Raw genomic sequence first — 57,671 nt, 5'->3', positions numbered from 1 at the left:
AAGCGTACGCAGGCGTCGAAGGTCGCGCCGCCCCAGACTTCCAGGGACCAGTAGCCGACTTTGTCGAGCTTGTCGCAGATCGGCAGCATGTCGTCGGTACGCATGCGTGTCGCCAGCAGCGATTGGTGGGCGTCGCGCAGGATAGTGTCGGTTACGAAGATCTTCTTAGTCATATTCGGGACTCCTCATAGCTGCGAGCTTCAAGCTACAAGCCGCAAGAAAAAGCCAATCTGCCTTTACTTGCAGCTTGCCGCTTACAACTTGCCGCTGTTTATTCATAAACCCGCGTGGGCGGCGATGGCGGCGGCGATGGCCAGGGCCAGCTCTTCGGGTTTGCGCTTGATCGAATAGTTGGTCAGCTCTGGGTGGCTTTCCACGAAACTGGTGTTGAACTGACCGCTGCGGAATTCCGGGTTGCGCAGGATTTCCTGGTAGTAGGCGGCGGTGGTCTTCACGCCTTGCAGGCGCATGTCGTCCAGGGCGCGCAGGCCGCGGTCCATGGCTTCTTCCCAGGTCAACGCCCACACCACCAGTTTCAGGCACATGGAGTCGTAGAACGGCGGGATGGTGTAGCCGGTGTAGATCGCCGTGTCGGTGCGCACGCCGGGGCCGCCAGGGGCGTAGTAACGGGTGATCTTGCCGAAGCTTGGGAGGAAGTTGTTCTTCGGGTCTTCGGCGTTGATGCGGAACTGCAACGCGAAGCCACGGTGCTGGATGTCTTCCTGCTTCACCGACAGCGGCAGGCCCGACGCAATGCGGATCTGCTCACGCACGATGTCGATCCCGGTGATTTCTTCGGTGATGGTGTGTTCCACCTGCACCCGGGTGTTCATCTCCATGAAGTACACCTCGCCCTCGGCGAGCAGGAACTCCACAGTACCGGCGTTCTCATAGCCCACGGCCTTGGCTGCACGTACCGACAGGTCGCCGATATAGGCGCGCTGTTCAGGGGTCAGCTGGGGGCTTGGGGCGATTTCGATGAGTTTCTGGTTACGACGCTGGATCGAGCAATCACGCTCGAACAAATGCACCACGTTACCGAAGCTGTCACCAAGGATCTGCGCCTCGATGTGCTTGGGATTGACGATGCATTTTTCCAGGAACACTTCCGCCGAGCCGAACGCCTTGGTGGCTTCGGAGATAACACGAGGGAAGGCTTGTTCAAGTTCTTCGCGGCTGTTGCAACGACGGATACCACGCCCACCCCCACCGGAAGTGGCCTTGAGCATCACCGGGTAACCAATGCGGTCGCCTTCGGTGAGGGCTTCATGGATGTCGGCGACGTTGCCTTCAGTACCGGGCGTGACCGGCACACCGGCCTTGATCATGCTGCGGCGCGCTTCGGTCTTGTCACCCATGCGGCGGATCACTTCGGCCGACGGGCCAATGAACTTGATCCCGCGTTCGGCGCAGATGTCCGCCAATTCGGCATTTTCCGATAGAAAACCATAGCCGGGATGCAACGCATCACAACCGGTTTCCACCGCCAGGTTCACCAGCTTGCGCGGGTTGAGGTAGCCGGCCAGGGGCTCGGCACCAATGCTGTGGGCTTCGTCGGCACGCTTGACGTGCAACGCATGGCGGTCGGCGTCGGAGTAGACCGCGACCGAGCGAATGCCCATCTCGGCGCAGGCACGCACGATTCGTACGGCAATTTCACCACGGTTGGCGATCAGGATCTTTTTTATCACTTGGAAATTCCCTTGAGCCGATTGCTGCGTTCTTCGACCTGCTGGAGCGGGGTCGGCGCGTGACCAAATGTTTCATGACAGTCGCGAGACACACACTATGCGCACCGAAGGATTAACAAAAATCAATAATTATTGGGTTGTGTATAAGTAAAGACTTATAGTTGGCGCATCGGCCTGGGCGGGAGATTTAAAATAATGCGTAAGTCATTGATGCGTATGACATTACGTCAATTGCAGATTTTCAATGAAGTCTGCGATTTGCGTTCCTACAGCCGCGCTGCCGAGGAAATGTCACTCACGCAACCGGCCGTTAGCCTACAAATTCGCCAGCTGGAGGAACTGATCGGCCAGCCGCTGTTCGATTATGTCGGCAAAAAGCTCTATATGACCGAGGCCGCCGAAGCCCTGCAGCGGGCCAGCCGGGACATTTTCGGGCGCCTGGAAAACCTCGATATGCAGCTGTCGGACATGCAGGGCTCATTGCAAGGCCAGTTGAAACTGGCAGTGGAGTCCAGCGCCAAGTACTTTGTGCCGCACCTGTTTGCCGCCTTCAAGCGCCAGCACCCGGAGGTGCAACTGCACCTGACGGTGGTCAACCGCGCCCAAGTGATTCGCCGGCTTTCGGATAACCGCGACGACCTGGTGATCATGTCCATGGTGCCTCAGGACATGGGCCTGGAATTCCTGCCGTTTCTCAATAACCCGATCGTCGCCGTGGCGCCGCTCGACCACCCCTTGAGCCTGCAAGGACCACTGCGCTTGCAAGACCTCGAACCCTACACGCTGCTGCTGCGCGAGCCGGGTTCCGGCACACGGCTGGCCTGCGAGGAATACTTCAAGGAGAAACGCGTGCACTTCACCCAGACGGTGGAAGTGGCCTCGGCCGAGGCACAGCGCGAGTGTGTGAGCGCAGGGTTGGGCGTGGCCTTGTTGACACGCCACGCGGTCAACCTGGAGCTGGCCACCGGCGGGCTCAAGGAGCTGCCGGTGGAGGAACTGCCGCTGTACCGCAGTTGGTGCCTGGTGCAAGCCAAGGCCAAGCGCCTGTCACCGGTGGCCCATGCGTTCCTGGGCTTTATCCGCAGCGAACGGGTGCAGATCAGCGCGTTGGCTGAGCGTTTCGCTGGGCAGCCACGGGTGCCTGCCAGTGGAGTTCCGGGTAGTCACTGATGCTCTGGAGCAACAGGCGCTCTTCACAACGGTCTTCGATTGCACGACGGAACGCCATGCGGCGCTGGTCTTCCTGCTGACGACGGGTCTTGACGGTGCTGTTGCTGTCTTCGTAGTGCCGGGTCATTTGGAGTCTCCCAATGCGAGTACGGGGAGTACAGGGTGGGCGCGGGGGATGACGCGGCGATGACAGCCTGATGAAGATTTTGGATAGGTTTTGAGAATCTAATGTGGGAGGGGCGATGGCAATGTGTCAGCCCCTAAATACGTTGACTGCCCCGCCGCTCTCGGGAGCAGCCCCCTCCCACATTTTGACCGAGTATGCCCCTAGGTCAGTCGTCGAGGGCTTTGACCGACTTGGGCGAGAGACGCAGGCTGCGCAAGCTGCGCTTCACGCTCTTGAGGTGGTTGACCAGGCTCGGACCACGGGCCATGGCCACGCCCATCGCCAGCACGTCGATCACCACAAGGTGAGCGATGCGCGAGGTCAACGGCGTATAGATTTCGGTGTCTTCATGCACGTCGATCGCCAGGTTCACCGTAGACAGCTCCGCCAACGGCGTCTGACTCGGGCACAGGGTGATCAGCGAAGCGCCGCTTTCACGCACCAGGTTGGCGGTGATCAGCAGGTCTTTGGAGCGACCCGACTGGGAAATACAGATGGCCACGTCGGTCGGCTTCAAGGTGACGGCCGACATGGCCTGCATGTGCGGGTCGCTATAGGCCGCCGCGGTGAGCAGCAGGCGAAAGAATTTGTGCTGGGCATCTGCCGCCACCGCGCCGGACGCACCGAAGCCGTAGAACTCGACGCGCTGGGCCTGGGACATGGCGGTCACGGCCTTTTGCAACTCCACCGGGTCAAGTTTCTCGCGCACTTCCATGAGGGTGTGCAGGGTGGTGTCGAAAATTTTCAGGCTGTAGTCGGCGACGGAGTCGTCTTCATGGATGGCAAATTGACCGAAGCTCGCACCGGCGGCCAGGCTTTGTGCCAGCTTGAGTTTCAAGTCCTGAAACCCGGAGCAACCGATGGCGCGGCAAAAGCGCACGATGGTCGGCTCACTGATGCCCACGCTGTGGGCCAGGTCAGCCATGGAACTGTGCATCACGGCCGCAGGGTCAAGCAGCACATGATCGGCAACCTTGAGTTCCGATTTGCGTAACAGGTGGCGCGACTGGGCGATATGTTGCAACAGGTTCAAAGGGCAGGACTCTTGTTATTGGCAGGCGCCAGGGATGTAGCAAGCTTGTAGTTATACTACAAGAATTGTCGTTTTGCCCGTTCGATGCATCACTAAATCGCCCTGCTCCCCTCTGATTCTAAGGGCACAGGCTTTGTAGCCACGCAGGCGGCCCCGGCGTCGCTAAGGAAAATCTGGTTTTTTCCTTAACAACTCTGCCAACCCTTCGGCCGGTATTGGCCGACTGATCAGATAGCCCTGAACCTCATCGCAACGCTCCCCCCGCAGGAAATCCAGTTGCTGCTGATCTTCCACGCCTTCGGCCACCACCTTGAGTGCAAGCCCATGGGCCATGGCGATGATTGCGCGGGTGATGGCCGCGTCCTCACGCCCCTGGCCCAGGCCACGGATGAAGGTTTGGTCGATCTTCACGTAATCCACCGGGATGCGCTTGAGATAACTGAGCGACGAGTAACCGGTGCCAAAGTCGTCGATGGCCAGCTTCACGCCCAGGTCGCGCAGTTGCTGGAAGGTGGCGATGATGTGTTCGACGCTGTCGAGCAACTGGCTTTCCGTCAGTTCCAACTCAAGGTACTGCGGATCCAGGCCGGTTTCTTCCAACACCTGGCGCACCAAGCTGACCAGCTTGCCTTGGCGCAACTGGTGAACCGACAGGTTCACCGACACCCGAATCGGCGCCAAGCCCTGGCGCTGCCATTCACACGCCTGCCAACACGCCTGGCGCAACACCAACTCGCCCAGCGGCACGATCAGGCCGGTCTCTTCGGCCAGGCCAATAAAGTCGCCCGGCGGCACCATGCCCCACTGCGGATGCTCCCAGCGGATCAGCGCCTCTGCAGCATTGAGCGTGCCGGTGGCCAGGCACAGTTTCGGCTGGTAGAACACCTGGAGCTGACGCTCATCAATGGCTTTACGCAGATGGTTTTCCAACTGCAAACGCTCCAGGGTGCTGGCTTGCAGGCTATCGGTGTAGAACTGGAAATTGTTACCGCCCAGGTGTTTGGCGTGCTGCATGGCCATATTCGATTGGCTGACCAGCGCGGAAATTTCCCGCGCGTTATCCGGCAGCAGGCTGACGCCCATCGAGGCACTGACCACCAGCTCATGCCCTTCGACCGTTACCGGCACGCGCAGCTTGGCCAGCAACCGCGTGGCTACTCGCGCCAGGCTCGACAGGTTGCCATAGGCGTCGAACAGCACGGCGAATTCATCACCGGACAGGCGCGCGATCGTGTCGGCTTCGGGCAGCGCGTTGATCAACCGGCGAGCCATTTTCTGCAACAGTTGGTCGGCCACTTCGTGGCCCAGGCTGTCATTGAGCAACTTGAAACGGTCCAGGTTGATATGCAACAGCGCCAGGCTGCGCCCGCCTTGGCGTACGCGCTGGTGAGCTTCGCGCAGCCGTTCGCGAAACAGCGAGCGGTTGGCCAGGCCGGTCAACTCATCGTAGTGGGTGAGGTAGCGCATACGCTCCTCGGATTCGCGGCGTGCCGATAGATCAGCGAAAAAGCCGACAATATGACTGACTTTTCCGCGAACATCGCGGACGACGCTCAGTTGCAGCCACTGTGGGTACAACTCGCCGTTCTTACGCGTCTCCACCAACTCCCCTTGCCAGGTCCCGTGGGCGAGCAGTGCCTGGCGGATCAGCGGGAAGTGGCGACGGGCATCACGGCTGCTGGGTAACTCCACCACGTTGCGGCCCAGCATGTCGTCAATCTCAAAGCCGGTGACGCGGCTGAAAGCCTGGTTGACGGCAATCAGCACGTAGTCCGGGTCAAGAATCACAATGCCCTCGCTGGCCGCCTCGAACACCGTCGACGCCAGGCGCTGCTGTTCCTCCAAAGCCTTACCGGCACTGATGTCGCGCCGTGTGCCAAGCATTCGCGTGACCCGTCCGCTCGGCGCCCGCTCTACCGCGCGACCACGGTCTTCAATCCACACCCAATGCCCATCGCCATGGCGTACCCGGTACTCCACCTGGTAGTCCTCGCTGCGACCCTTGAGGTGCTCCACCAGCGCCCGCTTGAGCAAGGGCAGGTCCTCAGGGTGCAGGCGTGGCTTGAGGTGGCTGAGCATCGCCGTAACGTATTCGGGCTCAAGGCCGAACAGCTCCTTGAGCTGGGTGTGGTGGACTTCGTCGGTTTGCAGGTTCCAGTCCCACAGGCCCAGTTCACTGGCTTGAAGGGCCATGGCCAGACGCGCTTCGCTTTTATTCAGGGCGAGGCTGGCGGCGTCCAATTCCTGGCTGCGTTGCGCCACCCGGTCTTGCAGGCCGATTTGGGCTTCACGCAGTTCCTGTTCAACTTGGCGGCGCTGCTCGACTTCACGCACCAGCTCCTGATTCAACTGCTCACTGCGCTGCTGCGCCTGCTGCAAATGCTCGATCAGGGCCTGGTTCTGGAAGCGTCGCAACAGCTCGCGCTGGGTCAGGCGGTTGACCTGCCACGCCACCAGACTCAAGGACGCCAGCAGGATCAGGCCAAGCACGCCCCAGCCCTGCTGCTGCGAGGCACCATTGCAAAACAGATAGACAATAACCGGCACCAGGCAGGGCAAGGCAAAGGACAGGAAGGCCGAAAAGCTCACAGCGTAGGCCACGCTGGCCGATAACGTCGCGGCACCGATCAGGCCAAACACCCAAGCCTGCTGCATAAAACTGTCCGTCGGTACCAAAGCGATCGCGGCAGTGGACAAGGTCAGGCCACTGACCGCCGAGCCGAGCATGAACATACGGCGCCAAACGGGTTGGGCCTGACGGCTGGGCATCGCCGAATCAAAGGCCGCCACCTGGATCACGCGCAGGGCCACCAGGGCCAGCAACCAGACCAGCCAGATGCTGTCGAGCAGGTATTGCTTGGGGTTCCACAGCAACCAGGCGCAGACCAGGCCATTGACCAACATCAATAATGTCGGCAGCAGTGAACCTTGATACAACAGGCGAGTGCGTTCGACCGCCAGCTCGGTTGCGTAATGTTTACGGATGACCTGCGCGGGCGCCACCGAGGGGCCAAACAGGTCGGGACTGAAGGTCATAGGCAATGTTCTTATAATGGTGAGCCCGAAACGTGGACGGAGCATACACAAGCAAACGCTTGGGCCAAACTGCCCCAAGTCATAAAAACCGTGCGGTTTTGCAGCACAAACTTCACCGCCAGACAGCTTGAGCTAGACACTGCGCGGCCTGTGGGACATGACCGACCGGTCATCACCCACGGTAGAATGTTTGCCCGGCCAGGATTGCGCAGAATGTTTTGCGGCGACCACCCGGCATTGGGATTTGCCCCACTCACGCCGGGGCCATAGAATGCGCCGATGCGCGATGATCTCTCTCTTTTGCTGAACTCCCTCAACGATGCCCAACGCCAGGCCGTAGCGGCCCCCGTTGGCCGTCAGTTGGTCCTGGCCGGTGCTGGCTCCGGTAAAACCCGAGTGCTGGTGCACCGTATCGCCTGGCTGATCCAGGTCGAAAACGCGTCCCCGCATTCCATCCTGTCGGTGACCTTCACCAACAAGGCCGCTGCCGAAATGCGCCATCGCATTGAGCAACTGATGGGCATCAGCCCGGCCGGCATGTGGGTGGGCACCTTCCACGGCCTGGCGCACCGCTTGTTGCGGGCGCATTGGCAGGAAGCGGGGTTGAGCCAGACCTTCCAGATTCTCGACAGCGACGACCAGCAACGCCTGGTCAAGCGCGTGATCCGCGAGCTGGGCCTCGACGAACAACGTTGGCCGGCGCGCCAGGCCCAATGGTTTATCAACGGCCAGAAAGACGAGGGCCTGCGTCCGCAACATATCCAGGCCAGCGGCGACCTGTTCCTGGCCACCATGCGCAGCATTTATGAAGCCTACGAGGCTGCCTGCGTGCGCGCCGGCGTCATCGACTTCTCCGAGCTGCTGCTGCGCGCCCTCGACCTGTGGCGTGACAACCCAGGTTTGCTGGCGCATTACCAGAAACGCTTCCGACATATCCTGGTGGACGAATTCCAGGACACCAACGCCGTGCAGTACGCCTGGTTGCGCCTGCTGGCCAAGGGCGGCGACAGCCTGATGGTGGTGGGCGATGACGACCAGTCGATCTACGGCTGGCGTGGCGCGAAAATCGAAAACATCTACCAGTACTCCGACGACTTCCCGGACGCGATCACCATCCGCCTGGAGCAGAACTACCGCTCCACCGCCGGCATCCTCAAGGCGGCTAACGCGCTGATCGCCAATAACACTGGGCGCATGGGCAAAGAGCTGTGGACCGACGGCGGCGAAGGCGAGGCGATCAACCTCTACGCGGCGTTCAATGAGCACGATGAAGCGCGCTACGTGGTGGAAACCATCGAAAGTGCGCTGAAAACCGGCCTGGCCCGCAGCGATATCGCGATCCTGTACCGCTCCAACGCCCAATCACGGGTGCTGGAAGAAGCCCTGCTGCGCGAGCGTATTCCGTACCGTATCTATGGCGGCCAGCGCTTCTTCGAACGTGCCGAAATCAAGAACGCCATGGCCTACCTGCGCTTGCTGGAAGGCCGTGGTAACGATGCGGCGCTGGAACGGGTGATCAATATCCCGGCCCGTGGCATCGGCGAAAAAACCGTTGAAGCGATTCGCGATCACGCCCGCCACGCGGATGTGTCGATGTGGGAGGCCATGCGCCTGCTGATCGCCAATAAGGGCCTGACTGGCCGGGCTGCCGGCGCGCTGGGTGCGTTTGTCGAGCTGATCGAAAACCTGGCCGCCAAGTGCGCCGAAATGCCCCTGCACCTGATGACCCAGACCGTGATCGAGCAGTCCGGGCTGATCGCCTACCACGAAGCGGAAAAAGGCGAGAAAGGCCAGGCCCGGGTAGAAAACCTTGAGGAACTGGTCAGTGCCGCCCGCGCCTTCGAAAACACCGAAGAAGACGAAGAGCTGACCCCCCTGGCCGCCTTCCTCGGCCATGCGTCGCTTGAGGCGGGTGATACCCAGGCCGATGAGCACGAAGACAGCATCCAACTGATGACCTTGCACAGCGCCAAGGGCCTGGAGTTTCCTTACGTGTTCCTGGTGGGCATGGAAGAGGGCCTGTTCCCCCACAAGATGAGCCTGGAAGAGCCCGGCCGCCTGGAGGAGGAGCGCCGCCTGGCCTACGTGGGCATTACCCGTGCCATGCAGAACCTGGTCATGACCTACGCCGAGACCCGACGCCTGTACGGCAGCGAGACCTACAACAAGGTGTCGCGCTTCGTACGTGAAGTGCCGAAGGGGTTGATTCAGGAAGTGCGCCTGTCAAACAGTGTCAGCCGCCCGTTCGGCGGTGGTCAGCAGCAGCATTCCAGCAGTATGTTTGCCGGTTCCGAAATTCCGGAAACGCCGTTCAGCCTGGGCCAACAGGTCAAGCATGCGATCTTCGGTGAAGGCGTGATCCTCAACTTCGAAGGCGCCGGCGCCCAGGCACGGGTGCAGGTGAACTTCGCCGAGGGCAGCAAGTGGCTGATGATGGGTTACGCGAAGCTCGAAGCGGTCTGAAACCACTTCTGTGGCGAGGGCGCTTGCTCCCGCTGGAGTGCGAAGCGCTCCCATTTTGGCCGTGCAGATCTATCAGGTAGACCGCGTTTGTCAGTCGAGGGCTGCTCCGCAGCCCAACGGGAACAAGGTCCCTCGTCACATACAGCCAGCATGATGAAACTGCGCGTTACATGAAGCTTGTTGGCCCGCCCTTGTTTTTTACGAGCGCGGGCCAATATCTGTAACACGTCCTACGGGCCATTCTGGATCGGTCTTACGCAAAAGCCCGAAACATTATGTCGCTAGCCACTGTCACGACACCTGTGCAACATGGCGCGCGTGCAATCCACAAATGGGAATTCCCTTTATGAAACGTTTTCTTAGCATCGCCATGGCGTTGTGCATCGGCCTGACGATGAGCCTCGACGCCAACGCCAAGCGCTTCGGTGGCGGCAAAAGCATGGGCTCGGCACCGACTCACCAGACCAGCCAAATGGCTCCAGCTGCCGGTGGCATGGGCGGTGCAGCGGCGACTGCAGGCGCAGCCGGTGCGGCTGGCGCTGCTGCCAAGGCCGGCGGTGCTTCGCGCTGGTTGGGCCCGCTGGCCGGTATCGCTGCCGGTGGCCTGCTCGCGTCCATGTTCATGGGCGGCGGCTTCCAGGGCATGCAGATCTTCGACATCCTGATCATGGCGGTCATCGCCTTTGTGATCTTCCGCTTTATTGCCGCCCGTCGGCGCAAGCAACAGGAGCACATGGCTCCCGCCGGCGCGCCGATGCAGCGTGAAGTGTTCGAGCAAAAACCGGCCATGGGTTCGATCTTCGGTGGTTCGGCTGCGCCTGCTGCCGCCCGTCCGGTCATCAACGCGCCGGCCTGGTTCAATGAAGAGCGCTTCGTCGAAGCGGCCCGCGGCCACTTCCAGGCCCTGCAGCAGCATTGGGACGCCAACGAAATGGACAAGATCGCCGAGTTCGTGACCCCGCAATTGCTCGAGTTCCTCAAGCGCGAACGCGCCGAGATTGGTGATGCATTCCAGTCGACTTACATCGACGACCTGCGTGTACAGCTGGACGGTGTGGATGACCGCGCCGACAAGACCATCGCCACCCTGACCTTCAGCGGCGTGTCGAAGACCTCGCGTTTCGACCAGGGCGAAGTGTTCAGCGAAAGCTGGAACATGGAACGTCCGCAAGGCGAGAACCAGCCTTGGCTGGTTGCCGGTATCCGCCAGAACGGCTGATAACCGCACGCTTGAGCACTTGGTAACAAAAACCCCGGACATGTTCCGGGGTTTTCTATTTCACGGTTGCACTTATAGCGAGCTACTGTATAAAACGCCCTATTAACCGCGCCAACTAGCAAGAGGATCCCGGCCGTGGAAGAAATCATCGAACAATTGCGTGAAGCCAACGAACCGGTCCCGGTTCCTCTGGAGCTGCCTGACGAAGACCAACTGGTGGAAATCGAAGAACAACTGTTCATCGACATCCCCTTTGTCTTCCGCGAATTCCTGCTGACCGTCAGCGACGTGGTGTACGGCAGCCTGGAGCCGGTGACCGTCACCGACCCGCAATCCCACACCTACCTGCCGGACGTTGCCGCCAACGCCTGGGATGCCGGTGTTGACCGCAGCATGATCCCGATCTGCCAGGACGGCGACGACTACTACTGCGTCGAGGAAGACGGCACTGTGGTGCTGTGGTCCGGCGAAGAAGAGCTCGTGACCGAAGAAACCTGGGAATCGGTATGGCACTGGGCGCGGGACGTCTGGCTGGAAAGCTGAACCCCACGCCCCAGCCTTTAGTGCTCCGGCGTATCCTTGTGGTTGTCCAGGGTCTCCAGCAAGGCAACCTGCATCCGCGTATGCACGCGGATGAACCACCGCCAGAGCACGGCCGCCACCGCTGCCGTGACCACAGCGATGAGTACCAGCAACTTGTTGGTCGGCAGAATACTGGCCGACAAGGCTGCCAGGAGCAGGAAGATCATCAGTAGCGAGAGAATGGGGATCAACTCGGCGATCACCCGGCGCACACGCTGGGTATGCCGCCCAGCCATTTCCGGCTTGACGCTCATCTGCGCCAGCAACATCGACAATGCCTTGAGCTTGCGGTAGGCCGCGATCAGGAACGGCAACGACAACAGCAGCGCCCCGCCCCAAATCAGTGCCTTCTGCCAGCTTGGATCACTGATCCAACCCTCCAGATACCCGCCGATACGTACCGCGAAAAAGCTGCCGGCGAAGAAAATCGCGATCACCAACGCCAGGTTCACCCCCACTTGCAGGATGATCTTGCGAATCATCGACGCCAGCATCGCGCCCTCGCCTTGCGGCTGGATACTGCGCAGCCATTCGCCATACATCCCGAATACCCGGCTCAAGCGCTTGGGCATCACCGCCGCAATCTTCAACGACAGCGGGTCAGCCCCACGAATCAGGTATGGCGTGAGCAGGGTCGTAATCGCCGAAACGGCCACCGCTACCGGATACAAGAAGTCACTGGTCACCTGCAACGTCATGCCAAGCGCCGCGATGATGAAGGAAAACTCACCAATCTGTGAAAGCCCCATGCCGACGCGCAGTGAGGTGCGACCATCGTTGCCGGCGATAAAAGCGCCCAGGCCACAGGACAGCATTTTGCCCAGCACCACGGCCACGGTGATCACCGCAATCGGCCAGGCGTATTGCAGCAAGATCTGCGGGTCGATCATCAAGCCAATGGCGACAAAGAAAATCGCACTGAACATGTCGCGAACCGGCTCGATCAACCGCTCGATCTTAATCAACTGCCGGGATTCAGCCATGATCGCGCCGATCAAGAAGGCCCCGAGTACCATGCTGTATTCCAGTTTCACCACCAGCAGGCAGAAGCCGAAACACAGGCCCAACACGGTGATCAGCAGCATCTCGTTACTGTCGAACTTGGCCACATAAGCCAGCAGCCGCGGCACTAGCAAAATGCCAATCACCAGCGCGACGATCATGAACAGCGAGAGCTTGCCGACGGTAGAAAACACCTCGCCGGAGCTGACCGAGCCACTGACGGCGATGCTCGACAGCAAGGCAATGATGCCGATGCCCAGGATGTCCTCGACGATCAGCACACCAAAAATCAGCTGGGCAAAGCGTTGGTTCTTCATCTTCAGGTCGTTGAGGGCCTTGACGATGATGGTGGTGGAGGAGATCGCCAGGATCGCGCCGAGGAACAATGAGTCCATGGTGTTCCAGTCGAACCAGCGGCCAATTTCGTAGCCGATCCAGATCATCAGGATGATTTCCAGGAAGGCTGCGATAAACGCCGTGGCACCCACCTTGAACAACTTGCGCAGGCTGAACTCCAGGCCCAGGCAGAACATCAGGAAGATCACCCCCAGCTCGGCAAGGGTCTTGATGGTGTCTTCATCGTGGATCAGGCCGAAGGGTGGGGTATGAGGGCCGATGATAAAGCCGGCGACGATGTAGCCCAGCACCACCGGCTGCTTGAGGCGGTGAAACAGGATGGTCACAACCCCTGCCACCAGCATGATCACGGCCAAGTCCTGGATAAAGCTGATGGCGTGCATGGCAAGGGGCTCCTTGAGGGTACTGGCGCTTTTCCCACTTCCGCCCGCGCCTTGAATGATCACAAAGAGTGGAAGGAAAAGTCGGTCTTAATCGTAAGAAATGCCCTGAGATGGGCTTTTGAAGGTTAACACCGCGACTTCCAGCGGAAAGCCGGTGCAATATATGGAAACAGATCGGTGTACGCGTGACGGCAAGCTGCCCACCGGCGTCCCGTTAGGGATGGCGCTGCAAAGATTTCAGCACCCGCAGAGGTGCCTCCCCAACTGATGCCTACAACCCGTGAGTGTGCTATGGAACCCGGAAACGCCCAGCTGTCGATGACGGTATTGATGACCCCTGACATGGCCAACTTCTCAGGCAATGTCCACGGTGGCACCCTGCTCAAATACCTCGACGAAGTGGCCTACGCCTGCGCAAGCCGTTATGCCGGCCGCTATGTTGTGACATTGTCGGTAGACCAGGTGATCTTTCGCGAGCCGATCCATGTGGGTGAACTGGTGACGTTCCTGGCGTCGGTCAACTACACCGGTAATACGTCGATGGAAGTGGGCATCAAGGTGGTGACCGAGAACATCCGCGAGCGCTCGGTGCGCCACACCAACAGCTGCTTCTTCACCATGGTGGCCGTGGACGAACAGCGCAAACCCGCCGCCGTACCGCCGCTGCAGCCGCAGAACAGCGAAGACAAGCGCCGGTTTGTGCAAGCCCAGCAGCGTCGGCAGATTCGCCAGGAGCTGGAAAAACGCTACCGGGAAATCAAAGACGAAGCCCCGTAGAGCCCAAACCCAATGTGGGAGGGGGAAAGCCCCCTCCCACATTGGGTTATATGTATTTACAGATCGATGGGTGTTGCTTCGAAGCGCACACGGGGATGGGCAATGCGATCCTGGGCGCGTACCAGTTCCAGCTCATAGCTGGCGCAGGCTTGGGTTTCCAGCAACACCTCATGCACCGCCGCAGCCGTGAACTCAAAGGCCGCCAACAGGCTATCGCCCAGCAGCACCCGCGCCAGAAACAGCCCCGACGTCAGGTCACCCACACCCACCGGCTGACGCGGGAACGCCAGCAGTGGCCGGCGCAGGTGCCAGCTACCGTCAGCGGTCACCAACAGCATCTCGAAACCATCCGGGAGCTTGCCCGGGTAATCCAGGTGCTTGACCAGCACCGCCTTGGGCCCGCGCACCAACAACGCTTTGGCCATCGAAAGGCAATCGAACAGCGATTGCGGCTTGCGCCCGGCGAAGCTGTCGAGCTCCAGTTGGTTGGGGCATAGGAAATCCGCCAGGCCGGCCGCTTCATCCAACAGGAAATCGCTGACCTCCTGCGGCACGATGCAGCCCTTTTCCGGGTGGCCCATCACCGGGTCGCACAAGTACAGAGCCTTGGGGTTGATCGCCTTGATGCGCGCCACACCGGTGAGGATTGCACGGCCTTGGTCCGCACTGCCAAGGTAGCCGGAGAGCACCGCATCGCAATTACCCAACTCGCCAATCGCGGCAATACCTTCTACCAACGCCGGAATTTGCTGCGGCGCCAACACTTCGCCCGCCCACTGTCCATACTGAGTGTGGTTGGAAAATTGCACCGTGTTCAGCGGCCAGACGTTCACCCCGACCCGCTGCATGGGGAACACGGCGGCGCTGTTTCCGGCGTGGCCAAAGACCACATGAGACTGGATCGCAAGCAGATGGGGCGTACGTTTCATGCTGGAAATTTCCATAAAGCCATTGAAATTCTGGCTGCGCAGTATGCGACTAAACACAGCCTGTACGACAGACCGGCGACACAGTTAAGCTGCTCTCACTTTGTTGGAGTTCATCGCATGCTGACCCTGGGAAACATCTTCGTGTTGATGCTGCTGGCGACCGGCGCCGCCTGGGTTTGGCACAACCACGGCTTGCGCGAACGGGCGCTGGAGCGGGTCAAACAGCATTGCGCCAAGCTGGACATCGAGCTGCTCGACGGCGCAGTGGCGTTGAAACGCATCGGTTTCGTCAAGGACGCCAATGGCCGTCGGCGCCTGGCACGTATCTATAACTTTGAGTTCACCGTGACCGGGGAAACCCGCCACCCTGGGACTATCACTCAGTTCGGCGCCCACAGCGCACAGATCGAACTGGCGCCCTACCCGTTCGAGATCAAGACGCCGCTGCCCAGTGCCGAGATCATCGAGCTTAGCCAGTGGCGCCAGGACCACGCTACCAAGAACCGTCACTGACGGCAGGCGGCCAGCGCGCGCTGCAACGCGGCCACGTCCTGTGGCTCGCTGAAAATCAATTCGATACGTGAGTCGCGGCGCCATTCGCTGGGTTGCCAGGCGATGGTGCTGTTATCCACAGCATTGGCGGACAACCAGCCGGCGGTGCTGTGGATAACCAGTTTGGCACGGCGCCATTCAAGACTTTTTAACCAGTGATGCAGGCGCTGCGTATCGAATTGCTGGCTTGGGTGCCAGCGCCAACCCATACTCCAGCCCCCTTCTTGAGCCTGGTTCAGGCAGATTGGCAAGCCGGGGTCGCTCCAGATCGCCGGCATCTGCGCCAAGCTCGTAGGCACGTCAAAGTTATCCACAGCGGCCGCGGCTTTGCTATCGAGCCCCGGCAACTGTGCGAGCGGCAATTGTGCCTCTCGGGTCCAGTACAACGGGCAGTCAGGTAACTGCCGTTCAATGGCCTGGCGTTGCGCGGCATTGAGCAACTCATCTTTGTTCAAGACCACTAGCCCCGCACTGGCCAACGTCTCACGTTGCGCTTCAGGCACGGCTTTGCCCGCCGCCAGCGCCTGGGCGTCCAGTACCAGCACGCACGGCTGAACCGCGAGTACGTTTTGCCAGGGTGCACTTCGCAGTTGCTTGAGCAACTGCGCAGGATGGCCCAAACCCGACGGCTCGATAAATAGCCGGTCTGGTCGGGCTTTACGTAACAAACGACCCAGTCCTACCTGGAACGGTGCACCATTCACACAGCACAGGCAGCCACCTGCGACCTCGCCCAAGGCAATACCGTCGTCTGCTCGGGTGAGTAGCGCGGCGTCCAGGCCGATTTGCCCAAATTCGTTGATCAGCACGGCCCAGCGCTCGTTGGCCGGGCGCTGGGCAAGCAGATGCTTGATCAGGCTGGTCTTGCCGGCACCCAAAGGCCCGGCAATGACGTGGGTAGGAATGTTCTGCAGCATTAGAGGCATCATTCAGGCCGTGTAGAGAGCTTGATCCTACCCGGTTATGCCAGCCAATCCAGTGTCAGGATCAACCGCCGTTCATCGGCCTTGAGTGCTGGCGAGCGGTGAATCAAGCCATGTCCTTCGTTGCCATGCCATTTCGTGCCCTTGAGCAAGGCCACTTCACCACAGTGGATTTGCTCGATACGCTCGGTGGGTTCCGCCGCAGGCTGGCTTAGTTTGCGGCGGTCCATCACGCCTTCGCGTAGCCACTGGCTACCGATACCCGCGTAGGTGGTGATCAGCCGAACCGGCACATGGTCGACGTGAAAACGCGGGCACATGGCCTTGTCCAACAGCCGCAAACGCACGCCAACACGCTTGGCGCCGAGCAGGCAGGCGAAAGCGCTGACCAGCCACGAAACATCGGCGATAAAGCCTTCATAACCTTCAAGATCGCGGCAACTGGCTGCCAAGCCCTGCAAGTTCGGCTCAGCATCTTCGCTGTTCAGTTCGATGACCAATGATTCGGCCAACGGCTCATTGAGTGCCACCAGCAAAGCGCCGAATTCGGCGATGTGCAGGGGCAATTGCCGTTGCCACAGCGCCAGGTTGACACCATCTTCGAGGATGTCGGACAACGCCAGCGGGGTTTCACCACGAGTCTGGCGGATCACGGGGCGCAGCGGGATAACCGGGGCCAGCATCAAGCCGCTGCCTCCTCATGCCAAGGGCCGAAAGGGTCGGCCAGCAAGCGCCAACCTTCGACGCCAAGAGCCATTTCTTCATCGGTCAGCAAGCACGCGTCGAGCTCGGCACGCATCTGCGAGAAGTCGATGTTTTGGCCAATGAACACCAATTCCTGGCGGCAGTCACCGGTGCTCAGTTGCCAGTTGCCCATGATCGCTGCAACGCTCTCTTCGTCCTGAGGCCATTGGCTTTTCGGTACAAAGCGCCACCAACGTCCGGCGAAACCATGGCGCATCAAGCCACCGGCCTGGGACCAACTGCCAGCGTCCTGGGGTTTGCTGGCCAACCAGAAAAAGCCCTTGGAACGCAGCAGCTTGCCGTTCACCCACGGGCGGTCGATAAAATCAAAAAAGCGCTGTGGGTGGAATGGGCGACGCGCACGGTAAGCGGTGGAAGCGATGCCGTACTCTTGCGTTTCCGGCACATGCTTACCGCGCAACTCCTGCAGCCATCCCGGTGCTTGGGCGGCGCGCTCAAAATCGAAGCGGCCGGTGTTGAGGATCTTGTTCAGCGGTACTTCACCCATGACCATCGGGATGATTTGCGCCTGAGCGTTGAGGCGCTCCAGGATCGCCGTCAATTCTTCGCGCTCGCGACTGCTGATCAAGTCGATCTTGCTGATCAGGATGACGTCGGCGAATTCAATCTGCTCAATCAACAGGTCGGTAATCGAGCGCTCATCCTCTTCCCCCAGGGTTTCCCCGCGTGTGGCCAGGCTTTCAGCAGCCTGGTAGTCGAGCAGAAAGTTCATGCCATCGACCACGGTGACCATGGTGTCCAGGCGCGCGATATCAGCCAGGCTCTGCTCGTTTTCATCGCGGAAGGTGAAGGTTTCGGCCACGGGCAAGGGTTCTGAAATACCGGTGGATTCGATCAGCAGGTAATCGAACCGTCCCTCTTTGGCGAGTTTTCCGACTTCCTCAAGCAAGTCTTCACGCAAGGTGCAGCAAATGCAGCCGTTGCTCATTTCCACCAGTTTTTCTTCGGAGCGATTGAGCGTGACGTCACGCTGTACCTCGCTGCCGTCGATATTGATTTCACTCATGTCGTTGACGATCACGGCGACCCGCAGGTTGTCGCGGTTGCGCAGGACGTAGTTGAGCAGCGTACTTTTACCGGCGCCGAGAAAGCCGGACAACACGGTCACGGGGAGACGATTGGGCATCAGGTATTCCTCATCAGGGTTGGCCGGTCAAACTGCCCGTTTATGGCGTTCGCGCAGCTCTTCGCGTTCTTTGGCTTCGATACACAGGGTGGCGGTAGGACGCAGCAGCAGGCGTTGTAGGCCAATAGCCTCACCGGTTTCACGGCACCAGCCGTATTCGCCGTGGGCCAGCAGTTCAAGCGCGTCGTCAATCTTGTCCAACAGCTTCTTTTCCCGCTCCAGCAGGCGCAGTTGCCATTGGCGCTGTTCTTCGGCACTGCCGATGTCTGCCGGGTCGCTGTTGATTTCCTGCTCGCGCAGCACCAGGAACTCGGCTTCGATGCGCGCTTGCAGTTCATAACGCTGACTCAGCAGCAGCGCGCGGAAGAAGCCCTGCTGGGCTTCGTTCATGTAGTCGGCGGGTGGTTGGGCCAGGAGTTCTTGTTCAGTCATGGGAAACGGTTCACGGGTCAGGCTGTGCATCAATGTTATAGTATAACAATACAAATAAGCCAATCCCCCTTGCTCGTCGCGACGAAGGGCGCAATGCTTGCTCGCCTCCCAACCCCGAGAAACCCGATGAAATATCTGTTGTGCGCCCTGTTTTTGGCAGCGGCAGGCCCCGCCTGCGCCCAGACTCCCAGCCTGCTGGCCAACTGCACGCGCAGCGCCAACCTGTTGGCCTGTGTGGATCCGCTGGGGAACGCCTATAGCGTGGCGACCGTCGGCAGCACCACGTATTTGCGAGGTTTCGAGGTGAACGGCAAACGCTATTGGGCACAGACCAACAGCCGCTATGGGCAACTGACGTTCTTTACCGGGTTGGCATCGGATGGTGAGGCGTGGGTCGGCTATACGCGGCGCGTAGGCTGGACCACCCTCAACCGGTTTTCCAGCTCAGGCGGGGCCAGCGCCAAGTTCACGTGCAGCCGTATAACCGGCTGTTAGACCTGGCTGTTCTTCTGTTCCTGGACCCACGCCATGTAACTGTTCATCGGCGGATTCTTCTGGAAGTAATTTTTCAGCCCGTCGAAAAGACCATCCGCCACCGCCTGTTGATGACGCGCAGTCACCAATCGCTGGGCGTCTCGGGTATTGGAGATAAACCCGGTTTCCACCAGGATCGACGGTACGTCCGGAGATTTGAGCACCGCAAAACCGGCCTGCTCCACTCGCTTCTGATGCAGGCTGGTGATGCTTTGCAGGCTGCCTAACACCGAGCTGCCCAGTTGCAAGCTGGAGGCGATGGTCGCGTTCATCGACATGTCGAGAATCACCCCAGCCAACATGGGGTCCTTGTCCTTGAGATTGAGCAGCGTGGTGGCGCCCAGCAGGTCCGCGCCGTTTTCGCGCTGCGCCATGAAGCGCGCAGTGGCGGAAGTTGCGCCGCCTTCAGACAGCGCATACACCGAGGCCCCTGATGCGGTGAGCCGTGGCGCGGCGTCGGCATGCACCGAGATGAACATGTCGGCCTTGTGCTGACGGGCAATGTCCACGCGTTTGCGCAAAGGCACGAAGAAGTCGTCGTTACGCACCAGCTTTACGTCAAAGCCCTTTTCACGCTTCAAGCGTTTGGCCAGCAACTGGGCAATCGACAGCACCACGTCTTTTTCGCGCTGCCCCTTGGAGCCGATGGCGCCTGGATCTTTACCGCCGTGGCCGGGGTCGACGACCACGATGATGTCGCGCTTGGGATGCGCCTTGTCCACCGGAACTGCCAATGGCGCTGCTTGAGCGGCGATTACACGAGGTGCGTGTGTAGCACTGGTCAGGTCCAGCACCAGGCGATGGCCCTGACCAGCCTGGGGTGGCAATAAAAAGCTGTTGAGCTGCATGGGCGCGCTCAGGTCCAGCACGATTCGGGTGTCGCTCTTGCCGAAATGCCCCGAGCGAATCGAGGTAATCCCACTGCCCTTCAGCACAAGCTGGGAAAAGTCGCCACTGAGCCCGGCGCCACTGAGGTCAATGATCACGCGTTCAGGTGAGGTCAGGGAAAAGGTTTTGTATTGCACTGGGCCGCTGAGGTCGAACACCAGTCGCAACTTATCGTCCGAGCGCCACAGGCGGGCATTACGAATCTGCGTGGCGTGGGCCCCCAACGGTAGGGTGAACAAGGGGCTGAACAGCAGAAGGTTGAGAAGCTGACGTCTGTGCATGACATATACCGCAAATAAAGGAGCGTCCCTGCTCGACATGACTGAAGAAAGGCTGGAGCAGAAAAATCATCGTCGACTCAATAGTTATAATATAACATGTCTTTTTATTTCCAACGATGGACCTGCCCATGAATGCGCTGACTCTGCCGGACATCGCCGCGCAGGCTTCACGCCAAGCCTTGCCACTCGACTGGGTAGGCATGTGCGGCATCGCCCTGCCTATCATGATCGACGGTCAGCGCCTGGCCGCCACCGCCGATGCTGGCGTGAGCCTGGACGATGGCACGGCCCGTGGCATTCATATGTCACGCTTGTACCTGGCTCTGGAAATGCTCGACCAGCAGCTTCTTACACCTGCACTTCTGCGTAATTTACTGCAACGCTTTCTCGAGAGTCATGAAGGATTATCTAAGAATGCCTACTTGCGTATTCACACTGATCTGCTGCTCAAACGACCGGCGTTGGTCAGTCCATTAGCCGGCTGGAAAGGCTACCCGGTGAGCATCGAAGCACGCCTGGAAAATCAGATGTTCCACGTGGAACTAAAAATTGACGTTACTTATTCCTCCACCTGCCCGTGCTCTGCCGCCCTCGCCAGGCAGTTGATTCAACAACAATTTCTCGACGACTTCGGCAATACACCCTTGCAGCATGAGGACGTTTTGACCTGGCTCGGCAGCGCCAACGGCATTGTCGCCACTCCACATAGCCAGCGCAGCAGCGCGCAGCTTTCCATCCAACTGACCGAACACTACCCAGCCTTACCGCTGACCGACTTGATCAACAACGTCGAAGCCGCCCTCGGTACCGCCGTGCAAACCGCTGTGAAACGTGCGGACGAACAAGCCTTCGCCCTGGCCAATGGGCAGAACCTGATGTTCTGCGAAGACGCCGCCCGCCGCCTGAACCTCGCCTTGAAACGCTCGGATGCCGTCAAAGCCTTCCACCTGAAAGTGATCCACGCCGAAAGCCTGCACGCGCACGATGCCGTGGCTGAAAGCCGCTGGACGAGACACTCTGAATGATCACCTGTACCGCATTACGCTGGGGCGCCCCCGGGCAACCGCTGACTCCAGCAGTGGATTTGAAGCTGGAAAAAGGCAGCCTCACCGGCATCATCGGCGCCAACGGCACAGGCAAGAGCAGCCTGCTCAAAGTCATCGCCGGCTTGCAAAAGCCACTCGCGGGCAAAGTCAGCGTGGATGTTCCACGCCGTGGCGGCTTGTCGTTCCTTCCTCAGCAGCAGCACCTGGATCGCCAGTTCCCGATCAGCCTGCAAGAGTTGGTTGCCGCCGGCTTCTGGGGCACCCAGCTCACCCCACAACAACGCAACGAGCGCCTGCAAACCGTATTGGACGACTGGTGCCTCAGTGGCTTGGAACACCGACCGTTAATCGCGTTGTCGGGTGGCGAACTGCAACGTGCCCTGCTCGCGCGCATGAGCCTGGCCGAAGCGCCGGTGTTGTTGCTCGATGAGCCTCACGCCGCCCTCGACGAAGACGGCCAGGCGCTGTGCTGGAAACACATCCACGCCTGGCATGACGAAGGTCGCACGCTGATCGTTGTCTGCCATGACTTGGCGTCTGTGCGCCAGCACACCCAGCAAGTGGTGCAAATCAAAAGCACTGGCTGCGCGTTCGGCCCGAGTAAAGAACTGATCCGTCCACAACTCCAGATGCAGGTGGCTTGATGCACTTCGCTACCCACCTGTGGATGCCATTCCTCGACTTTGTCTTTATGCGCCGCGCACTGATCGGCGGGATGGTGCTCGCCTGCAGCACGGCGCCACTGGGAGTGTTTTTGATCCTGCGGCGCATGAGCCTGATCGGTGACGCCGTGGCCCACGGCATCTTGCCTGGCGCTGCACTCGGCTTCTGGTTCGCCGGGCTCAGCCTGCCGGCGTTGACCATCGGCGGCCTCGGTGCCGGCCTGAGCATGGCCGGCTTGTCCGCGTGGATCACCCGCCGCACCGGCCTGCGCGAAGACGCCAGCCTCGCCGCCATCTACCCGATCTCTCTGGCCGCAGGTGTGCTGATCCTGGGCATCGCCGGCAAGCGTCTGGACCTCCTGCACCTGCTGTTCGGCTCGGCCCTGGCCGTGGATGAAACCACGCTGACCGGCATGCTCTGGGTCTGCGGGTTCAGCCTGTTCGCCATGGCACTGATCTACAAACCGCTGCTGCTGGACACCCTCGACCCGCTGTTCCTGCAAACCGTCAGCCGCCTGGGCCCACTGGCCCACGGGCTGTTCCTGACCTTGGTGGTGCTGAACCTAGTGATCGGTTTCCAGGCCATCGGCGCATTGATGGTCGTGGGTTTGATGATGTTGCCGGCTATCGCTTCACGCTTCTGGAGCCGGCGCCTGCCGGTGTTGATCGCGGTATCGGCGGTGCTGGGATGCCTGTCGGTGTGGTTCGGTTTATTGCTGTCGTTCTACTACTCGCTGCCCAGCGGCCCGGCAATCGTGCTGGTGGCTGGCGGTGGGTATCTGCTGTCCGTGGTCTTCGGTCCGGTGCACGGTTTGTTGCGCCGCCGGCCTTTGCTTACATCCCAATGAGGTGTTTCCCGATGCGCGCTCTACTCGTGCTGTTCAGCCTTCTGCTGCCATTGTCGATGGCTCAGGCCGCCGACAAACTCCAAGTCGTGACCAGCTTCAGTATCCTCGATGACATCACCCAACAGATCGGTGGTGACCACATCCAGATCAGCAACATGGTCGGCCCCGACGCCGATGCGCATACCTACGAGCCCTCGCCGGACGACGCCAAGGCGCTGCTCAAGGCCAAGGTCATCATCAAGAATGGGCTCGGTTTCGAGCCGTGGCTGGATCGCCTGGTGACGAGTACCGAGACCAAGGCGACTGTGGTCACCGCCAGTAAAGGCGTGATCTCCCACACCATGCAAGAGGACGGCGAAACCATCCCCGACCCCCACGCCTGGCATAACCTGGCCAACGCCGAAATCTATGTGAACAACATCACCAAGGCACTCGTCGCCGCCGACCCGGCCAACAAGACCGACTACCTGCACAACAGCCAAGCCTACCTGCAAGAAATCTACCGCCTGCTGGCCGAGGCCAAGACCCAGTTCGGTGCATTGCCACCCGGCAACCGTCGCATCGTCACCTCCCATGATGCCTTTGGTTATCTGGGCCAAGCCTACGGCATCCAGTTCCTCGCACCGCAGGGTTTGTCCACCGAACGTGAACCGTCGGCCGCCGAAGTCGCCGCGCTGATCACTCAGATTCGCAAGGACAAAGTCAAAGCCGTGTTCATGGAAAACATCAAGGACTCACGCCTGCTCAAGCAGATTGCTGACGAAAGCGGCGCGCAGATTGGTGGCACGCTGTACTCCGATGCACTCGCCGCCGAAGGCCCAGCCAGCACTTTCATTGGCCTGTTCGAATACAACCTCAACACCTTGTGCGCAGCGCTGAGCAAGCCATGACCTTGAGCATGCTCGATCTGGAAGGGGCTGCCATTGGCAGCCGTTTCCCTGTCGGCCAGGTACTCGACGCCCTGCCCTGGAACAGCGCTGGCCTGATTGCCGCCATCGCCCAACAACACCGCAGTGGCGAAGTGTTGATGCTGGCCTGGATGAATCGCCAGGCGCTCACCGAAACCCTGGCCTCAGGGCAAGTCTGCTACTGGTCGCGCTCGCGCCAGCAGCTATGGCGCAAAGGCGAAAGCTCCGGCCACCGGCAACGGTTGATCGAGGCACGCCTGGACTGCGACGGCGACGCAGTGCTGCTGATCGTCGAGCAGCAAGGCCCGGCTTGCCACACCGGCCGTCCCACCTGCTTCTACAACGCCATCGACGGCGATGACGTTCACATCATGACGGAGCCCATTGCATGATCCGCAAGAACCCCTCCGGCGACCTGCCGGTGATTGCCGAATCAGCCTACGTCGACAAGACTGCCATCATCTGCGGCAAGGTCATCATCGGCGAAAACGTGTTCGTCGGCCCCTACGCCGTGATACGCGCTGACGAAGTCGATGCCACCGGAGACATGGACCCGATCACCATCGGCGCCAACTCCAATATCCAGGATGGCGTGGTCATCCACTCCAAATCCGGCGCAGCGGTGACCATTGGTCAATTCACCTCCATCGCCCACCGCTCCATCGTCCACGGCCCCTGCACCGTCGGCGACCGAGTGTTCATCGGTTTCAACAGCGTGCTGTTCAACTGCGCCGTCGGCGATGGCTGCGTGGTGCGCCACAACTCGGTAGTCGACGGCCGTGACCTGCCTGCCGCGTTCTACGTGCCCTCCACTACCCGCATCGGGCCCAACACCGACTTGTCGCAATTCCCACCGGTGAGCGTCAGCGCCTCGGAGTTTTCCGAAGACGTGGCACGCACCAACGTCGACCTGGTGCGCGGTTACAAAGCCCTGCAAAACGAGTTCTGAACCATGAGCCGCCTGTTGATTCGCAATGCCCGCCTGGTGAATGAAGGCCAGATATTCGACGCCGATGTGCTGGTCGCCAATGGCCGTATCGAGAACATTGCCAGCAGCATTGAAAGCGATAACGAACCCGTGGAAATCGACGCCGAAGGCCAATGGTTAATGCCGGGAATGATCGATGACCAAGTGCATTTTCGTGAGCCCGGCGCGCCGGACAAAGGCAGTTTCTACAGTGAGTCCCGAGCGGCGGTGGCTGGTGGGATCACCAGCTTCATGGACATGCCCAACACCCAACCAGCAACCCTGGACCTGGAAGCCCTGGCCGATAAAAAACGCCGCGCCGCGTTGCATTCGGTGGCCAACTACGGCTTTCACTTTGGCGTGAGCAACGACAACCTCGACATCGTCGCCGCCCTCGACCCGTGCGAGGTGGCCGGGGTCAAAGTGTTCATGGGTGCCTCCACCGGCAACATGCTGGTGGACGACCCGCGCATCCTTGAACGCCTGTTTGCCGAAGTGCCGACCCTCCTGCTCGCTCACTGCGAACACACGCCCAGCATCCTGGCCAACGAACAACGCCTGCGCGAGCGCTTCGGCGAGCGCATCCCCGCCGTGGCTCACCCGCTGATCCGCGACGCCGAAGCCTGTTATCGCTCGTCATCTTTTGCCGTGGAGCTGGCCAAGCGTCACGGCACGCGCTTGCACGTATTGCACCTGACCAGCGCCCGCGAACTGGCACTGTTTGAAGACAAGCCCCTGGCCGAAAAACGCATCACCGCCGAAGTCTGCCTGCACCATCTGCTGTTCGACGACCGCGACTATCATCGCCTGGGCCACCAGATCAAATGCAACCCGGCGATCAAGACTCGCGCCGACCGCGACGCCCTGCGCCTGGCCTTGCTGAGTGATCGCCTGGATGTGATTGGTACTGACCATGCACCGCATACCTGGGCGCAGAAACAGTTGAACTACCGCGAAGCGCCGTCCGGGTTGCCGCTGGTGCAGCACGCACTGCCGGCGTTGCTGGAGTTGGTGATCGACGGGCATCTGCCACTGACCACGCTGGTCGCCAAAACCAGTCACCGGGTGGCCGATTTATTTGCCATCCCGGACCGGGGCTATCTACGTGAAGGCTATTGGGCCGACCTGGTGCTGATCAAACCCGAACCCGAAGGTAAGCCGGTCAGCAGCCAACCGATTCTCGCTCGCTGCGGCTGGACGCCCTTCGCTGATCGCAGCTTTCGCCACAGCGTCAGCACGACGCTGGTCTCCGGCCACCTGGCCTGGCACAACGGCCAGGTGGTCGACAGTTGCCAGGGTTTGCCCCTGCATTTTCAGCGTTAAGCGCGGGGTTTGACGGTACCGCAGTCGTTGCCCAGCCACTGCGCGTGGGTGTCCAGGCTGCCCTTCTGCTGAATGCCGGTGGCGTTGAACGTGCCATTAACGGTCGTGGTGAATTCCTGCTGGCTCTGGAACGTCGCGACACCGGTACCTTGGGCTTTAGGGCAGCTGAAACGGAATGTCCATTGGTTGCCGGTCTTGTCGGTCACTTGCTGTTTGCACCCCGATTGCGGGTCGGTCAGGGGGATCGAGTCAGAGGCAACCTGGGCAGGGGTCAGGCATACCTGTACGCCTTTACCGGCCATGGTGATGCCCTGCTTTTCCAGCATGGCGCGCTGTTCAGGGGTCATCTGTTGCTTGAGCTGACCCAGAATCAGCGAAAGGTCCGGCAGGTCCTGGTTATCCACTTTCATATTGCTGGTGGTCAATTCCCACAAGCCCGGCGCCAACATCTGCGCCTGCGCCGCCACAGGCAACGACAAACCAACAACCATGGCCAAACCAAGCAGACGAGCATTCATCGGGTAACTCCTGGGTAAATGTGGGCGTTAGACGCCGCAAAGCTGCCAGTGTTGCACGGCAAATAAAATAGCGACATTCGCAGCCGTTCATGGTCTGTTACGCATTGGACTGCCTGGAGTTACGTCGTTCATGGATTTCTTTGGCCCGCACTTGCTCGCCTATTTCATCGCCTCGCTGCACTTTCTCGGGACCCTCGCCGCGATCCATGCGGTGCTGACCGTCAGGACCGCACAGGGCTCGATCGCCTGGGCCTTGTCACTGATGTTCATGCCCTACCTGACGCTGATCCCCTACCTGATCTTCGGCCGTAGCACCTTTGATGCGTACATCCAGGCCCGTCGCCAGGCCAACCAGGAAATGCACACCGCCATCACCGAGCTGAACTGGCGCCCGTGGGTCGAGGAAGCCCTGGCCGCGCGCGACTCCCGCGCCTACGCTTCCCTGCGGGCCATGCCCAAGTTGGGTCGCATGCCATGCCTGGCCAATAACGAGGTACGCTTGCTGATTAATGGCGATGCCACCTTCGGCGCGATCTTCGAAGCCATTCGCAACGCAAAAACCGCTGTGCTGTTTCAGTTCTTCATCATTCATGACGATGAACTGGGTCGCCAATTGCATGCTCTGTTGAAGGAAAAGGCCGCCCAAGGCGTGGCCATTTATGTCCTGTACGACCGCATCGGCAGCCATGCCCTGCCCCATCACTATGTGCAAACGCTGCGCGACGCGGGGGTGCAGGTCAAGGCGTTCGCCACGCGCAGTGGCTGGCTCAATCGTTTCCAAGTCAATTTCCGCAACCATCGCAAGATCGTGGTGGTGGATGGCATTACCGGTTTTGTTGGCGGGCATAACGTCGGCGATGAGTACTTGGGGAAAAAACCGCCGTTGGCGCCGTGGCGCGATACCCACGTACAGGTCAGCGGCCCGGTGGTGGCATGCCTGCAGGAGTCATTCGCCGAAGACTGGTTCTGGGCCGCGCGCGAGTTGCCGCCGTTGATTCTGCCGGACGCCTACCCCGACCACGGCGTGCTCTGCCAACTGCTCGCCAGCGGCCCGGCCGATCCTTATGAAACCTGCTCGCTGTTTTTCGTCGAGGCCATCCACGCGGCGACCGAACGCGTGTGGATCACCAGCCCGTATTTCATCCCCGACGAAGCCGTGTTTTCCGCCCTGCGCCTGGCGGTACTGCGCGGGGTGGACGTACGCCTGCTGCTACCATCGCGGCCCGACCACCGCATTGTCTATGCCGCGTCCAGCCTTTACGCGATCGAAGCGGTGCGCGCCGGGGTGCGGGTGTTCCGCTATAAGCCGGGCTTCCTGCATCAGAAAGTGGTGTTGGTGGACAGCGAAATCAGCGCCATCGGCAGTGCGAATATGGACAACCGTTCGTTCAGGCTCAATTTCGAAGTGATGTTGCTGACCGTCGATAAGGCTTTTGCCAGCGAGGTGGAACACATGCTGCTGGACGACTTCGCCCTGGCCCATGAAGTCAGCCAGGAAGAAAGCCGCGAGACTCGCCGCCTTCAACAACTGGGCATGCGGGTCGCGCGGCTTATTTCACCGATTCTCTAACAGACAACACGGTAAACACTGTGGGAGGCAAGCCCCCTCCCACATTTAGCCCTTCAGCGGTAGATATCTTCCCGTGTCCACGGCAATTCATGGCTGCCATCGGCGTGAGGTTTTACCGCCAGGATCTGGTGCAGGTTGATCCACCCGCGGGCAAACGCATAGGCGCAACCGGCCAAGTATAGCCGCCAGATCCGCAATGCCTGCTCCGGCACCATCTTCGCCGCCGCGTCCAGGTTGTCTTCCAGCCGCTCGCTCCAATGGTCCAGGGTGCGCGCGTAGTGCAGGCGCAGGCTTTCCACGTCCACCACTTCCAACCCGACTTCACTGATCTCGGCAGTCATCATCGCCAGGTGCGGCAGCTCGCCATTGGGGAAAACGTAGCGCTCGATAAAATCCCCTGCGCCACGGCCGACCGGCCGACCATCGGTGTGCTTGGCGGTAATGCCATGGTTCATCACCAGGCCGCCTTCACGCACCGCGCCAACCAAGACCCTGCAGTACTCCGCCAGGTTGGCGTGGCCGACGTGTTCGAACATGCCCACGCTCACCACTTTGTCGAAACGGCCGTCCTGGGGCAGGTCACGGTAGTCGAGCAACTGCAGGTCGATCTGGTCTTCCAGACCTTCCGCTTTCACCCGCTCCTTGGCGAGCGCCAGCTGTTCCTTGCTCAGGGTGATGCCCAACACCTTGACCCCGAACTCCCGCGCCGCAAAGCGCGCCAGGCCACCCCAACCGCAACCTACGTCGAGCAAATACTCGCCCGGCTGCAACCGCAGCTTGCGGCACAGGTGGCGAAATTTGTCTTGTTGCGCCTGGTCGATGGATTCGCTGCCGGTTTCGAAATAGCCGCAGGAGTAAGCCATGTCCTGGTCCAGCCATAGCTGGTAGAACTCGTTGGACAGGTCGTAATGGTAGGAAATGGCCGCTGCGTCAGTGGCTTTGTCGTGGATCGAGCGCACCGGACGACTCCCCTCGTCGTCATCGACCAAGGCATGACTCAATTCGTCACATACCCTGATCACCTCGGCGATGGAGCCTTCCAGCTCCAGTTTTCCCTCGACGAAGGCTTCGCCCAGCGAGTTGAGCGTTGGATGAGTCAGCTGCGAGACAACCGTGGGGTCCTTCACCACGATAGTCACACTGGGCTCGGGGCCCAAGTTGAATTCATGGCCGTCCCAGAGTCGAAGACGCAGCGGTAGCTGAAGATTCTGTAAGGCCGGTGGAAGTTGCGCGAGCATGAGTAGTCCCCCTTGTTTCAGACGTCTGGAATGAGGGTAGACCATCCGATGACAAAGTAGGAGGCTATCGAATTAATAGCGTTCCTCTATAGGGCTCGGCGCTCGAGCAAACCGTCCTGGACCCATTGTTTCAGCCATGTCACCGCTTGCAGTGGCGCACCCTCTCCATAAGTGACTGCCAACGCGGCACACAGTTCTGAAAAACTCCAGCCGGTGGTGACCATTCCCACCAGAGCATCGGCTTCAGCGGATTCCAGGCTGCGGTAATGACACACGTTCTGGTGGCGCCATACCAGGCAGATGTGCGCCGAATCCAACGCCTGGCTGCCCGGAAAGTCCGATTCATCCTTGCTGGCCCGCCAGATCGCTAACGAGTTGAAGCGGCAAAGCACCTGCTGCACCGACGGTGTCAGGGTGACTTGCAAAGCGGGCCAGTCTTCAGCCGGCAGGCGCGCCATGTCGTTGAGCATCAGCGGCGCCCCCTGGGGCGCATCAAACGCCAGGGTGAACATCCATTCCAACCGCGCCAGTTCCGCCAACGGCGCACTTTGTTCAGCCACCAGATGCTCGAGAATGAACATCGCAAAGCGCTCCCCCAACCAGCGCAGACTGTAATGCGCCGAGGGATAACGACGAATATAGGCGTCGGCCAGCAACTCAAATTCATCATCGCCCAACCAGTACCAGATGGCAGCGAAGTCGTGGCGCAGGACTTCCTGCAAGCGCGACACGTAGGCGTTGTGATAAATCGCCAGACCGGTGCTCACATCCAGCGTTGGCCCACCCAGCAAGGTGGCGGCAAAACCGGCGTTGGCCACCGGGCTTTCAGATAATAAATGCTGTTCAAAGGCCAACTGCCAATCGGTCAGGCGCATAGCGATCTCCTGGCCAAGGCGCTGGCGCCCAACTCACGGGCCTTGTTCAACTCGGTGAGCAACGCTTCGAACGGAGGGAAATGGTCATCGCGCTCCAGCAGCGTCGACACGGGGCCCAAATGCTCAAGTGTCTGTTGATAGAGCGCCCACACCGGATCGCACACCGGATGGTCATGGGTATCGACCACATAGTCGCCGTAGTCCATATGCCCGGCCAAGTGCAGTTGGCGAATGCTCTCGGGCGGGAGGTTGCGAATAAACGTCCAGGCATCAAAGCCATGGTTGCGCGAACTGACGTAGACATTGTTTACGTCCAGCAGCAACTGGCACCCGGTGAGGTGGGTCAGCGCGTTAAGAAACTCCCACTCGGTGAACTCATCCGCCTTGGAGCGCACATAACTGGAGACGTTTTCCAGCACCAGCGGGCGCTGCAAGGCCTCCTGCACCTGACGCACACGGCCAGCCACGTGGTAGAGGCTTTCTTCGGTGTAAGGCAGAGGCAGCAGGTCATGCAACTGATGCGCGCTGCCACGGCTCCAGCACAGGTGATCGGAGATCCATGCCGGCTCGATACGCTCGGCCAACGCTTTGATTTGCTTAAGGTAGTCACTGTCCAGGGCATGGGGCCCGCCAATGGACAGGGACACGCCATGCATCACCAGGGGATAACGCTCGGCGATCGCATCCAGGTAGTACAAGGCTTTACCACCCTGCACCAGATAATTCTCGGAGATCACTTCGAACCAATCCACCGCAGGGGATTGCTCAAGGATCTGCTCATAGTACTCGTTGCGTAAACCCAGGCCGTAACCCAGGGAGGGGAAGGAACTGGTCATCATGAACTCCCGCAAAAGTGTCCGCAGCGGTGGGGGACCGCTGCGGTTGCACTCGGTTGTCGCTTACTCGCCGACTTTGCCGCCAGCCTTGTCGCAATCGGCCTTGCTCATGGCCTTGAAGCCGTGGCCTTTGCAAACAGCCTGGCCTTTGCAGGCGTTTTCAGCGGTCTTGCAATCGTTCATGCCTTTGCAGGAGGTGACACCGTAGCAATGAACCGGAGCGTCGGCGGCCTGCACCTGGGTGGCGACACCGGCAAACATGGAAGCGGCAGCAATCGCCAGGGCAGCACCGGAAACGGCTTGTTTGATGTTCATTGTGTAGTCCTCATAGATCGGTAGTGGAGCCGGTCTGAACGGATTGCTCAGTCTCGACATACCACTAGAGTGAGGCCCCTCATCGGCGTTACAGCCGACTGAAAACTTTTCTGAAAATTATTCCTCAAGCTTCAACAGCGGCTCCTGGAAACGCAGCAAACGCCCCGCGTTCCCCAGTACCAGCAAGGTACTCAGGTTATGCAGCACCGCCGCAATCATCGCGCCGGCCGCCCCCAGCCAGCCAAACGCCGCGAACACCACGATGGCCAGCGTCCAGCCCAAGCCGATCACCACGTTGACCTGCAACGTCTGCCGGCACTGGCGACTCAGGCGCACACAGGTGCCGAGACGGCGCAGGTCACTGCCGATCAGTACGACATCCGCCGACGCCAGGGCAATGTCCGCACCGCCGGCTCCCATAGCCACGCCAACCACACCCGCCTTGAGCGCCAGGGAATCGTTGATACCGTCCCCCACCACCATCGGCCGGAAGCCGCTACTGATTTCCCCCAACACGCGGTTGAGCTTGTCTTCCGGCAGCGCCTGGGCTTCGACATCGCTGATACCCACGTCCAGCGCCAGGCTGTCGGCCACGCTTTGGCGGTCGCCGGTCAGCAGCAGTTGACGGCCCAGGCCCAGATCACGCAGTTCCTGCAGCGCCTGTCGCGCCTCTGGCTTGACGCTGTCGGCCAACAGCAACCAGGCGAGAAACTGCCCGTTCAACGCCAGCCCGGCAATCGGACCATCATGGTCGGGGACCTGAGTGGTCACGATACCCAATTGTTCGAACAACTCCGGCCGCCCCAGCGCCGCCTCGCCCTGCTCAGTCTGCGCCACCACCCCAAGGCCCTGACGTTCGCGAATGTCCGCCAGCCCCCACAGTTGCTCCTGCGTCGCCAGCCCCGCCAACGCCCGGCTGACCGGGTGACTGCTTGCCGAGCCAAGGCTGGCCGCCAGGTTCAGCAACCTCTGGCGATCCGGCGCGGTCGTCTCGATAGACTGCAAACGCAGGGTGCCAAAGGTCAGGGTGCCGGTCTTGTCGACCACCAGCGAGGTCAGGTCGGCCAATTCTTCGAGAAACGCCGAGCTGCGAATCAGAATCCCATGGCGCGCGGCCACGGCAATCCCGGCAATCGCCGTGGCCGGCGCCGACAGCACCAAGGCACATGGGCACGCTGCAACCAGCACGGCGAGCATCGCCTGGGCGTCATTGGTGACAAACCAGGTCACGGCGGCCAACAACAGCACCAGCACCATATAGCTGCCGGCATAACGTTCCAGCAGCCGCGTGATCGGTGGCTTGGAGCGCTCGGCGTTCTGCATCAGCGCGATGACTTTGCCCAGGGTCGACTCATGACCGGTGCGCGTGACTTCAAGGCGCAGCAAGCCATCAAGGTTGATCGCCCCGCCAAACACCTGCACGCCGGCGCTGGCTTCCAAGGGCACCGACTCACCGGTGATCGGCGCCGTGTCCAGGCTCGCCTGGCCGGACAGCACCACACCATCGGCCGGCACCCGGTCGCCGGCACGCACCTCGACGATATCACCGGGATTCAGCGTGCCGTTATCCACCTCAACAATGCTGCCATCAGCCTGCACCAACCGCGCATGGCTGCGGGTCAGCTTGCCCAGCGCATGGATCGCCTCTTGGGAGCCGATCACGCTGCGCTCTTCCAGCACGTGGCCGAAGATCATGATGATCGGCAGCAAGGCCGCGGTCAGCAGATCGCCAGTGGCCCAAGCGCCGAGCATGGCCAAGGCGATCAATTGGTCAGTGATGCCGTGCAGGCTGGGGAACCGTAGGCTGTACCAGGCAGAGCGCATCACCGGCACAGCCACCAACAATGAAGCCACGCCCAGCAGCAACTGGCTGACGCCGGTCTGCTCCGGTGCCAGCCAACGCCATACCAGGCCCAGCACAAGCAGCCCTAGGGCGAGCATGGCCAGGGTCAATTGCCGGGCAGCGCTGCGCTGTTCGGCCGAGGTCAACATAGGTGCGCTCATTGTTCGGCTCCCTGGATGATCAAACGGGAGTCGTCTTTAGGGTCGACGGTGGTCACGGAACCGGCCTGGCCGAGAATCTTCGGCAAGCGTTCGCGGTACAGGCGCAGCAACAAGCCAGGGTCTTTGACCTGGGCCAGGCTGGCGACGGTGGCGGTTTGCGCCTGGGCATTGGCCAAGCGTTCGCTGGCTTGGGCGTGGGCGACTTGTACCAGGCGGTCGGCCGCTTGGTTAGCCGTCTGGGTGAGCTTTTCCGCTTCGGTGCGCGCATTGGCCACGGCTTTATCAGCTTGCTGGCTCGCCGTCAGCACGGCATTGAACGCGTTCACCGCCGGGCTCGGCAGGCTCGATTGCACATCGACGCGGGTGACTTCGATGCCCAGCCCCAAACCGGTGGAGGCCAACTGCGCCAGGCGCTGATTGATGCCTTGCACCAGGTCACCACGTAGCCGCTCGCGGCGTTCAGCAGCACCATTGTCGGTGCCGATCAGCTCAGGACGCGCCACTAGAATGGTGTCCAGGTCGCGCGCTGCGGTCAGTGCGACAGCACTGCGCGTCACCAACCGATCCAAAGCCGGCAGCACGTGTTCGCCCTGCAACACAAAGGCGTAGGGCTCAGTCACCTTGTAAAACACCCGCACATCCAACTGCACCACGCCGGCATCGCCAGTCAGCAGGTAGCCGGAACCGGCCAAGGCGTCGCTCAACGGCGTGGCGAAACTGGCCACGCGGTCAGCCTGCACGGCCGCATCGGAACGCAGCAGGTTCTCCACCCGCCGCTCAATCACGCGGTCCGCCGCCGGCAACAGGACCACTTGCTCGAACGGCTGCGGCCACGCCAGCAGCAACCCGGCGTTCTGAATGCGGTCGAGGGCACCGAAGTGCAGCACCACAGCGCGGTTCTGTGGGTCGATCTGGCGCACATTGGAAAAGGCCCAGGCCAACGCCGCCAACACCGTGACTGCGTACAGCGCCAGGAAGGTCAGGCGCCCGGCCTGGATCCAGGGGCTGTCCGGGCTGTCACGCTCACTCATGGCTGGACGTCCTTCGGCCCGTCCACCAATGCACGGAAAGGCGCAGCGTCAGTGCGCAGGATGATCTTGGTGCCTGGTGTGACCACCGTGCCCAAGGTATCCAGCGAGCGCAGCAAGTTATACAGCTGCGGATTACCGGCATAGGCGCGGCCATAAATCTGTGCGGCTTCGACCCGCGATTGCGCCTCGATGTCAGCGGCTTTTACCGTGGCATCCGCCTGCACGATCCGCGCATCGCGCTCGGCGGCGGAGCGGATCTGCGCCGCCTCACGCTTGCCTACCGCCGTACGTTCGGTGGCGATGGTTTCACGCTCGGCCCGCATGCGGTCGACCGTGGCGGTGAGCGTCACCGACGGCAACGTCAGCCGCTCGATCCCCACCTGCGCCACGCGCACGCCATAGGTGGTGAGCAATTGTTGGTCGATTTGCTGGCGCAACTGGGCTTCGAAGTCGGCGATACGTACTTGGCTGGCGTCGGTGTTGATCAAGCTGGACAAGTCAAAGCTGGCCGCCGTGGTTTCCAGCGCCGAACCGACAAAGGTGCGAATCTGCCGCGCCGCTTCATCCGGCTGGTTCTGCACCGCGCGCATGAAGCGCTGCACATTGTCGGCATCGCCCTGCACCTGCCACGCCACATAGGCTTGCACGATGATCCGCAGGCCATCGCGCGTGCCCACATCCTGCAAGCCGCTGGACGTGGTACGCAGGCGCAGGTCCACAGGGATCGCTGCTTCGAACGGGGCCGGCCAGCGCCAGCCCAGGCCAGGCGCCAGCAACACCCGCGACGGGTTGCCGAAGCGGGTAATCACCGTGGCCTCGCCGGAGCGCACCTGCACCAGGCTCGCCGCAGCAACCGCAAACCCCACCAGCAACACCGCCCACGCCATCCGACGCCAAGGAAAAGGCCCGCCCGCCGGCTCATCGCCGTGATGGTGATGGTGGTGGCCATGATGATGGTGATGATGACCGTGATCGTGAGAATGAGCGCTCAACAGACAGACTCCTTATTGAACGGCTTTACGCGGCGCCGTGGGGTCGGCCGGCAAAGTAAAAGAACGCAGATCGATCGTCGGTGCACTGTCGGCCCCCAGGCGATGATCCAGAATCAGCAATTTGGCGCGGGCCAGGCCCTGGCTGAGTTGGCCCAGGTACTGTTCCAGCACGAAGGCTTGCCCCGCCGCCGCGTAGGCTTTTTGTTCGGCGGTGAACCGCAGGTTCGCCGCTTGGGCACCGGCATTCACTTCGCGGGCGGTGGCCTGGGCCTGGTCGCGGGCCGTGCTGGCTTGCAGCAGCGCTTGGTTGGTCTGCTCGCTGGCCGCGCCGCGCTCACGGGAGATCAGCGCTTGGGCGCCGATCTGCGCCGCTTGCACACCGTGGTAGGCATTGGCGGCGCCGGCCGGTGGGTGGATCGCTTCGACAACCGTAGCGAGGATCTCCACACCGCTGTCGAGTGCCTGCAAATCCGCTTGGACGGCGCGTCCGATCTCGTCGGCCAGCCGGGTGCGTTGTTCACCCAACAATTCGTCGAGGGTTCGCGAAGCAAAATCGTGGACCAGGATACGGCTGGCGGTACTGCGAATCAGGGTCGGGATATCGGCGCTGTTATACGTCGCGGCGAGCGCGGCGTGATCGTTGAGGCCGATGCGATAGACAAAGCGCACGTCCATATTGACGATCTGGAAGCTCTGTTTGTCTGCGCTGCTGCTGGCGATGACCTGGGATTTGTCATTCACATGGCTGGCGTCCCACAGGCGGTTGGCGATCAGTGGCGCCGGACCTTCGGCAGGCGCCAGCTCGGGTACGGCGGCCTCGCTCACACTGGTGGCCAGCTCGTGAACCACACCGTTTTCCACGCTAAGTACACGGCCCAGAGGCCATGGCAACCCAGCATGCAGGCCCGGGCCGAACACCTCGACCGGTTTGCCAAAACGTTCATAAATCCCACGGCCTTGCAGGGGCACTTCATGCACACCAGTCAATGACCAGCCGACCGCCAGCACCACCAGCAGCACCGGCAGGAAAGCACGGCGCATGTAGGTAAACGCCCAGATCTGGCGCAGGTCGATCCCAAAGCGGTTGTGCAATTCATGCTGCAACGCCAGCAAGGGTTGGGGTGGCCAACGCAGCAGGCCGGCGATAAAACTCTGCGCCATCAAGCGCGGTTCGAGGCGTGGCTGGCGCGGGCTGAACAGCGACAGCACGCCTCTTAGCAGAAACTCCAACGCCACCAGCGCCGGCAACACGCCGATCAGTGTCGCCAGGCGCAGCGGCCAGACCGATTGCGCACCGGCAAAAAGCAGGCAAATCGCACTGATCACCAGGCAGATGATCGCCACGCGGCTCAACTGCGCCAGCTGTGAGGCTTCCGGCCATTGGGCGGCGGTTTCCTGGGCCAGGCGGCGCTCGAACACCAGTAGACCGAAAGCCAGCGCCAACGCCAGCGCCGCGCCGATGCTTGCAGATTGGCCCACGGCCGCAGCGGGCAATGCAAGGTTCCAGAACTCGATGACGCTCACCAGCGCCAACAACGACCAACCGCACAGCCACAACACCGGCGCGCCGATCTGGGCCAGCACGTCGCTGCTCCAACGCCCGATCAAACGCGAGTACCGGCCCGTGTCTTCAACAGGCAGTTCGATCACTTCAGCCGCAGGCACTTCCAACGCCTGGGCGCGCCAATCGGCCACCCACCACGCCGACTGCAAACCGGCCACCAACACCAGCAACGCCGACGCACAGTTGATCAACACCACCGGCCAAATCGACAACGGCGTAAACAACGCGACAAACAGTGCCAGCACCCAACCGGTGACAGCCAGAGCGGTCAGGCTGACACCGGCTTGCCTCAATCGGCGGGCATGGAACAGCCCTTGCTGAAAGCGCGCCAGTCCTTCAACCGACGCGCCATCGGCTTCCAAATCCACTTGCATCCACTTCACGCCCACTGGCACACAATTGGTTACGATATAACACATGGCGTGAAATTTTTGTTCGCTTAGCAGCCAATCGTGACTAAACCCCCATAAACATGAGCCATCACTGGTGCAGACCACGATTAATCGTCACACTCCAAAACAGTATTTCGCGGGTTCACGGACAAGGAAGCGTCACCCCAATGATTTCGATCTATCAGCTCAAGCCGCGTTTTCAAAACTTGCTGCGCCCTCTCGTGCAGCGCCTCTACGACAACGGCACCACAGCCAACCAGATCACCGTGCTGGCTGGCGTCGTTTCCCTGCTGATCGGCGCGTTGATCGCCGGCTTTGCCCAACATCTCTGGCTGTTTGTGCTGATCCCGCTGTGGATGATCGTGCGCATGGCCCTCAACGCCATCGACGGCATGCTCGCCCGGGAATTCGGCCAGCAATCGCGCCTGGGCGCCTACCTCAATGAACTGTGCGATGTCATCGCCGACAGCGCACTGATCCTGCCCTTCGCCCTGATCCCCGAGGTCAGCCTGGCCCCGGTGCTGCTGGTGGCGTTACTCGCAGTGTTCAGCGAATACGCCGGCGTGCTGGGGCCGATGGTTGGCGCATCGCGCCGCTATGACGGGCCGATGGGCAAGAGTGATCGAGCGTTCGTACTCGGCGTGCTGGCCACCGGCGTTGCGCTGGGCTGGCTCGGGGCCGGTGGGGTCGACGCGGTGATGTGGCTGGTTGCCGCCCTGCTCGCCTATACCTTGGTCAACCGGGTGCGCCAGGGCCTCAAAGAACAACAACAAGTCCCCCCTTCTGCATAAGGATTTTGCGATGCGTGAACAGCAAGAGCACACCTTCAGTACCCATGATGGCGTCGAGCTTTTCTACCGCCACTGGCCGGCCACGCCAGGTGCGGGGCCGCGCAAGGCAATCCTATTGTTCCATCGCGGCCATGAGCACTCAGGACGTATCGCCCATCTGGTGGATGAACTGGGCTTGCCTGGGTTTGATTTTTTCGCCTGGGATGCCCGTGGCCACGGGCAATCCCCCGGCGAGCGCGGCGACAGCCCCAGCTTCGCCACCAGCGCCCGTGATGTGCAGACCTTCTGCGACCACATTGGCGCCACCTATGGCATAGAAGAGGAAAACCTCGCCGTCATCGCCCAAAGCGTCGGTGCGGTGATTGCGACGACCTGGGTCCACGATTACGCTCCGAAGATCCGCGCCCTGGTAGTCGCTTCGCCCGCCTTCAAGGTCAAGCTGTACGTGCCCTTCGCCCGTTCTGGCCTGGCATTGATGCGTAAGTTTCGCGGCAACTTTTTCGTCAACAGCTACGTCAAGGCCAAGTTCCTCAGCCATGACCCGGAACGCGTGGCCTCCTACGACAACGATCCCCTGATCACCAAGGCCATTTCGGTCAACGTGTTGCTGGGTCTGTACGAAGCCGCCGACCGGGTTGTGGCCGACGCCCAAGCGATCCAGGTGCCGACCCAACTGTTGATCTCCGGCTCCGACTTTGTGGTGCACCGTAAACCCCAGCAGCAGTTCTTCGACCGCCTGGGCAGCCTGAAAAAAGAACTGCACATCCTGCCTGGCTTTTTCCACGACACCCTCGGTGAACGGGACCGCGCCGTCGCCGTGAGCAGCGCCAAGCGCTTTATCCTGCAGAACTTTGAACAGCCGCTGGACCGCGCCTCCTTGCTCGACGCCGACAAACTGGGCGCCACCTGCGCCGAGTCCGAATCCCTCGCCGCACCGCTGCCGCGCAACTCCTTGCGCGACCTGTACTGGCGCATGACCCGCGCCAGCATGGGCTTGGGCAAGAACCTGTCGGACGGGGTGAAACTGGGCTTCGACACCGGCTTCGACTCCGGCAGTACCCTGGACTACGTGTACCGCAACACGCCCACCGGCAAGGGCGGCTTGGGGCGGATGATCGACACCAACTACCTCAACTCCATCGGCTGGCGCGGCATTCGCCAGCGCAAGCTGAACGTCGAGGAGCTGCTGCGACTGGCCATGGCCAAGCTGCGTGCTGATGACCGCCCAGTGCGCATCGTGGACATTGCCGCAGGCCACGGCCGTTACATTCTCGAAGCCTTGCAGGGCGTGTCGCCGCTGCCGGAATCGATCCTGCTGCGCGACTACAGCGACATCAACGTGCGCGACGGTGGCGCATTGATTCGCGAAAAAGGCCTGGGGGATATCGCGCAGTTCGTCAAAGGCGACGCGTTTGATCGTGCGGACTTGGCCGCCCTGTCGCCCAAGCCGACCTTGGCCGTGGTGTCCGGGCTGTATGAGTTGTTTGCCGATAACGGCATGGTCGGCGGCTCCTTGGCCGGCCTGGCCCAAGCGCTGGAGCCGGGCGGTTACCTGGTCTACACCGGCCAACCGTGGCACCCGCAGCTGGAATTGATCGCCCGCGCGCTGACCAGCCACCGCCAGGGCCAGGCGTGGGTGATGCGCCGGCGCAGCCAGGCTGAGATGGACCAGTTGGTCGAAGCCGCGGGCTTTCGCAAGATCACCCAGCGTGTGGACGAATGGGGCATTTTCACCGTGTCCCTGGCGCAGAAGATCTGAACATGCGCGAACCCGGCTTATTCAAACCAGCCGTCCTGTGGCTGCTGCTGTTGGCGCCGCTGTTTTTCGGCACTTACGGCTTTGCCACCTGGGTCACCAGCCAGCGCAGCGACGTCGGCACGCTGGTGTTCGGCTGGGAAGCCCATATGCCGTTCTGGGCCTGGACCATTGTGCCCTATTGGTCCATCGATCTGCTTTACGGGTTTTCGCTGCTGCTGCCCAATAACCGCCATGAGCTGAAACAGCACGCGCTGCGCCTGCTCACGGCCCAGCTTATCGCCGTCAGTTGCTTCCTGATCTGGCCGCTGCGTTTCACGTTTGATCGGCCGGAACTGGACGGCGTGTTTGGCTGGCTGTTTGCGGTACTGGCCGGCTTCGATAAACCGTTCAACCAGGCGCCTTCATTGCATATCGCGCTGCTGGTCATCCTGTGGGTCATGTACCAACGGCATACTCAAGGAGTCTGGCGTTGGGTGGTGCATGGCTGGTTCGCCCTGATCGGTATTTCAGTGCTGACCACTTATCAACATCACTTTATTGACTTACCCACAGGTGCCCTCGCAGGGTGGCTGTGCGTATGGCTGTGGCCGATGGAACATCCGAGCCCGCTGCTGAATGCGCGGCTTACCCGGGATACAAAACGATGGTGGCTAGGCATGCGTTATGGCCTGGGGGCTGTGATGCTGGCGATCCTGGCCGTGGTGCTGGGCGCAGGGTGGTTGTGGCTGCTGTGGCCGGCCGTGTCCCTGGGCTTGATCAAGGCCAATTACTTGGTGCTGGGCGCATCGGGCTTTCAGAAACGCAGCGATGGCCGACTGACCCCTGCGGCACGCTGGCTGCATGCCCCCTACCTGGCAGGCGCATGGATCAACTCGCGCCTGTGGACACGTCAGCATCCGCAACCCGACCACATTGTGGATAACGTCTGGCTTGGGCGAATTCCCACAGCGAGCGAGCAAGGTTCCTTCAAGGCCATCGTCGATCTCTGCGCCGAACTGCCGATTAATCCACAGGGCCGGGCCTACCAATGCGTGCCCGTGCTGGACCTGATTGCCCCGACGTCCGCCGAATGCCTGCTCGCAGCACACGCCATTGAACGCCTACGCACCAGTGGCCCCCTGCTGGTGTGCTGCGCTCTGGGCTACTCACGCAGCGCCACCGCCGTCGCCGCATGGCTGCTACATACCGGGCGCGCCGCAAGCGTTGAGGAGGCGCTGGCTATTATTCGTAGAGCAAGGGCCCATGTGGTCCTGCACCCCGCACACCGTGAAGCTTTGGAGGGTTTAGCCCATGCCCGCTGATATGGAACTCCAGGTGGTCGCCAGCCTGCTACGCCGTGGCCGCTCGCTGGACCAGTTATCCACAGGCCTGACACTCCTCGGTGTGCTGTTTGGCCTTGCCCAAGTGCTGATGGCAAGTGTCTCGACGATCTGCCTGCTGCTCGCCCTGTGGATGATTGTGCTGGGCCTGCTGCAAAAATACTGGGCACTGCGCGTGGCGTTCGATGCGGACCTGTTCGCCCTGCTGGCGCGCGATACCGAGCGCACACCGGACCTCGACCAGGCCCTGCTGACCCTTGGCCTGCAGTCGGCCAAGCGTGTCGGGCGGCCCTGGACCGAACGACGTCGCGGCGCCCTCAAACTGCTGCGCAAGCAAGCGTGGCTGCTGGGCGCACAAGCGCTGCTGACCGTGGCGGTGATTCTCGCCAGCCCTTGGTTACCTTTCGCCGGATAAGGAATTCCCATGTTCGAACCCGTGGTCGCTACGCTGATTACCTCCATGGCCCGTACCGTCACCGGCGCTCGCAGCCTATGGCTGGGTTGCGCCCCCGTGCCGGTGCAACGCATCTACTTTGCCAACCACAGCAGCCACGGTGACTTTGTGTTGCTGTGGGCATCGTTGCCGCAAAACCTGCGCAAATTCACGCGCCCGGTGGCTGGCAGCGATTACTGGAATAAAAGCGCACTACGCCGCTACATCATTAACCGCGTCTTCAACGGCGTACTCATCGACCGCGAGCGCAAAGACCCTGTGGATAACCCTTTGCAGCCCATGCTCGCCGCGCTGGAAGGCGGCGATTCGCTGATCATCTTCCCCGAAGGCACACGCAATCTGGAGGACGGCTTGCTGCCCTTCAAAAGCGGCCTCTACCACCTGGCAAAAAGTTACCCACAGGCCGAATTGATCCCCGTGTGGATAGCCAACCTCAACCGAGTCATGCCCAAGGGCCGCGTTCTGCCACTGCCCTTGCTGTGCACCACCAGCTTTGGCGCGCCACTGCAATTGGAAGAAGGCGAAGAAAAAGCCATGTTCCTGGCCCGCACTCGCGACGCCCTGCTCGCCCTCGCCCCGGAGCACTCCTGAGATGGATAGCCAAACCCTAATGTTATTCGGCGGGATCGGCGCGATCCTGGTGCTGGCCTCGCTGATCGGCCTGATCCTGAAGCTGCGCACCCGTGGCACCCCCAACGCGGTCATCGACAACCTCAATGCGCGCATCAATGCCTGGTGGGTAATGGTGGTGGTAATCGGCATCGCCTTCTGGCTCGGCACCGGCGCGGTGATCCTGCTGTTCTACGCCGTGTCGTTCTATGCCCTGCGTGAATTCCTCACCCTCACGCCCACCCGCCGCAGCGACTACACGGCCCTGGTGGCCGCGTTTTACCTGGCCCTGCCGCTGCAATACCTGCTGATCTATTCCGACTGGTACGGACTGTTTTCGATCTTCATCCCGGTGTACGTGTTCTTGCTGCTACCGATCCTCGCCTCCCTTGGCGGCGACAGCACGCACTTCTTGGAGCGCGCGTCGAAGGTGCAATGGGGCCTGATGATCGCGGTGTTCTGCGTGTCCTTCGTCCCCGCCTTGCTGACCCTCGACATCCCCGGCTATGAAGGACGCAACCTGCTGCTGATCGCCTACCTGGTGATCGTGGTGCAACTCTCGGACGTGCTGCAGTACGTGTGCGGCAAGCTGTTCGGCAAACACAAGATCGCGCCCAACCTGTCGCCGTCCAAGACCGTGGAAGGCTTTGTTGGCGGGATCCTGCTCTCGTCCCTGATCGGCGCCGCGTTGTGGTGGACCACACCGTTCAACCCGTGGCAGTCGTTTCTGATCGCCCTGCTGATCAACCTGCTCGGCTTTGCTGGCGGCATTGTGATGTCAGCCATCAAGCGCGACCGGGGCGTGAAAGATTGGGGGCACATGATCGAAGGGCACGGCGGGATGTTGGATCGGCTCGATTCGGTCTGTTTTGCCGCGCCGATTTTCTTTCATCTGGTGCGTTATTGGTGGACTTGATCTTCACCGCGAGCAGGCTCGCTGCACTCTATTTGTATCAAAGACCCGTGTAAGATACGTCGCACTTAGCCAGGGATGCTCACCATGTTTGATTCGATCAAAGCGATCAGCCGCCGTATTTTCGGTGCGTTATTGACTGCGGTGAGGGCCGTCTTCGGCCAATGGCAACCGCCTTCCTGGCTACGCGCTATCGGCCATGGCCTGGCGAACCTGGGCGGCAAGGCCCGTGCTTACCCACGTCAAGCCGGCGCCGGGGCATTGGGCCTGGTACTGCTGGTGGCCGCCGGTTTCTACGGCTGGCATTGGTATTCCCACCTGCCGCAGCCTCACACCGTGGGCTATTCGCTGCACAAGCCGAACCTGACCGACTACACCCAGCAGCCACCGGTTGTGGATAACTTGCAGGTGCGGTTCTCCGAGTCCGTGGCCCCACTGGCAGCAATCGGCAAGCCCGTCACCGAAGGCATTACCTTAAAACCCACGGCGGCTGGGGCCTGGCGCTGGCTGGACGACCATACCCTGGTCTTCGCACCGGAAAAAGACTGGCCCGTCGATGCCCATTACACCCTCGACCTGGCGAAGAAAAACCTGCTCGCCGACGGTGTACTGCTCAGCCAATACAGCAGCCAGTTCTCAACCCAACCGTTCCGCGCCACCCTGGCGCAAAACGAGCTGTACCAAGACCCAGCCAACCCAACGCTGAAACAGCTGGTAGCGACCTTCCATTTTTCCCACCCGGTCGATGAAGACAGCCTACGCAAACGTGTGTCCGTCACCCTCGGTAAAGGCTTGGCCTACCGCGACGCCCAGTTGCCCAACCGCCCGGAAGTCACCTTCGACGAGACCAAGCTCAACGCCTTCGTGCGCTCGGCTGCCCTGGCCACACCGCTGGAAAGCACTCCGGTCAGCGCCAAGCTCGATGAAGGCATCAAGGCTCGCGACGGCGGCAATGCCAGCAATGCCCCACTGGTGTCGGAAGTCACTGTGCCCGGCCGCTATCGCTTGACCTTTACCGGCGCCGAAGTCAGTTTTGTCGACAACGAACGCGGTGAGCCGGAGCCCGTGTTGATGTTCAGCAGCTCCAGCGCCGTGGCCGATGACACCATCGCCGGTAAGGTCCAAGCCTGGCTGCTGCCGGAAAAAGCCCAGGACGACACGCGGCCCTATTACAGCAACGACATCGACGATGCCCTGCTCGCCCGCAGCACCAAGGTCAACCTAACCCACGTGCCCAGCGTCGAACCGCTCAATACCTTGCACGCGTTCAAGTTCAAGGCACCGGCCGGCCGGGCATTGTATGTGCGCGTCCCGGCCAACCTGGAGGCCATCGGCGGCTACCTGGCGAAAAACCCTACAGCATCGTTGATCAGCATGCCGGCGTACCCGCGCACGTTGCAGTTCCTGTCTGACGGCGCCTTGCTCAGCCTCAATGGCGAAAAGCGCCTGGGCTTCATGGCCCGCGGCGTGCCCGGCGCCCATGTGGAAATCGCCCGCCTGCTGCCCAACCAGCTGCAACACCTGGTGGACCAGAGCAGCGGCAGCTTTGCCCGGCCGAACTTCGGCAATGAATACTTCGATCGAATGGTCGAGCGCCAGTCCCTGGATATTCCGCTGTCGTCCAACGACCCGGCGAAAACCGTCTACGACAACGTGGACCTGAGCCACTACCTCACCGCCAACGGTGGCCGACGCGGCATTTTCGTCCTCAAGCTCAGCCCACAAGACGAACCGGCCGAGCGCACATTCGACTACTCGCGCAGTTCCACCAGCGACCTGCGCTTTATCGTGGTCACCGACCTGGGCATCATCGCCAAGCGCTCCAGCGACGGTAGCCACGATGTGTATGTGCAGTCCATCGGCAATGGTTCGCCGGTCGCCGACGCTCAGGTCGACATCATCGGGCGTAACGGCTTGCCGGTCAGCAGTGGCCGCACCGACGCCGAAGGCCACGCGCATTTTGCCAAGCTGGATGAACTGCGCCGTGAAAAAACGCCGCTGATGTATGTGGTCACTCGCGGCAATGACCAATCCTTCCTGCCGATTGCCCGCCAGTCCCAACAGTTGGATTTGTCGCGATTCGATGTAGGCGGCCTGGAAGAAGACGGTGCGATTGATCGCCTCAGCGCTTACCTGTTCACCGACCGCGGCCTGTACCGTCCCGGCGAAACCGCGCACTTGGGCATGATCGTGCGCAGCGGCAACTGGAAAGGCGCCTTGCAGGGCCTGCCGATGGAGCTGCAAATCACCGACCCGCGTGGCCTGGAAGTGATTCGCCAGCCGCTGAAGCTGTCCGCCAGCGGCTTCGAAACCTTTGATTTCCCCAGCAGCGAAGTTGCCCCTGCCGGGGATTACACCGCCACCTTGCAGTTGATTGGCCAGAAGCAAACCCGCACCGACCTGGGCAGTGTCAGCTTCAAGGTTCGCGACTTCGAGCCGGACCGCATGAAGGTCAGCCTGAGCCTGCACGACACGCCCGTACAGGGCTGGATCCCACCGGACCAAGTGGTGGCCAAAGTCACCGCCATGCACTTGTTCGGCGCGCCGGCCTCCGGTCGCCGGGTGACGGCGAAGATGTCCTTGAGCCCGACGCTCGCGGCCTTCGACCGTTACCCCGATTACCGCTTCCGCCTCAACGATTCGCTGGAAGAGGCCAGCACCGAAGACCTGGCCGAAACCACCGTCGACGATAATGGCCAGGCGCTGCTGGACCTCAACCTGCAACGTTTCGCCAACAGCACCTATCGCCTGCAAGTGATGACCCAGGTATTCGAAGCTGAAGGTGGCCGCAACGTCGCGGCGCAAAGCGCCTTGCTGGTGTCCTCCTCGCCCTACCTGGTAGGCGTGAAAAGCCAGGACTCACTGTCGTACGTCGCCAAGGATGCCCCGCGCCAGGTGCAATGGCTGGCCGTGGCGCCGGACCTCACGCCGATGGCGGTAGACGGCCTGACCAGCGAAGTGGTCGAGCACCGCTATGTTTCGGTGCTGGTGAAACAGTCCAACGGTACCTACAAGTACGAGTCGCGGATCAAGAACATCAGCCAACCGGCCTCGCCATTGGTGATGACCAAGGAAGGCGCCAAGCAGGCCCTGAACACCGGCACTCCGGGTGATTTCACCCTGCAATTGAAAGACGCCAACGGCAACCTGCTCAACCAGATCGACTACAGCGTGGCCGGCCGTGGCAACATCTCGCGCTCCCTGGAGCGCAACGCCGAGCTGCAACTGCGCCTGGACAAACGCAGCTACGCCACCGGTGATGAGATCGCCATCAGCATTCGCGCGCCTTACACCGGTGCCGGCTTGATCACCATCGAGCGTGACAAGGTCTACACCCAGCAATGGTTCAAGGCCGACAGTACCAACAGCGTGCAACATATCCGCGTGCCTGCGGGGCTTGAGGGCAATGCCTACGTCAACGTGCAGTTTGTGCGCGACATCGGCTCGTCCGAGGTGTACATGAGCCCGCTGTCCTATGGCGTGGTGCCGTTCAGCATCAACCTGGACGCGCGGCGAATGGCACTGAAAGTCGAAGGCCCGGCGAAGATCGAGCCAGGGCAAACCGCAGACATCAAGGTCACGGCTGACCGCCCTGGCCGTGCGGTGGTCTACGCAGTGGACGAAGGCATCCTGCAAGTGGCGCGCTACCAGACGCCGGACCCGCTGGGTTTCTTCTTCCAGAAGCGTGCATTGGAAGTGGGTACCAGTCAGATCCTTGACCTGATCCTGCCAGAATTCAGCCGTTTACTCAGCGGGGCAGCGCCCGGTGGCGATACCGAAGGCGCCCTGGCCAATCACCTCAACCCGTTCAAGCGTAAACACCAGCCGCCCGTGGCCTGGTGGTCCGGGCTGGTGGACTTGCCTGCTGGCGAGACCGTGCTGCATTACCAGGTGCCGGACAGCTTCAACGGCAAGTTACACCTGTTTGCCGTGGCGGTGGATAGCGACAGCGTCGGCGTCAGCGAGGCCAACACCGAAGTGCGCGGGCCGATCGTCATCACGCCAAACGTGCCGGCCTTTGTGGCGCCGGGGGACGTGTTCAACGTGAGTGCCGGGGTGTTCAGCAACCTCGACGCTGCGGCGGATGTGAAGTTTGAAGTGCAGACCAGCGACGGCCTCAACGTGCAGGGCGACAAAGGCAGCACCCTGTCGCTGCAACCGCGTAAAGAAGGCACCGCTGAGTTCAAGATCAAGGTTGGTGAAACCCTCGGCTCGGCGGATCTGCGCTTTATCGCGGTGTTGCCGGACGGTAAACGTATCCAGGTAGCGGAAACCACCTCGATCCGACCGCTGAGTGAACACCGCGTGGCCCTGAGCCTGGGTCGCTTCGACAGCGCCAGCAAAGAGCTCAAGCCTACCCGCGAGCTGTTCAGCCAACTGCGTGATGTGCAACTGGGTGTGGCCGCGTCGCCGCTGGTATGGGCCAATGGCCTCAAGCATTATCTGGACGATTACGGCTATGCCTGCACCGAGCAATTGGTGTCCAAGGCCATGCCGGCGTTGATCTGGGGCGGCACCGCGCCAGAAGCCGAGCAAGCTTTCAGCGGCGCGGTGCGCATGCTGCGCCAACGCCAGAACCAGGCCGGCGGCTTCGGTTTGTGGGCGGCCAACCCGGATGTGGCGCCGTATGCGAGCCTGTACGCCACCGACTTCCTGATCGAAGCCAAGGAGCGCGGGCTGCCGGTACCGGAAGATTTGTTGGTGCGCTCAAACGCCTACCTCACCGACCTGGCCAATGGGCCGAGCGAAGGTCTGTCGGAACTGCGCAACCGTGCCTACGCCAGTTACCTGCTGAGTCGTCAGGGGATTCTGGTGAGTGGCGCCTTGAGCGATATCCGCGAACGCTACGAAACCTACTTCAAGGACACCTGGCAAAACGACCTGGGCGCTGCCTACCTGGCGGCCAGTTACAAACTGCTCAAGCAGGATCGCCAGGCCGATACGGTGTTCCGCAAGATCCCATGGCGCTCGCTTGTGGATAAGTGGGACAGCGATGGCCTGTATTACGACCCGCTGGTGCACGATGCCGAACACCTGCACCTGCTGGCTCGGCACTTCCCCGAACTGTTGGACGACGTGCCAACGGCCTTGCTGGATAAACTCGGCAAGCGTCTCAACGAACAGCGCTACAACTCGCTGTCGGCCGCCCTGCTGCTGCGCGCTTTGGATAACTATGGCCAGCGTGCACAGAGCGACATGACGCTCAAGGCCACCGCCTGGCTGAGCGACAAGCAGCAGCAATTGCTGGAAATGGCCGGTCAGCCTCCCCGTGCAGCCGTGCCAAATACCACACAAAAGCTGGTGATGGAAAAAACCGACGGCCCGGCGGCGTTCTACATGCTCAGCGAAGCCGGCTTCGATAAAGGCGCCAAGCTCAAGCCGATCAACAATGGCCTGGAAATCATCCACGAGTACCTCGACCTCAAAGGTGAACCGGTGAGCAAGGTGAAGGTGGGCGATGAGTTCCTGGTTCGCCTGCGTTTGCGCGCCACCGATCGTGACCAGGTACAACAGGTGGCGGTGGTCGACCTGCTGCCGGGTGGCGTCGAGCCGGTGTATAACTTGCCGCCGGAGCCGGAAGCCGCCAGCAGCGAGGAAAGTGAGGGTGACGATTCCGAGTACCTGGAAACCGCAGACGGTGAAGAAGCCGATACCTGGCAAGCACCCATCGGCGAAACCGACCTGAGCAACTGGCAGCCGGACTACGTGGACGTACGCGATGATCGGGTGGTGTTGTACGGCACGGCACTGCGTGATGTAGGCACTTTTGTCTACCGCGTGCGCGCCACCAACGCCGGTACCTTCAATACGCCACCGGCCTACGCCGAGGGCATGTACGAAACCACCCTGCAAGGGCGCGGCAAAGTAGGCCAGCTTGAAATTACCAAGCCTTAAACGCCTGACGCCGCTGTTCGCAGCGGCAGTGTTACTGGTGGGGCTGCGGCTGTGGCCCCACGCCCCGCTGGAACAGGCCGTCACCTCGTCGCGGGTGGTGCTGGCCGACGATGGTTCGCTGCTGCGCATGACGTTGGCGGATGATGGCCAATACCGTTTATGGCTACCACTGGAGCGGATGTCGCCGTCATTGGTCGAAGCCTTGTTGCTCAAGGAAGACCGCAATTTCTACTGGCACCCGGGGATCAATCCCCCGGCGTTGCTGCGAGCGGCCATGGCCACCTACAGCGGCGGCCAGCGCCAGGGCGGCTCGACACTGAGCATGCAGCTGGCACGGCGCCTGTGGAACCTGAACACCCGCCAAGTGCCAGGCAAGTTGCAGCAGATGGCCTTGGCGTTGTGGCTGGAAGCGCGCTACAGCAAGCACGACATTCTTGAGGCTTACCTGAACCTGGCGCCCATGGGTGGCAATATCGAAGGTGCCGAAGCCGCCAGCCGCATCTACTTTGGCAAGGCCGCAGCACAGCTGTCATTGTCCGAAGCGTTGGCGTTGGCAGTGATTCCCCAACAACCAGGCCGGCGCGCGCGCTTTGGCCCATCGCTGCAAAACGCACGGCTGCGCTTGATGGCCGACTGGCGCGAAACTTATCCACAAGACTCGCGCAACGACAGTTTGCTCGACTTACCCCTGGAAGCGCGCAACCGCCAGCAGATCCCGTTTCTGGCACCGCACCTGAGCGAGCAACTGTTGGCCTCCCAGCCCGGCAACGAGCTCAACAGCACCCTCAACCTGCCTTTGCAGCAATTGCTCGAACGCCTGATCACCGGCTTTATCGCCGAGCGGCGCAGCACCGGTGTAGAAAACGCCACGGCGATCCTGATCGACAGCCGCGATCAGAGCGTCAAGGCCCTGGTGGGCTCGGCAGATTACTTATCCACAGGCATTCACGGTCAGGTCAATGGCGTGCTGTCGCGGCGCTCGCCAGGTTCAACCCTCAAGCCGTTTCTTTATGGGCTGGCGCTGGATCAAGGGGTGATCCACCCCATGAGTATCCTCAAGGATCTCCCCAGTAACTTCGGCTACTTTCAGCCTGAGAATTTCGACGGTAGTTTTGTCGGCCCCCTGACGGCGCGGGATGCTTTGATCCGTAGTCGTAATATCCCCGCCGTGTGGCTGGCCAGCCAAGTGAAGTCGCCATCCTTGTACGGTTTGCTGCAACGCGCCGAGATCAAGGGCCTGCGCGGCGAAAGCCACTACGGCCTGGCCCTGGCCCTGGGTGGCGGCGAAATGACACCCGAGGAGCTGGCGCGCCTGTACGTGATGCTGGCAGGCGATGGCCATCTGCGGCCGTTGCGCTATTTGCAGGAACAGCCGCAAGCCACCGGCGCGCAGTTGCTCACGCCCCAGGCTGCATTCATGGTGCGCGACATGCTGCGCCACAACCCCCGCCCCGATGGCCTGCCCGGCCGCCACTGGCGTACCGCCTGGAAAACCGGCACCTCCTGGGGCTTTCACGATGCCTGGAGCGCCGGCCTGATCGGCCCCTATGTGCTCGTGGTATGGGTCGGTAATTTCGACGGTCGACCGAACCCGACGTTTATCGGCGCCAAGACCGCCGCGCCGCTGTTCTTTCGCATCGCCGACGCCTTGCCCCTGGCGTTGCCCAACGTGGTGATCAAAGCCGATAAACCACCTGCCGGGCTGGTGCGTATTGATGTGTGCGCGGCCTCCGGCGAGTTGCCCAACCGCTGGTGCCCGCAAACCCGCAAGACCTGGTACATGCCCGGCGTCTCCCCAATACGCGTGTCCAACCTGCACCGCCCGGTGCTGATCGACACACGCACGGGCAAAGCGGCATGCCCGCCCTATGATCCGCAATACACGCGCGAAGAGGTCTTCGAGTTCTGGCCCAGCGACGTGCAACGCCTATACCGCGCTGCCGGCCTACCGCGACGCACGCCGCCCAATGTGATGAAGAACTGCCAGCCCAACCGCATCAGCGACCAGAGTGAAGCGCCGCAAATCCGCTCGCCGCTGACGCAGGTGAGCTACCAGTTGCGCCTGTCCCAGCCGCAGGAAAGCATCCCGCTCAATGCCAATGCGGCCAGTGATGCGACGACGCTGTATTGGTTTGCCAACCAGACCCTGATCGGCCAGGGCTCACCGCAAACCACCCTGAACTGGCGGCCGGGCAAGTCGGGAGAATACCGACTGCGGGTCAGTGATGATCAGGGCCGAAGTGCCAGCCGGGGCCTTAAAGTGGAATTTGTGCCCTGATCAGGCGTCCTCGTCGCCGAGACTGCCTTTACCCACGCGCTTCGCAAAATGCTGATAAGCCGCGCCCATTTTGCGTTGCTCAAAGATCGAGAACACCAAGGTACCCAGCAGGATCAGCATCCACACCAGAAACACCTTGAGCGTGTCCACCCGGGCAACGAACAGTAGCAGCGTCACCACGCCCCCGATGACCATGCCCAAGCCCACCCACGCCCCCAACACCCGCCCCACCGTCAGGCGCATGCCTTGGGGCAGGAGCAGCCGCGTCGCCATCATCACCACGATGATCGTCAGGAAGAAGCCAAACGCCGCCATGAACGGGATCGGGAAACCGCCTTCACGGTACAACCAGGCCAGTAGCTGATAAGGCGGGCCCAGCGCCTCCATCTGTTGATAGGTATCGGGGCCCGGCAAATGCAATTGGGCGAAATGCGCCGGGGTCATGGCCATGATACCCACCCCAATCATCCCCACTACTGCGGCATAGAAGCCGCCAGCTCGCCACAGCGGCGCGAGTACCCGACGGTTTTCCACGTCCTGGGTTCGCGCCAAACCGAACACGGCCTTGGGGTATTTACCTTGGGCAATCACGGTTTTGCCCTCGCGCTCGCAGGCATCCCCAATCAGCATCACGTCCATCTCCTCGGTCAGCAGGAGCTCGCCCTGCCGGCGGGAGCTGCCGATCAAGGCGTGATCGTCTGGGGTTTTATCACCGAACAGGTCGATGCCCTCAGCGATAACGCTGATTTCCCCTGTGGCATCCGCCAGGCGAAAGTCATTGCAACGTGCCTCACCCGACACACGGCTCCAACTCCAGTGCCCGTCCTTATCCTCCTCGCCCTCTTCGACGATCCACACATAACCGATGCAAGGCTTGCCATTGACCGGCGACAGCAGCGGCTTATCCATAAGCACTTTGCCGCGCACTTCCACCAAGCCCATCGCCAGCGAACGCACCTGACTGGTCGCCAGCCGCTCTTCGGTCTTATAGAAGTTGGGGCCAAAGCCTGCCAGCAGACCGATCAGCAGGCACACCGGGAAAAATAACGCGACCAGCGTCATCGGTGCGTAGACCATCAAACCGATAAACCCCGCCAGGAACAGCAGTGCCCACAGGGTTTGCCACCGAGATTTCTTGGCTACCGCGCCCGTCTGTGTGGTTTTCATGCCCCCGGTACCTCAAGCTTCACGCCTTCGTAGCGGGTTTCTTCGGCGCTGATGGCCAGCAAGGGGATGCGCTGATAGCTGAGCATTCGCGCAAAAAATACATCGGGAAACACCGCGATAGCGATGTTGTAGAGGTTGACCGACTCGTTGAAGAACTCACGCCGGTCGGCAATGCGCTCTTCCACCGACGAGATGGCCTGCTGCAACGCGACCATGTTGGGCCCCGAGATCAACGTGGGATAACTCTCCGCCACCGCAATCACCGACTTGAGCGCCGCGTTGAGCTGGTTGGAGGCATCGACCTTGTCGTTGAGGCTGCTGGCGTTCAGGTATTGGGTACGTGCATCACTCAGGCGAGTGAACAGTGCGGTCTCATGGCTCATGGCCGCCTGCACCACGCGCATCAGGTCCGGGATCTGATCGGCGCGTTGCTTGAGCAGCACATCGATGTTGGCAAAAGCCTTGTCTACATCGTTACGCCGCATCACCAGGCCGTTATAGACCCCCACCATCCAGCCGACCAGGCCGACGACAATGATCAGCACGACGATACCGGCGATTAGCAGTTCTATGTTCATGGTGACGGCGTCCCTGGCTGAGTTATCCACAGGGCAGCATTCTAGGGGCAACCTGACGACACAGCGCGGTATTGGCGCACAAAAATGAAAATCGCCGATGACCGGTTATCTGCACGGGCGTCAGCGATTTTTTTGCATCAATAAAAAACCCTCGGTAATCGAGGGTTTTTTAGTCGAGCCACAGAAAGCTAAAGCCGTTATTCCACCGTCACCGACTTCGCCAGGTTACGCGGCTGGTCAACGTCGGTGCCCTTGAGCACGGCCACGTAGTACGACAGCAACTGCAGCGGGATGGTGTAGAGGATCGGCGACAGGGTGTCGTGGATGTGCGGCATGTTGATGACGTGAGTGCCTTCACCGTTGCTCATCCCGGCTTTCTCGTCGGCGAAGACGATCAGTTGGCCACCACGGGCGCGCACTTCCTGCAGGTTGGACTTGAGCTTCTCCAGCAGTTCGTTGTTTGGCGCAACGGTGACTACCGGCATGTCGTCGTCTACCAGGGCCAATGGGCCGTGCTTCAGCTCACCGGCTGGGTAGGCTTCGGCGTGGATGTACGAGATTTCCTTGAGCTTGAGCGAGCCTTCCATCGCGACCGGATACTGGGCACCACGGCCGAGGAACAAGGTGTGGTTCTTGTCGGCAAACAGTTCGGCGACTTTTTCCACAGTGCTGTCCATGGCCAGCGCTTCGCCCAGGCGGGTCGGCAGGCGGCGCAGTTCTTCCACCAGCGTGGCTTCGACGCCTTCGGCGAGGGTGCCGCGCACTTGGCCCAAGGCCAGGGTCAACAGCAACAGGCCGACCAGTTGGGTGGTGAACGCTTTGGTGGAGGCCACGCCGATTTCACGGCCTGCCTGGGTCAGCAGGGTCAGGTCGGACTCACGTACCAGGGAGCTGATGCTGACGTTGCAGATTGCCAGGCTGCCGAGGAAGCCCAGGTCCTTGGCGTTGCGCAGTGCAGCCAACGTGTCGGCGGTTTCACCGGATTGAGAGATGGTCACGAACAATGTGTCAGGCTGCACCACCACCTTGCGATAGCGGAACTCGCTGGCCACTTCGACCTGGCACGGAATACCCGCCAGTTCTTCCAGCCAGTAACGGGCAACCATACCAGCGTGGTAGCTGGTGCCGCAGGCCACGATCTGTACATTGCGCACTTTGGCGAACAGCTCAGCCGCTTGCGGGCCGAAGGCGTTCACCAGCACCTGGTTCTGGCTCAGGCGGCCTTCCAGGGTGCGTTGCACCACGGAAGGCTGCTCGTGGATCTCCTTGAGCATGAAGTGGCGGAACGCGCCCTTGTCGGCGGCTTCGGCGCCGTCACGGTATTGCACGGCTTCGCGCTCGACGGAACGGCCATCAACGTCCCAGATCTGCACGCTTTCACGGCGGATGTCGGCAATATCGCCTTCTTCCAGGTACATGAAGCGATCAGTGACTTGGCGCAGGGCCAGTTGGTCGGAGGCGAGGAAGTTTTCCCCCAGGCCCAGGCCGATCACCAGCGGGCTACCACTACGGGCGGCCACCAGGCGGTCAGGTTGGGTCGCGCTGATGACCGCAAGGCCGTAGGCGCCGTGCAGTTCCTTGACCGTGGCCTTGAGGGCAGCGGTCAGGTCAGCGTGGTCCTTAAGCTTGTGGTTAAGCAGGTGGGCGATCACTTCGGTGTCGGTGTCCGAGGTGAACACGTAGCCCAGGCCCTTGAGTTGTTCGCGCAGCACTTCGTGGTTTTCGATGATGCCGTTGTGCACCACCGCCAAGTCACCCGAGAAATGCGGGTGGGCGTTGCGCTCGCACGGCGCACCGTGGGTGGCCCAACGGGTGTGGGCAATGCCGAGGCGGCCAACCAGCGGCTCACCGGCCAGGGCTTGGTCCAACTCGCTGACCTTGCCCGGGCGGCGCATCCGCTCAAGCTTGCCGGCATTGGTGAAAACGGCCACACCGGCGCTGTCGTACCCACGGTACTCCAGGCGCTTGAGACCTTCGATCAGAATGGCAGTAACGTTGCGTTCAGCGACTGCGCCAACAATTCCACACATGGTGTTTCTCCTAGATGACTGCCGCGCATATCAGCGTAATGCCGCGGGCTTGGATCTGGTCGCGGGCCTCAAGCGGCAGGCGATCATCGGTAATAAGGGTATGGACGCTGCTCCAGGGCAGTTCCAGGTTGGGAATCTTGCGGCCGATCTTGTCGGATTCGACCATTACCACCACTTCACGGGCGACCTCGGCCATGACACGGCTGAGGCCCAGCAATTCATTGAAGGTGGTGGTGCCGCGCTCCAAATCGATGCCGTCGGCACCAATGAACAGCTGGTCAAAATCGTAGGAACGCAGTACCTGCTCAGCGACCTGGCCCTGGAACGAGTCTGAATGGGGGTCCCAGGTGCCGCCGGTCATCAGCAACACCGGTTCGTGTTCCAGTTCGCTCAAGGCACGGGCCACGTTCAGGGAGTTGGTCATCACCACCAGGCCGGGTTGATGGCCCAGTTCCGGGATCATGGCGGCGGTGGTGCTGCCGCTGTCGATGATGATGCGGGCGTGTTCACGTAAACGCATCACGGCCGCACGGGCGATTGCACGCTTGTAGGCCGAGACCGGCTGGACACCGTCGCCCACCAGCTCCTGAGGCAGGGTGATTGCACCCCCGTAGCGACGCAACAACAGGCCGTTACTTTCGAGGGCGGCTAAATCCTTGCGGATAGTCACTTCCGACGTTTCGAAACGCTTGGCCAATTCGTCCACGCTGACTTCGCCCAATTCATTGAGTAAGGTCAGAATGTTGTGGCGTCGCTGAGGTGTATTTCGTTTCGACATGGTGATTATAAGTTTCGTTTCGAAAGATAACGAAGGCAATCAAAACCTATTAGCGAAAGATCGTCAAGTGACATTTTTTGAAAGAGCGCACAATGAATGTGGGACAGGGCTCGCTCCCGATGGCGGTATATCAGTCGATGCTTCAGTTGACTGATCTACCACTATCGGGAGCAAGCCCCCTCCCACATTAAGTTTTATTGCTGGTGAGATTGTGGATAACTCAGGTCTTTTTGATTTTGACCGGACGCTTCCACCCATCGATGTTGCGCTGGCGGGCGCGGGCCACACCGAGCTGCAAGTTATCCACATCCTGGTTGATGGTGGAGCCCGCTGCCGTTGTAGCACCGTCGCCAACCCGCACTGGAGCGACCAAGGAGTTGTTGGAACCGATAAACACGTCCTCACCCAGTACGGTCTGGTGCTTGTTGGCGCCATCGTAGTTGCAGGTAATGGTGCCAGCGCCGATGTTGGTACGGGCGCCGATGACCGCATCCCCCAAGTATGTAAGGTGACCTGCTTTGGCCCCCTCGCCCAGGTGGGTGTTTTTCAGTTCGACAAAGTTACCCACATGGGCCTTGGCTTCCAGCACGCTGCCAGGACGCAAGCGCGCAAACGGACCGGCATCGCTGCCCTCGCCCATGATGGCGCCGTCGATATGACTGTTAGCCTTGACCACCACACCTTTGCGCAGGGTGCTGTCTTTGATCACACAGTTTGGACCAATGACCACATCGTCTTCGATGATCACGCGGCCTTCCAGGATCACGTTGATGTCGATCAGCACGTCACGACCCACGCTGACTTCACCTCGCACATCGAAGCGCGCCGGGTCGCGCAAGGTCACCCCTTGGGCCATCAAGCGGCGACCTTCACGCAGTTGGTAGTGGCGCTCAAGCTCTGCAAGCTGCTTGCGGTCGTTGGCGCCCTGCACTTCCATCGGGTCGTGGGGCTGCTCGGTGGCGACCACCAGGCCATCACTCACGGCCATTTCAATCACGTCGGTGAGGTAGTACTCACCCTGGGCATTGTTGTTGGACAGACGGCTCATCCAGTCAGCCAGGCGATCGGCCGGCACCGCGAGAATCCCAGTGTTGCCTTCGGTGATAGCGCGCTGGGCTTCGCTGGCATCTTTGTGCTCGACAATCGCAGCAACCTTGCCATCGGCATCACGCACGATACGTCCGTAGCCGGTGGGATCATCCAGCTCAACGGTGAGTAAGCCCATTTGGCCAGGCACGACGTGCTTGAGCAGGCGCTGCAGGGTTTCCACTTCGATCAGCGGCACATCGCCGTAGAGGATCAGCACGGTGTCGGCATTGATGAACGGCACGGCTTGCGCGGTGGCATGGCCGGTGCCCAGTTGTTTGTCCTGTAAAACGAAATTCAGGTCATCCGCCGCCAGGCGTTCACGTACCACATCGGCTCCGTGGCCAATGACGACGTGAATGCGTTGCGGGTCCAACTGACGGGCGCTGTGGATAACATGCCCAAGCATGGAGTTGCCCGCAACCGGATGCAGCACCTTGGGCAAGGCTGAACGCATGCGAGTGCCCTGGCCTGCGGCAAGAATGACGATTTCAAGAGACATGAATGGCTACCAATCCTGGGCGGTCCGATTTCAGACCAAAAGAAGTGTTTTGCAAAAAAGAAAAAGGGTAGCCGAGGCTACCCTTTTTAATCAATCACACATGAGGCGTAACGG

General features: G+C 61.0%; 49 protein-coding genes (1 of these 49 only partly in view). 23 read left to right on the top strand and 26 right to left on the bottom strand.

Going from position 1 to position 57,671, the window contains the following annotated elements:
* Both oadA and M5B43_RS01025 read right to left on the bottom strand, forming a co-directional pair.
* Positions 1-173 carry the start of a sodium-extruding oxaloacetate decarboxylase subunit alpha gene (gene oadA / locus M5B43_RS01030; RefSeq protein WP_248748396.1) on the bottom strand. It extends 1,636 nt beyond the left edge of the window, so the window shows 173 of its 1,809 coding nt (coding positions 1-173); it begins with the start codon at positions 171-173; its stop codon lies beyond the left edge, outside the window.
* Positions 174-275: 102 nt separating this feature from the next.
* Positions 276-1,691, bottom strand: coding sequence for an acetyl-CoA carboxylase biotin carboxylase subunit (locus M5B43_RS01025; RefSeq protein ID WP_003195732.1), 1,416 nt, complete (start codon positions 1,689-1,691; stop codon positions 276-278).
* Between the two features lie 195 nt (positions 1,692-1,886).
* On the opposite strand from M5B43_RS01025, the gene M5B43_RS01020 reads away from it, so the two are divergent.
* Complete coding sequence (locus M5B43_RS01020; RefSeq protein WP_071485276.1) at positions 1,887-2,861, top strand: LysR family transcriptional regulator; 975 nt, start codon at positions 1,887-1,889, stop codon at positions 2,859-2,861.
* On the opposite strand, the gene M5B43_RS01015 is transcribed toward M5B43_RS01020, so the two are convergent.
* The 3 genes from M5B43_RS01015 to M5B43_RS01005 all read right to left on the bottom strand — a co-directional run bounded on the left by M5B43_RS01015 (position 2,791) and on the right by M5B43_RS01005 (position 7,096).
* The gene (locus tag M5B43_RS01015) at positions 2,791-2,988 is read right to left on the bottom strand and encodes a hypothetical protein (RefSeq protein WP_248748395.1); all 198 of its coding nucleotides are present in this window, start codon (positions 2,986-2,988) and stop codon (positions 2,791-2,793) included. The genes M5B43_RS01020 and M5B43_RS01015 overlap by 71 nt on opposite strands.
* A gap of 205 nt (positions 2,989-3,193) precedes the next feature.
* Positions 3,194-4,060 carry a transcriptional regulator HexR gene (hexR, locus tag M5B43_RS01010; protein ID WP_003177007.1) on the bottom strand — a complete coding sequence of 289 codons (867 nt, stop codon included), beginning with the start codon at positions 4,058-4,060 and terminating at the stop codon, positions 3,194-3,196.
* Between the two features lie 162 nt (positions 4,061-4,222).
* Positions 4,223-7,096 carry an EAL domain-containing protein gene (locus tag M5B43_RS01005; RefSeq protein WP_248748394.1) on the bottom strand — a complete coding sequence of 958 codons (2,874 nt, stop codon included), beginning with the start codon at positions 7,094-7,096 and terminating at the stop codon, positions 4,223-4,225.
* Positions 7,097-7,375: 279 nt separating this feature from the next.
* Here M5B43_RS01005 and uvrD point away from each other — a divergent pair, with 279 nt between their 5' ends.
* The 3 genes from uvrD to M5B43_RS00990 all read left to right on the top strand — a co-directional run bounded on the left by uvrD (position 7,376) and on the right by M5B43_RS00990 (position 11,321).
* Entirely contained in the window at positions 7,376-9,559 is a 2,184-nt protein-coding gene (gene uvrD, locus M5B43_RS01000) for a DNA helicase II (protein WP_248748393.1), read from the top strand.
* A gap of 346 nt (positions 9,560-9,905) precedes the next feature.
* Complete coding sequence (locus tag M5B43_RS00995) at positions 9,906-10,778, top strand: Tim44 domain-containing protein (RefSeq protein WP_248748392.1); 873 nt, start codon at positions 9,906-9,908, stop codon at positions 10,776-10,778.
* Between the two features lie 135 nt (positions 10,779-10,913).
* A complete protein-coding gene (locus tag M5B43_RS00990; protein WP_017739032.1) occupies positions 10,914-11,321 on the top strand; it encodes an SMI1/KNR4 family protein in 408 nt (135 codons plus the stop codon).
* Between the two features lie 17 nt (positions 11,322-11,338).
* Here M5B43_RS00990 and M5B43_RS00985 read toward each other — a convergent pair whose 3' ends face one another.
* Positions 11,339-13,102, bottom strand: coding sequence for a cation:proton antiporter (locus tag M5B43_RS00985; protein ID WP_248748391.1), 1,764 nt, complete (start codon positions 13,100-13,102; stop codon positions 11,339-11,341).
* Positions 13,103-13,393: 291 nt separating this feature from the next.
* On the opposite strand from M5B43_RS00985, the gene M5B43_RS00980 reads away from it, so the two are divergent.
* Entirely contained in the window at positions 13,394-13,879 is a 486-nt protein-coding gene (locus M5B43_RS00980; protein WP_248748390.1) for an acyl-CoA thioesterase, read from the top strand.
* Between the two features lie 56 nt (positions 13,880-13,935).
* Here M5B43_RS00980 and pdxY read toward each other — a convergent pair whose 3' ends face one another.
* Positions 13,936-14,808: a pyridoxal kinase PdxY gene (gene pdxY, locus M5B43_RS00975; protein ID WP_248748389.1), complete on the bottom strand. Its 873-nt coding sequence runs from the start codon at positions 14,806-14,808 to the stop codon at positions 13,936-13,938.
* Positions 14,809-14,925: 117 nt separating this feature from the next.
* On the opposite strand from pdxY, the gene M5B43_RS00970 reads away from it, so the two are divergent.
* Complete coding sequence (locus M5B43_RS00970; protein ID WP_248748388.1) at positions 14,926-15,321, top strand: DUF3301 domain-containing protein; 396 nt, start codon at positions 14,926-14,928, stop codon at positions 15,319-15,321.
* On the opposite strand, the gene M5B43_RS00965 is transcribed toward M5B43_RS00970, so the two are convergent.
* From M5B43_RS00965 to dksA, 4 genes are read right to left on the bottom strand one after another with little or no spacing between them, the layout of a single operon-like run.
* On the bottom strand, positions 15,315-16,277 hold the full coding sequence (locus M5B43_RS00965) for a CobW family GTP-binding protein (protein WP_248748387.1): 963 nt from the start codon (positions 16,275-16,277) through the stop codon (positions 15,315-15,317). The two genes, M5B43_RS00970 and M5B43_RS00965, sit on opposite strands and share 7 nt — an antisense overlap.
* 44 nt (positions 16,278-16,321) lie before the next feature.
* Entirely contained in the window at positions 16,322-16,966 is a 645-nt protein-coding gene (locus M5B43_RS00960; protein WP_248748386.1) for a DUF1826 domain-containing protein, read from the bottom strand.
* Complete coding sequence (gene zigA / locus M5B43_RS00955; protein WP_248748385.1) at positions 16,966-18,174, bottom strand: zinc metallochaperone GTPase ZigA; 1,209 nt, start codon at positions 18,172-18,174, stop codon at positions 16,966-16,968. The genes M5B43_RS00960 and zigA overlap by 1 nt, the downstream gene beginning before the upstream one ends.
* Positions 18,175-18,201: 27 nt before the next feature.
* Positions 18,202-18,606: an RNA polymerase-binding protein DksA gene (gene dksA / locus M5B43_RS00950; protein ID WP_248748384.1), complete on the bottom strand. Its 405-nt coding sequence runs from the start codon at positions 18,604-18,606 to the stop codon at positions 18,202-18,204.
* 126 nt (positions 18,607-18,732) lie between these two features.
* On the opposite strand from dksA, the gene M5B43_RS00945 reads away from it, so the two are divergent.
* On the top strand, positions 18,733-19,101 hold the full coding sequence (locus tag M5B43_RS00945) for a glutamine synthetase (protein ID WP_248748383.1): 369 nt from the start codon (positions 18,733-18,735) through the stop codon (positions 19,099-19,101).
* Here M5B43_RS00945 and M5B43_RS00940 read toward each other — a convergent pair.
* Positions 19,098-20,309, bottom strand: coding sequence for an N-acetylmuramoyl-L-alanine amidase (locus tag M5B43_RS00940; protein WP_248748382.1), 1,212 nt, complete (start codon positions 20,307-20,309; stop codon positions 19,098-19,100). The two genes, M5B43_RS00945 and M5B43_RS00940, sit on opposite strands and share 4 nt — an antisense overlap.
* 128 nt (positions 20,310-20,437) lie before the next feature.
* Here M5B43_RS00940 and folE2 point away from each other — a divergent pair, with 128 nt between their 5' ends.
* The 7 genes from folE2 to M5B43_RS00905 are packed head-to-tail and all read left to right on the top strand — an operon-like array spanning position 20,438 to position 26,063.
* The gene (gene folE2 / locus M5B43_RS00935; RefSeq protein WP_248748381.1) at positions 20,438-21,334 is read left to right on the top strand and encodes a GTP cyclohydrolase FolE2; all 897 of its coding nucleotides are present in this window, start codon (positions 20,438-20,440) and stop codon (positions 21,332-21,334) included.
* Entirely contained in the window at positions 21,331-21,999 is a 669-nt protein-coding gene (locus M5B43_RS00930) for an ATP-binding cassette domain-containing protein (RefSeq protein WP_248748380.1), read from the top strand. The genes folE2 and M5B43_RS00930 overlap by 4 nt, the downstream gene beginning before the upstream one ends.
* Entirely contained in the window at positions 21,999-22,865 is an 867-nt protein-coding gene (locus tag M5B43_RS00925) for a metal ABC transporter permease (protein WP_248748379.1), read from the top strand. The genes M5B43_RS00930 and M5B43_RS00925 overlap by 1 nt, the downstream gene beginning before the upstream one ends.
* An 11-nt stretch (positions 22,866-22,876) precedes the next feature.
* A complete protein-coding gene (locus tag M5B43_RS00920) occupies positions 22,877-23,755 on the top strand; it encodes a metal ABC transporter substrate-binding protein (RefSeq protein WP_248748378.1) in 879 nt (292 codons plus the stop codon).
* Complete coding sequence (gene hisI, locus M5B43_RS00915) at positions 23,752-24,165, top strand: phosphoribosyl-AMP cyclohydrolase (protein ID WP_248748377.1); 414 nt, start codon at positions 23,752-23,754, stop codon at positions 24,163-24,165. Before M5B43_RS00920 ends, hisI begins: the two co-directional genes overlap by 4 nt.
* Positions 24,162-24,722 (top strand): DapH/DapD/GlmU-related protein, encoded by a 561-nt coding sequence (locus M5B43_RS00910; RefSeq protein ID WP_248748376.1) that lies wholly within the window; start codon positions 24,162-24,164, stop codon positions 24,720-24,722. Before hisI ends, M5B43_RS00910 begins: the two co-directional genes overlap by 4 nt.
* Positions 24,723-24,725: 3 nt before the next feature.
* The gene (locus M5B43_RS00905; RefSeq protein ID WP_248748375.1) at positions 24,726-26,063 is read left to right on the top strand and encodes a dihydroorotase; all 1,338 of its coding nucleotides are present in this window, start codon (positions 24,726-24,728) and stop codon (positions 26,061-26,063) included.
* On the opposite strand, the gene M5B43_RS00900 is transcribed toward M5B43_RS00905, so the two are convergent.
* Positions 26,060-26,581 carry a DUF3617 domain-containing protein gene (locus M5B43_RS00900; RefSeq protein WP_248748374.1) on the bottom strand — a complete coding sequence of 174 codons (522 nt, stop codon included), beginning with the start codon at positions 26,579-26,581 and terminating at the stop codon, positions 26,060-26,062. The genes M5B43_RS00905 and M5B43_RS00900 overlap by 4 nt on opposite strands.
* A gap of 130 nt (positions 26,582-26,711) precedes the next feature.
* On the opposite strand from M5B43_RS00900, the gene cls reads away from it, so the two are divergent.
* Positions 26,712-28,151 (top strand): cardiolipin synthase, encoded by a 1,440-nt coding sequence (gene cls, locus M5B43_RS00895; protein ID WP_248748373.1) that lies wholly within the window; start codon positions 26,712-26,714, stop codon positions 28,149-28,151.
* A gap of 53 nt (positions 28,152-28,204) precedes the next feature.
* Here the strand turns inward: cls and cfaB are convergent, their stop codons facing one another.
* The 8 genes from cfaB to M5B43_RS00855 form a co-directional block, all read right to left on the bottom strand.
* Complete coding sequence (gene cfaB, locus M5B43_RS00890; protein WP_248748372.1) at positions 28,205-29,389, bottom strand: C17 cyclopropane fatty acid synthase CfaB; 1,185 nt, start codon at positions 29,387-29,389, stop codon at positions 28,205-28,207.
* Between the two features lie 86 nt (positions 29,390-29,475).
* A complete protein-coding gene (locus tag M5B43_RS00885; protein ID WP_248748371.1) occupies positions 29,476-30,264 on the bottom strand; it encodes a DNA-binding domain-containing protein in 789 nt (262 codons plus the stop codon).
* Entirely contained in the window at positions 30,255-31,100 is an 846-nt protein-coding gene (locus M5B43_RS00880) for a DUF692 domain-containing protein (RefSeq protein ID WP_248748370.1), read from the bottom strand. Before M5B43_RS00880 ends, M5B43_RS00885 begins: the two co-directional genes overlap by 10 nt.
* 63 nt (positions 31,101-31,163) lie before the next feature.
* Positions 31,164-31,415: a hypothetical protein gene (locus M5B43_RS00875; RefSeq protein ID WP_248748369.1), complete on the bottom strand. Its 252-nt coding sequence runs from the start codon at positions 31,413-31,415 to the stop codon at positions 31,164-31,166.
* A gap of 117 nt (positions 31,416-31,532) precedes the next feature.
* Positions 31,533-33,419 carry a cation-translocating P-type ATPase gene (locus M5B43_RS00870; protein WP_248748368.1) on the bottom strand — a complete coding sequence of 629 codons (1,887 nt, stop codon included), beginning with the start codon at positions 33,417-33,419 and terminating at the stop codon, positions 31,533-31,535.
* A complete protein-coding gene (locus M5B43_RS00865) occupies positions 33,416-34,450 on the bottom strand; it encodes a protease modulator HflK (RefSeq protein WP_248748367.1) in 1,035 nt (344 codons plus the stop codon). Before M5B43_RS00865 ends, M5B43_RS00870 begins: the two co-directional genes overlap by 4 nt.
* On the bottom strand, positions 34,447-35,445 hold the full coding sequence (locus M5B43_RS00860) for a protease modulator HflC (protein ID WP_248748530.1): 999 nt from the start codon (positions 35,443-35,445) through the stop codon (positions 34,447-34,449). Before M5B43_RS00860 ends, M5B43_RS00865 begins: the two co-directional genes overlap by 4 nt.
* A gap of 9 nt (positions 35,446-35,454) precedes the next feature.
* On the bottom strand, positions 35,455-37,380 hold the full coding sequence (locus M5B43_RS00855) for a protease modulator HflK (RefSeq protein WP_248748366.1): 1,926 nt from the start codon (positions 37,378-37,380) through the stop codon (positions 35,455-35,457).
* A 185-nt stretch (positions 37,381-37,565) separates the two neighbouring features.
* Here M5B43_RS00855 and M5B43_RS00850 point away from each other — a divergent pair, with 185 nt between their 5' ends.
* From M5B43_RS00850 to pbpC, 8 genes are all read left to right on the top strand, one after another.
* Positions 37,566-38,189, top strand: a complete 624-nt coding sequence (locus M5B43_RS00850; protein WP_248748365.1) for a CDP-alcohol phosphatidyltransferase family protein — start codon at positions 37,566-37,568, stop codon at positions 38,187-38,189.
* Positions 38,190-38,199: 10 nt separating this feature from the next.
* On the top strand, positions 38,200-39,948 hold the full coding sequence (locus tag M5B43_RS00845; RefSeq protein WP_248748364.1) for a bifunctional alpha/beta hydrolase/class I SAM-dependent methyltransferase: 1,749 nt from the start codon (positions 38,200-38,202) through the stop codon (positions 39,946-39,948).
* A gap of 2 nt (positions 39,949-39,950) precedes the next feature.
* A complete protein-coding gene (locus M5B43_RS00840; protein ID WP_248748363.1) occupies positions 39,951-41,249 on the top strand; it encodes a phosphatase PAP2/dual specificity phosphatase family protein in 1,299 nt (432 codons plus the stop codon).
* Positions 41,239-41,682, top strand: coding sequence for a hypothetical protein (locus M5B43_RS00835; RefSeq protein WP_248748362.1), 444 nt, complete (start codon positions 41,239-41,241; stop codon positions 41,680-41,682). Before M5B43_RS00840 ends, M5B43_RS00835 begins: the two co-directional genes overlap by 11 nt.
* Before the next feature lie 9 nt (positions 41,683-41,691).
* The gene (locus M5B43_RS00830; RefSeq protein ID WP_248748361.1) at positions 41,692-42,312 is read left to right on the top strand and encodes a lysophospholipid acyltransferase family protein; all 621 of its coding nucleotides are present in this window, start codon (positions 41,692-41,694) and stop codon (positions 42,310-42,312) included.
* Position 42,313: 1 nt separating this feature from the next.
* Positions 42,314-43,246: a phosphatidate cytidylyltransferase gene (locus M5B43_RS00825; RefSeq protein WP_248748360.1), complete on the top strand. Its 933-nt coding sequence runs from the start codon at positions 42,314-42,316 to the stop codon at positions 43,244-43,246.
* 84 nt (positions 43,247-43,330) lie between these two features.
* The gene (locus M5B43_RS00820; RefSeq protein WP_248748359.1) at positions 43,331-49,138 is read left to right on the top strand and encodes an MG2 domain-containing protein; all 5,808 of its coding nucleotides are present in this window, start codon (positions 43,331-43,333) and stop codon (positions 49,136-49,138) included.
* Positions 49,119-51,416, top strand: coding sequence for a penicillin-binding protein 1C (gene pbpC / locus M5B43_RS00815; protein ID WP_248748358.1), 2,298 nt, complete (start codon positions 49,119-49,121; stop codon positions 51,414-51,416). Before M5B43_RS00820 ends, pbpC begins: the two co-directional genes overlap by 20 nt.
* Here the strand turns inward: pbpC and M5B43_RS00810 are convergent, their stop codons facing one another.
* The 5 genes from M5B43_RS00810 to glmU all read right to left on the bottom strand — a co-directional run bounded on the left by M5B43_RS00810 (position 51,417) and on the right by glmU (position 57,557).
* Positions 51,417-52,583, bottom strand: coding sequence for a hypothetical protein (locus M5B43_RS00810; protein ID WP_248748357.1), 1,167 nt, complete (start codon positions 52,581-52,583; stop codon positions 51,417-51,419).
* Positions 52,580-53,161, bottom strand: a complete 582-nt coding sequence (locus M5B43_RS00805) for a LemA family protein (protein ID WP_248748356.1) — start codon at positions 53,159-53,161, stop codon at positions 52,580-52,582. Before M5B43_RS00805 ends, M5B43_RS00810 begins: the two co-directional genes overlap by 4 nt.
* 197 nt (positions 53,162-53,358) lie before the next feature.
* On the bottom strand, positions 53,359-55,191 hold the full coding sequence (glmS, locus tag M5B43_RS00800) for a glutamine--fructose-6-phosphate transaminase (isomerizing) (RefSeq protein WP_248748355.1): 1,833 nt from the start codon (positions 55,189-55,191) through the stop codon (positions 53,359-53,361).
* Between the two features lie 10 nt (positions 55,192-55,201).
* On the bottom strand, positions 55,202-55,969 hold the full coding sequence (locus M5B43_RS00795) for a DeoR family transcriptional regulator (protein ID WP_248748354.1): 768 nt from the start codon (positions 55,967-55,969) through the stop codon (positions 55,202-55,204).
* A 220-nt stretch (positions 55,970-56,189) separates the two neighbouring features.
* Positions 56,190-57,557, bottom strand: coding sequence for a bifunctional UDP-N-acetylglucosamine diphosphorylase/glucosamine-1-phosphate N-acetyltransferase GlmU (glmU, locus tag M5B43_RS00790; RefSeq protein WP_248748353.1), 1,368 nt, complete (start codon positions 57,555-57,557; stop codon positions 56,190-56,192).
* Between the last annotated feature and the right edge of the window lie 114 nt (positions 57,558-57,671).

The sequence above is a fragment of the Pseudomonas sp. MWU15-20650 genome (assembly GCF_023242475.1).
GTDB lineage: Bacteria > Pseudomonadota > Gammaproteobacteria > Pseudomonadales > Pseudomonadaceae > Aquipseudomonas.
Note: the sequence above shows the minus strand (reverse complement) of the source record. Positions and strands in the feature narration are given on the sequence as shown.

What these genes read in the sequence shown, in the direction of transcription:
- M5B43_RS01020 (WP_071485276.1), top strand. Translation starts at nt 1,887, where the DNA reads ATGCGTAAGTCATTGATGCGTATGACATTACGTCAATTGCAGATTTTC.
- M5B43_RS01015 (WP_248748395.1), bottom strand. Translation starts at nt 2,988, where the DNA reads ATGACCCGGCACTACGAAGACAGCAACAGCACCGTCAAGACCCGTCGT.
- M5B43_RS01005 (WP_248748394.1), bottom strand. Translation starts at nt 7,096, where the DNA reads ATGACCTTCAGTCCCGACCTGTTTGGCCCCTCGGTGGCGCCCGCGCAG.
- uvrD (WP_248748393.1), top strand. Translation starts at nt 7,376, where the DNA reads ATGCGCGATGATCTCTCTCTTTTGCTGAACTCCCTCAACGATGCCCAA.
- M5B43_RS00995 (WP_248748392.1), top strand. Translation starts at nt 9,906, where the DNA reads ATGAAACGTTTTCTTAGCATCGCCATGGCGTTGTGCATCGGCCTGACG.
- M5B43_RS00985 (WP_248748391.1), bottom strand. Translation starts at nt 13,102, where the DNA reads ATGCACGCCATCAGCTTTATCCAGGACTTGGCCGTGATCATGCTGGTG.
- M5B43_RS00980 (WP_248748390.1), top strand. Translation starts at nt 13,394, where the DNA reads ATGGAACCCGGAAACGCCCAGCTGTCGATGACGGTATTGATGACCCCT.
- pdxY (WP_248748389.1), bottom strand. Translation starts at nt 14,808, where the DNA reads ATGAAACGTACGCCCCATCTGCTTGCGATCCAGTCTCATGTGGTCTTT.
- M5B43_RS00970 (WP_248748388.1), top strand. Translation starts at nt 14,926, where the DNA reads ATGCTGACCCTGGGAAACATCTTCGTGTTGATGCTGCTGGCGACCGGC.
- M5B43_RS00965 (WP_248748387.1), bottom strand. Translation starts at nt 16,277, where the DNA reads ATGCTGCAGAACATTCCTACCCACGTCATTGCCGGGCCTTTGGGTGCC.
- M5B43_RS00960 (WP_248748386.1), bottom strand. Translation starts at nt 16,966, where the DNA reads ATGCTGGCCCCGGTTATCCCGCTGCGCCCCGTGATCCGCCAGACTCGT.
- zigA (WP_248748385.1), bottom strand. Translation starts at nt 18,174, where the DNA reads ATGCCCAATCGTCTCCCCGTGACCGTGTTGTCCGGCTTTCTCGGCGCC.
- dksA (WP_248748384.1), bottom strand. Translation starts at nt 18,606, where the DNA reads ATGACTGAACAAGAACTCCTGGCCCAACCACCCGCCGACTACATGAAC.
- M5B43_RS00945 (WP_248748383.1), top strand. Translation starts at nt 18,733, where the DNA reads ATGAAATATCTGTTGTGCGCCCTGTTTTTGGCAGCGGCAGGCCCCGCC.
- M5B43_RS00940 (WP_248748382.1), bottom strand. Translation starts at nt 20,309, where the DNA reads ATGCACAGACGTCAGCTTCTCAACCTTCTGCTGTTCAGCCCCTTGTTC.
- folE2 (WP_248748381.1), top strand. Translation starts at nt 20,438, where the DNA reads ATGAATGCGCTGACTCTGCCGGACATCGCCGCGCAGGCTTCACGCCAA.
- M5B43_RS00930 (WP_248748380.1), top strand. Translation starts at nt 21,331, where the DNA reads ATGATCACCTGTACCGCATTACGCTGGGGCGCCCCCGGGCAACCGCTG.
- M5B43_RS00925 (WP_248748379.1), top strand. Translation starts at nt 21,999, where the DNA reads ATGCACTTCGCTACCCACCTGTGGATGCCATTCCTCGACTTTGTCTTT.
- M5B43_RS00920 (WP_248748378.1), top strand. Translation starts at nt 22,877, where the DNA reads ATGCGCGCTCTACTCGTGCTGTTCAGCCTTCTGCTGCCATTGTCGATG.
- hisI (WP_248748377.1), top strand. Translation starts at nt 23,752, where the DNA reads ATGACCTTGAGCATGCTCGATCTGGAAGGGGCTGCCATTGGCAGCCGT.
- M5B43_RS00910 (WP_248748376.1), top strand. Translation starts at nt 24,162, where the DNA reads ATGATCCGCAAGAACCCCTCCGGCGACCTGCCGGTGATTGCCGAATCA.
- M5B43_RS00905 (WP_248748375.1), top strand. Translation starts at nt 24,726, where the DNA reads ATGAGCCGCCTGTTGATTCGCAATGCCCGCCTGGTGAATGAAGGCCAG.
- M5B43_RS00900 (WP_248748374.1), bottom strand. Translation starts at nt 26,581, where the DNA reads ATGAATGCTCGTCTGCTTGGTTTGGCCATGGTTGTTGGTTTGTCGTTG.
- cls (WP_248748373.1), top strand. Translation starts at nt 26,712, where the DNA reads ATGGATTTCTTTGGCCCGCACTTGCTCGCCTATTTCATCGCCTCGCTG.
- cfaB (WP_248748372.1), bottom strand. Translation starts at nt 29,389, where the DNA reads ATGCTCGCGCAACTTCCACCGGCCTTACAGAATCTTCAGCTACCGCTG.
- M5B43_RS00885 (WP_248748371.1), bottom strand. Translation starts at nt 30,264, where the DNA reads ATGCGCCTGACCGATTGGCAGTTGGCCTTTGAACAGCATTTATTATCT.
- M5B43_RS00880 (WP_248748370.1), bottom strand. Translation starts at nt 31,100, where the DNA reads ATGACCAGTTCCTTCCCCTCCCTGGGTTACGGCCTGGGTTTACGCAAC.
- M5B43_RS00875 (WP_248748369.1), bottom strand. Translation starts at nt 31,415, where the DNA reads ATGAACATCAAACAAGCCGTTTCCGGTGCTGCCCTGGCGATTGCTGCC.
- M5B43_RS00870 (WP_248748368.1), bottom strand. Translation starts at nt 33,419, where the DNA reads ATGAGCGCACCTATGTTGACCTCGGCCGAACAGCGCAGCGCTGCCCGG.
- M5B43_RS00865 (WP_248748367.1), bottom strand. Translation starts at nt 34,450, where the DNA reads ATGAGTGAGCGTGACAGCCCGGACAGCCCCTGGATCCAGGCCGGGCGC.
- M5B43_RS00855 (WP_248748366.1), bottom strand. Translation starts at nt 37,380, where the DNA reads ATGCAAGTGGATTTGGAAGCCGATGGCGCGTCGGTTGAAGGACTGGCG.
- M5B43_RS00850 (WP_248748365.1), top strand. Translation starts at nt 37,566, where the DNA reads ATGATTTCGATCTATCAGCTCAAGCCGCGTTTTCAAAACTTGCTGCGC.
- M5B43_RS00845 (WP_248748364.1), top strand. Translation starts at nt 38,200, where the DNA reads ATGCGTGAACAGCAAGAGCACACCTTCAGTACCCATGATGGCGTCGAG.
- M5B43_RS00840 (WP_248748363.1), top strand. Translation starts at nt 39,951, where the DNA reads ATGCGCGAACCCGGCTTATTCAAACCAGCCGTCCTGTGGCTGCTGCTG.
- M5B43_RS00835 (WP_248748362.1), top strand. Translation starts at nt 41,239, where the DNA reads ATGCCCGCTGATATGGAACTCCAGGTGGTCGCCAGCCTGCTACGCCGT.
- M5B43_RS00830 (WP_248748361.1), top strand. Translation starts at nt 41,692, where the DNA reads ATGTTCGAACCCGTGGTCGCTACGCTGATTACCTCCATGGCCCGTACC.
- M5B43_RS00825 (WP_248748360.1), top strand. Translation starts at nt 42,314, where the DNA reads ATGGATAGCCAAACCCTAATGTTATTCGGCGGGATCGGCGCGATCCTG.
- M5B43_RS00820 (WP_248748359.1), top strand. Translation starts at nt 43,331, where the DNA reads ATGTTTGATTCGATCAAAGCGATCAGCCGCCGTATTTTCGGTGCGTTA.
- M5B43_RS00810 (WP_248748357.1), bottom strand. Translation starts at nt 52,583, where the DNA reads ATGAAAACCACACAGACGGGCGCGGTAGCCAAGAAATCTCGGTGGCAA.
- M5B43_RS00805 (WP_248748356.1), bottom strand. Translation starts at nt 53,161, where the DNA reads ATGAACATAGAACTGCTAATCGCCGGTATCGTCGTGCTGATCATTGTC.
- glmS (WP_248748355.1), bottom strand. Translation starts at nt 55,191, where the DNA reads ATGTGTGGAATTGTTGGCGCAGTCGCTGAACGCAACGTTACTGCCATT.
- M5B43_RS00795 (WP_248748354.1), bottom strand. Translation starts at nt 55,969, where the DNA reads ATGTCGAAACGAAATACACCTCAGCGACGCCACAACATTCTGACCTTA.
- glmU (WP_248748353.1), bottom strand. Translation starts at nt 57,557, where the DNA reads ATGTCTCTTGAAATCGTCATTCTTGCCGCAGGCCAGGGCACTCGCATG.